Raw genomic sequence first — 55,215 nt, 5'->3', positions numbered from 1 at the left:
TGTTCTTCGCCCCCGATTGTTTCAGCAGGTCAATGGCCGCCACGCTGGAATTGCCGGTCGCCAGCATCGGATCGACCACGATGCAGATGCGTTCGTCCAGCCGGTCCGGCACCTTGCAGTAATACTGCACGGGTTGCAGCGTTTCCGGGTCACGATACAATCCGACGAAGCCCACGCGCGCCGCCGGGATCAGCTCCAGAATGCCGTCCAGCAGTCCGTTGCCCGCCCGCAGAATGGAAATCAGCGCTAGTTTCTTGCCATCCAGCGTCGGCGCATCCATTGGCTGCAACGGCGTCTCGATGCGGGTGGTGGTCATGTCCAGTTCGCGCGTCACCTCATAGGCCAGCAGCAGGCTGATCTCTTTCAGCAGGCGGCGAAACCCGGCAGTCGATGTATCCTTGTTGCGCATGATGGTCAGCTTGTGCTGCACCAGCGGGTGATTCACGACGGTCAGATGTTCGGTCATGCGCGGGGCTCCAGTCTCATGGCAAGTTTCTCTTTGGTGTCGCGATCGCAGAAGGCGGCGTCAAGCGCGGTGCGGTTGAGCGTGTCGAACACGCCCTGATCCCAGTCGAAAGCATCGGCCAGCCGGTCCCATTCGCGGGTCATCGTGGTGTGGAAGAAGGGCGGATCGTCGGTGGAGACCGTGACCTTCACACCCCGGTCGTAAAGCTGCCCGATGGGATGTTTGCGCCAGTCAGGATAAAGCCCCAATGCGATGTTGGAGCCTGAGCAAACCTCCAGCACCGTGCCGCGTTCAGCGAGTTCGTCGACCAGCGCCAGATCCTCGATTGCACGGACACCATGGCCGATGCGGCTTGGCGCCAGCGCCGCCAGCGTGTCACGGATATGCTGTGGCCCGCGCCATTCCCCCGCATGCGCCGTCAGACCCAGCCCGGCCTCGCGGGCACAGTCGAAGGCCCAGGCGAAATCTTTGGGCTCACAGACCGCCTCATCCCCCGCGATGCCAAAGCCGGTGACAAACCGCCCAGCGGTTTCGGCGGCACAGATCGCCACATCACGCGATTTTTCCGGCCCGAAATGACGGATCGGCGTGATGATGGCGCGCAGCGTGATGCCCATTTTCGCTTCGGCCTCCGCCGCCGCATCCTCGATGGCGGCCAGATAGTCGCGCCAGGCCGCCACATCCCGACCACCGCAGAAATCGGGGCTGAGGAAGGTTTCGCTGTAAATCACGCCATGTGCGGCGCTTTCCTCCAGCACAGCCAGCGCAAGGCGGCGGTAGTCCTCGGGGCTGCGCAGGACCGAGGTCGCAGCCTCGTAAACCCGCAGGAAGTGCCGGAAGTCGCGCCAGGCATAACCGCCGCCTTCGTTGAAAATGCCCGAGATATCTTCGTGCTTTTCCGCCGCCAGCCCCCTGATGAAGGCGGGCGGGGCCGCACCTTCCAGATGCAGGTGCAGTTCGATCTTGGGCTGATCTTTCAGGGTCACAGGAAGCTCCGCCCCGGCCCTTGCGCCGGGATGTTCAGATGGGTGGCAAGGCTTGCGGCCACATCGGCAAAAGCGCACAGGCCGAAGCTGCCCGCGTCGTTTCCGGCAATCAGCACCGGCACGCGTTCGCGGGTGTGTTCAGTGCCGCGCCAGGTGGGATCATTGCCGTGGTCAGCCGTGAACAGCGCCATATCCCCGGGCCGGAGACGCGCCAGAAATTCCCCTGCGCGTGTGTCGAACCATTCCAGCGCACGGGCATAACCCGAGACGTCACGGCGGTGACCATAAAGGCTGTCGAACTCAACAAAGTTCGCAAAGGTCAAGCTTCCCGGCTCGGCTTCCGTCGCAAGCCGGTCCAGATGATCGAAAAGTGCAGCGTCATCCTTACCTTTGTGCAGTTTGCCAATTCCGCGATGCGAGAAGATGTCGCCGATCTTGCCGATGGCATGGGTCGGGCGCCCTGCCTCCTGCACCCAGTCCAGCAGCGTAGGTGCAGGCGGTGCGATGGCAAAGTCCCGGCGATTGGCGGTGCGGCTGAAGCTGCCGGGCTGACCGACGAAGGGCCGTGCAATCACGCGCCCCACACGCCGGGCATGCAGCACAGGTGCCAGACCCTCGCACAGCGCGATCAGCCGGTCGAGGCCAAAGCTTTCCTCATGCGCGGCAATCTGGAACACGCTGTCCGCCGAGGTATAGCAGATGGGCCAGCCGCTGCGCATATGCTCCGGCCCCAGCCGTTCAATGATCTCGGTGCCCGAGGCGTGACAATTGCCAAGGATGCCCGCTGTCCCGGCCAGACAGCAGACCTCGGCCACGATCTCGGGCGGGAAGGCAGGGGCGGTATCGGGGAAATAGCTCCAGTCCCAAGGCACCGGCACCCCTGCCAGTTCCCAATGGCCCGAGGGCGTGTCCTTGCCGCGTGACACTTCGGTCGCGGCCCCCCAAAGGCCGGTCGGCACCGCCCCCAATCCGGGCACCCGCGCGCCCGACGCCAGATGCAGTGCCGCACCGAGCCCGAGCGCATCCAGCACGGGCATCCGCAACAGGCCACTCCGCCCCTGTTCGGCCTGCCCCGCGGCACAGGCTTCGGCGATATGGGCCATGGTATTCACCCCTTCATCGCCAAAGGTCGCAGCATCCGGCGCACCGCCGATGCCCACGCTGTCCATCACGATCAGAAAGGCCCGGTTCATACGGCGATCCTTTTCAAGACAAGGGGCGGCAGTTCCGGCCGCCCGGGCGTGATGCGACAGGCGGCCAGCACCGCCGCAGCCGCCGCCTCCGCCGCCGTTTCGGATTGCGCATGCACCACCGCCAGCGGCAGCCCCCGAAAGATCTCGGTCCCGATTTCGGGGAGCCCGGCGAGACCAACGGCCGGGTTCACCCGGTCGCCATCGCGCAAGCGGCCGCCACCCAGATGCACGACCGCCTCACCCAGCCGGAAACCATCCACCGCAGCCAGAAACCCTGCTTCCGGCGCCGGAACCGGGCGCATGACGGGTGCCGAGGGCAGCCGGTCGGGCCAGCGATCCACAAAATCGGCAGGCCCGCCCTGCGCGGCGACCATCCGGCCGAAACATTCGGCAGCAGCCCCGCTTTCCAGCGCCTCGGTCACCAGTCCCTCGCCCTCCGCCGCATCGGTGGCAAGGCCCGCCAGCGCCAGCACCTCGCCGCCCAGGGCCGCAGTCAGCGCACCAAGCCGCGTGCGCAGCGCACCGCCGGTCATCACCTCCATCACCTCGATCACCTCCAGCGCATTGCCCGCTGAAGGCGCCAGCGGCTGCGTCATGTCGGTAATCAGGGCCGAGGTCTTGCACCCCGCCCCATTCGCCGTGCTGACCAGCGCCTGAGCCAGAGCCTCCACCTCGGTTTCGGTCTTCATGAAGGCGCCGGAACCAGCTTTCACATCCAGAACCAGCGCCTGCAGCCCCGCCGCAAGCTTCTTGGACAGGATCGAGGCGGTGATGAGGTCGATGCTTTCCACCGTCGATGTCACATCACGGATCGCGTAAAGCCGCCGATCCGCCGGCGCGATATCGGCGCTGGCCGCCACGATGGCGCAGCGCACTTGGCCAAGTTGCCGCCGCAGTGCCGCTTCATCCAGCCCGGTACGGAACCCCGGGATCGATTCCAGCTTGTCCAGCGTACCGCCGGTATGGCCCAGCCCGCGACCCGAGATCATGGGCACACAGGCCCCACAGGCCGCCAGCGCGGGCGCCAGCAGAAGCGAGACGCAATCACCGATGCCGCCGGTCGAATGTTTGTCGATCACCGGCCCCGGCAGATCCCAGCGCAGCACCTTGCCGCTGTCACGCATGGCCTCTGTCAGCGCCACGCGGCCCGTCTCGCCCAGCCCGCGCAGAACCACCGCCATGGCAAAGGCCCCGGCCTGCGCATCCGTCACCTCGCCCGAGGCAAGGCCGCGCGCGAACCAGCGCAGGTCTTCGCGCCCCGGATGCCCGCCGTCGCGCAACGTGGCGATGATCGCGCGGGCGTCGGTCATGTGCGGTCCATATGCGCGGCGCTGAACCGGCCAGGCAGTAGTTCGGCCACGCTGGTCCGCATCTGCGCGCCTTGGGTGGTGCAGAGCGTGACGGGCGCATCGCCTGCCGCAAACTCGGCCAGTTTCTGACGGCAGCCTCCGCAGGGCGGCACCGGGTCGGGGCTGTCGGCGATGACCAGCGCCTCGGTGAACCGGGTTTCTCCCGCCGCGACCATGGCGGCAATGGCGCCCGCCTCGGCACAGGTGCCCTCGGGGTAGGCTACGTTTTCCACATTGCAGCCGGAATAGACCACGCCCGAGGCCCCCCGCAGCGCCGCCCCCACCCTGAAGCGCGAATAGGGCGCATAGGCATTCTCGCGCACCGCCGTCGCGGCATGCAGCAGGGCAGGATCGGGGGTGGACATGGGTGCCTCGCGAATTTGACCAACAGGTCGGATTGTGCGGCAGCCCCGCGTCCGGCGCAAGCCGCCGCCCCTGCCCCGCCCGGCGCGACTTGCGGTTTTCCGCGATTGCGGCGAGGCAAGCTTGTCGGCACAGTGAAGGCGGAACAGATGCGGCATCCGGCGCATAGGCGCCATGCAGCGCGCAAAGCCGCTTTTTATTGAGTGGAGAATCTGGTTTAACCCTAAACCAGATTTCGGGAGGACGGAATGGACGAGACCCGCCAGGACAGCGCGCGTCAGGCCGCGCTGGATTATCACGAATACCCCAAACCGGGAAAGCTGGAGATCCGGGCAACCAAGCCGCTGGCCAACGGTCGCGACCTGTCGCGCGCCTATTCGCCCGGCGTGGCCGAGGCCTGCCTAGAGATCAAGGCAGATCCATCCACCGCAAGCCGTTATACAACAAGAGGAAATCTGGTTGCCGTGGTGACGAACGGCACCGCTGTACTTGGCCTTGGCAATATCGGTGCGCTGGCCTCCAAGCCAGTGATGGAGGGCAAGGCCGTCCTGTTCAAGAAGTTCGCAAACATAGATTGTTTTGACATTGAACTAAATGAACCGGACCCGGTGAAGCTGGCCGATATCGTCTGCGCGCTGGAGCCGACCTTCGGCGCGATCAACCTTGAGGACATCAAGGCGCCCGACTGTTTCGTGGTCGAAAAGCTGTGCCGCGAACGGATGAACATTCCGGTTTTCCATGATGATCAGCACGGAACCGCCATCGTGGTGGGCGCCGCGGCGACCAATGCGCTGCATGTGGCGGGCAAAAGGTTCGAGAATATCAAGATCGTCAGCACCGGCGGCGGGGCGGCGGGCATCGCCTGCCTGAACATGCTGCTGAAGCTGGGTGTGAAGCGCGAAAACGTCTGGCTTTGCGACATTCACGGTCTGGTCCATGAGGGCCGCGAGATTGACATGAACCCCCAGAAGGCTGCCTATGCTCAGGCCAGCGACAAGCGGACACTGGACGAGGTGATCGACGGCGCCGACATGTTCCTCGGCCTCTCCGGCCCCGGCGTGCTGAAACCTGAAATGGTGGCGCGGATGGCGGAGAATCCGATCATCTTCGCGCTGGCCAACCCGACGCCGGAAATTCTGCCCGACGAGGTGCGCGCCGTCGCCCCCGGCGCGATCATCGCCACCGGCCGCAGCGACTTTCCCAATCAGGTCAATAACGTGCTGTGCTTCCCCTTCATCTTCAGGGGCGCGCTGGACGTGGGGGCGACGCAGATCAATGATGCAATGCAACTGGCCTGCATCGACGGAATCGCAGCCCTGGCCCGTGCCACCACCAGCGCCGAAGCCGCCGCCGCCTATCGCGGCGAAAAGCTCAGCTTCGGGCCGGATTATCTGATCCCGAAACCCTTCGACCCCCGGCTGATCGGCGTCGTCGCCAGCGCGGTGGCGAAGGCCGCGATGGAGTCGGGCGTCGCCACCCGCCCCATCGACGACCTCGCCGCCTATCGCGAGCGGCTGAACGGCTCGGTCTTCAAATCCGCGCTGATCATGCGCCCGGTGTTCGAGGCCGCGCGCAATGCCGAACGCCGCATCATCTTTGCCGAGGGCGAGGATGAGCGCGTGCTGCGGGCGACCAACGCGATGCTGGAGGAAATGACCGACAAGCCGATCCTCATCGGCCGCCCCGAGGTCATGGCCCGGCGCTGCGAACGCGCGGGCCTGCCGATCCGCCCGGACCGGGATTTCGAGGTCATCAACCCCGAAAGCGACGCCCGTTACCGCGATTACTGGGGCAGCTATCACGAGCTGATGGCCCGGCGCGGCGTTACACCCGATCTGGCCCGCGCCATCCTGCGCACCAATACCACCGCCATCGGCGCCATCGCGGTGCATCGTGGCGATGCTGACAGCCTGATCTGCGGGACCTTCGGACAATATCTCTGGCATCTGAACTACATTTCGCAGGTTCTGGGCCGGGGCAGCCTGTCGGCGCATGGCGCGCTCAGCCTGATGATCCTTGAGGACGGGCCGTTGTTCATCGCCGATACCCAGGTGAACCCGATCCCCACGCCGGAACAGATCGCCCTCACCACGCTGGGCGCCGTCCGCCATGCCAAACGTTTCGGCGTCACACCCAAGGTCGCGCTCTGCTCGCATTCCAACTTCGGCAACCTCGACAGCGATTCCGGCCGCCGGATGCGCGAGGCGCTGGCTCTCCTGGATGCGGAGAGCCGCAGTTTCGTCTATGAAGGCGAAATGAGCATCGACGCCGCGCTGGACGCCGACCTGCGCGCCCGCATCTTCCCCGGCTGCCGGCTGGAGGGTGCCGCCAATATCCTGATCTTCGCTTATTCCGATGCGGCCAACGCGGCCCGCAACATGCTGCGGATGAAGGCGGGCGGGCTGGAAGTCGGGCCTATCCTGATGGGCATGGGCAACAAGGCGCATATCGTGACCCCCTCAATTACGCCGCGCGGGCTTTTGAACATCTCGGCCCTCGCCGGAACGCCCGTAGCGCATTACGGCTAAGACATGCGGCGGCCGGAAATCCGGCCGCCGACTCACTTTCAGGCAGCAGGCAAACTGCAAATCCTGAAAAATTTGCAAACTCCCCGGCTATTCCAACAAAATTTGGCATAACGTGCGACTTTGCATAAATTTGCCGTCCGCAAACAGCATAATTCTGCAAATTTTCTGCCCCTGCGCCCCGACGTGATCGGTAACACCGTTGCGGCAATACCCGGTCGTCGCGTAACAATCCGTCAAACCGGAGGAGGGTGCATACCATGGCATACAGGGAAATCTACCAAAGCTGGAAGGCAGACCCGGAAGGCTTCTGGATGAAGGCCGCCGGGGCGATCGACTGGGTGAAACCGCCGTCGCGCGCCCTGAATGCCGACCGCGCCCCCCTCTACGAATGGTTCACCGATGCGCAGGTCAACACCTGCTGGAATGCGGTGGACCGCCACGTCCTCGCCGGTCGCGGCAACCAGCTGGCCATCATCCATGACAGCCCCGTCACCCACCTGCGCAAGGGTATCACCTACAAGGAGCTGCAAACCCGCGTCGCCAGCCTCGCTGGCGCCCTGCGCGCCAAGGGCGTGGAAAAGGGCGACCGTGTCATCATTTACATGCCGATGATCCCCGAGGCGCTGGAGGCGATGCTGGCCTGTGCCCGTCTCGGCGCCATCCATTCGGTCGTGTTCGGCGGGTTTGCCGCCAATGAGCTTGCCGTGCGGATCGACGATTGCAAGCCCAGGGCGATCATCGCGGCAAGCTGCGGGATCGAGCCGAACCGCATCGTGCATTACAAGCCGTTGCTCGACGGCGCCATCGAACTGGCCACGCACAAGCCGGATTTCTGCGTGATCTTCCAGCGCGAGCAAGAGGTCGCCAAACTGGTCGAAGGCCGCGATGTCGCCTGGCACACCTTCCAGTTCGGCGTCGAACCCGCCGAATGCGTGCCGGTCGAGGGCGATCACCCGGCCTATATCCTTTACACCTCCGGCACGACCGGCCAGCCCAAGGGTGTGGTGCGCCCCACCGCAGGCCATCTGGTCGCGCTGAACTGGACGATGCGCGCCGTCTATGACGTGGGCGTGGGCGACGTGTTCTGGGCCGCCTCGGATGTGGGCTGGGTCGTGGGGCACAGCTATATCTGTTACGGACCGCTGATCGCCGGTTGCACCACCATCGTGTTCGAGGGCAAGCCCGTGGGCACCCCCGACGCGGGCACCTTCTGGCGCGTCATCAGCGAAAACAAGGTGAAAAGCTTCTTCACCGCCCCCACCGCGCTCCGCGCGATCCGCCGCGATGACCCCGAAGGAGAATTCATCGGCGAATATAACCTCAAGCACCTCAAGGCCCTCTACCTTGCCGGTGAACGCGCCGACCCCGACACGATCCAATGGGCGCAAAAGCACCTCGGCGTGCCGGTGATCGACCACTGGTGGCAAACCGAAACCGGCTGGGCCATCGCCGCCAACCCACTGGGGATCGAGGAACTTCCCGTCAAGCTTGGCTCGCCCTCGGTGCCGATGCCGGGCTATGATGTGCAGGTGCTGGACGAGGGCGGCCACCCGGTCTCCGCAGGCACGCTCGGCGCCATCGCGGTGAAACTGCCGCTGCCCCCCGGCACCCTGCCGACGCTGTGGAACGCCGATGACCGCTTCCGGAAAAGCTATCTCAGCCATTTCCCCGGCTATTATGAAACCGGCGATGCGGGCTATGTCGACGAGGACGGCTATCTCTACATCATGGCGCGCACCGATGACGTGATCAACGTCGCGGGCCACCGCCTCTCGACCGGCGCCATGGAAGAGGTACTCGCCTCGCATCCGGATGTCGCCGAATGCGCGGTCATCGGGGTCAGCGACACGCTGAAAGGGCAGTCGCCGCTCGGCTTCCTCTGCCTCAAGAAAGGCGCCAACACCCCGCATGACGAGGTGGTCAAAGGCTGCATCAAGCTGATGCGCGACCGTATCGGCCCGGTGGCCGATTTCAAACGCGCCGTCGTGGTGGATCGCCTGCCCAAAACCCGCTCAGGCAAGATCCTGCGCGGCACCATGGTCAAGATCGCGGATAATGAAGATTACAAGATGCCCGCGACCATCGACGACCCGGCGATCCTCGACGAGATCAGGCTCGCCCTGCAAAGCCTCGGCCTCGCCAAAGGCTGACCCATAGCCGCGTCCCTGCCACGGGGCGCGCGCCCTGCCCTTTGCTTCTTGCAAAAATACTCATGCAACGGCGGCCAGAAGTGCCGCCGTTTCACATGAACTGCTCATGCGTCAGCCGCTCTTCCAGCCCGTGCCCCGGATCGAACAGCAGCCGGTGACAGACGCTCGGCTCCGACCGGATCTCCACACTCAGCACATCGCGGAACGACCGGCTGTCAGCATCGGCCATGACCGGCCGCTTCGCCGCCTCCAGCACGTCGAACCGCACCACGGCCGTCTTCGGCAGCAACGCCCCGCGCCAGCGGCGGGGCCGGAAGGCTGCCATCGCGGTCAGCGCCAGAACATCGGCGCCGATCGGCAGGATCGGTCCATGTGCCGAGTAATTATAGGCGGTCGATCCCGCGGGTGTGCAGACCAGCGCCCCGTCGCAGACCAGTTCGGCCATCCGCTCGCGTCCATCCACGCTGATCCTCAGCTTGGCGGCCTGCGGCCCCGCGCGCAGCAGGCTCACCTCATTGATCGCCAGCGCATGATGCTCCCGCCCCGAGGCGGTGACGGCTTGCATGGCCAGCGGATTGATCACCGTCTCTTCCGCCGCGCGCAAACGCTCTTCCAGCGCCTCTTCGGAATAAGAATTCATCAGAAAGCCGATGGTGCCGCAATTCATGCCATAGACCGGCAGGCCAAGGCTCTGCGTCTCGTGCAGGGTCTGCAACATGAAGCCGTCGCCCCCCAATGCCACGATGACATCTGCCGACCGGATCGGCGCATCGTCATAGCGGTCGCTCAGCGCCGTATAGGCGGACAGCGCCGAAGCGCTTGTGCTGGCCCGGAAATTGATCCGCATGGCATCCTTCCTCGATCCCTGCCGTCAGTCTTGCGGGGCGGCGGGAGCAAACTCAAGTCTCTGCGGCGCAGCGCGACGGAAAAGTTTCCGATAGGCGACATTCTGTTCGTTTGAATTCGGGTCCATGTCGGTTTCTACCCTTCCCTGTCGCTTGGGGCATGGTCTAAATGACCGCGAATCCGCCCTTCCTTGACAGGAGACGCCCATGACCGACATCCGCGATCCCGGTTTCTTCACCGAAACCCTCGCCTCCCGCGACCCCGAGCTGTTCGGCTCGATCACTGACGAACTCGGCCGCCAGCGGGACGAGATCGAGCTGATCGCGTCGGAAAACATCGTCAGCCGTGCCGTGATGGAGGCGCAGGGCTCGGTGATGACCAACAAATATGCCGAGGGCTATCCGGGCAAGCGCTACTACGGCGGCTGCCAGTTCGTCGACGTGGCGGAAAACCTCGCCATCGAGCGCGCCTGCAAGCTGTTCGGCTGCACCTTCGCCAACGTCCAGCCCAATTCCGGCTCGCAGGCCAACCAGGGCGTGTTCAACGCGCTGCTGAAACCGGGCGACACCATTCTGGGCATGAACCTGGCCTCGGGCGGTCACCTGACCCACGGCGCCGCGCCGAACCAGTCGGGCAAATGGTTCAACGCCGTGCAATATGGCGTGCGCCAGCAGGACAGCCGCATCGACTATGACGAGGTCGAGCGCCTGGCCGACGAGCATCAGCCGAAGCTCATCATCGCCGGCGGTTCGGCCGTGCCGCGGCAGATCGACTTCGCCCGTTTCCGCGCCATCGCCGACAAGGTTGGCGCCTTCCTGATGGTCGACATGGCGCATTTCGCGGGCCTCGTGGCTGGCGGTCAGCACCCCTCGCCCTTCCCCTATGCCGATGTGGCGACCACCACCACGCACAAGACCCTGCGCGGCCCGCGTGGCGGCATGATCCTGACGAACAACGAGGATATCGCCAAGAAGGTCAATTCGGCCATCTTCCCGGGCATCCAGGGCGGCCCGCTGATGCATGTCATCGCCGCCAAGGCGGTGGCCTTCGGCGAGGCGCTGCGGCCCGAGTTCAAGGCCTATGCCGCACAGGTGGTGGTCAATGCGCAGGCGCTGGCCGACCAGCTGATGAAGGGCGGGCTGGACATCGTGACCGGCGGCACCGACACCCACGTCATGCTGGTGGACCTGCGCCCGAAAGGCGTGAAGGGCAATGCGACCGAAAAAGCGCTGGGTCGTGCCCATATCACCTGCAACAAGAACGGCATCCCCTTCGACCCTGAAAAGCCGACGGTGACCTCAGGCGTGCGTCTGGGCACCCCGGCAGGCACCACCCGCGGCTTCGGCGAGGCCGAATTCCGCCTGATCGCCGACTGGATCGTCGAAGTGGTCGATGGCCTGGCCGCCAATGGCGAGGATGGCAATGGCGAGGTCGAAGCCGCCGTGCGCGCCAAGGTCGCCGGCCTCTGTGCCCGCTTCCCGCTCTACCCCGGTCTCTGACCGGCACGGGGCCCCGGCACTCCGGGGCCCCAAATTTCCTGCAAAGACATTTGCAAAAGTTTTCTGAACGCTTTTGCCTCTGCGCCCACGTCCTCAGAGCAATTTCTATGCCCCATGCCCCGCACAGCACCCGGCTGGAACGCCGTCTTGGCGACTGGGCGCGGGCGCGTCTGCCCTATGGTCTCGCCGAACTGGTGATGTTCATACTGAAGCAGGGCTGGGCCTGCCTGTTTGGCGGCCTGCTGCTGATCGCCATTCTCGCCACCCGCCTGATCTGGTCACCAGAATGGCCTGTGCATCGCTACGATGCGCTGTTCCTGTTTGCCATCGCCACGCAGGTCGTCTTTCTGTGGAAAGGGCTGGAGACATGGGAAGAAGCCCGTGTCATCCTGATGTTCCACCTGACAGGCACCGCGATGGAATGGTTCAAGGTCGGCGCCGGATCATGGTCCTACCCGGAACCGGGCCTGTTCAAGCTCTGGGGCGTGCCGCTGTTTTCCGGCTTCATGTATGCCAGTGTCGGCAGCTACATGGCGCGGGTCATCCGGCTGTTCGACATGCGCTTTGCACCCTACCCGCCGTTCTGGCTGACCGTGGTGTTCGCGCAGGCCATCTATGTGAATTTCTTCGCCCATCACTTCCTGCCGGACATCCGGGTCGCACTTTTCGCAGGATCAGTGCTGCTGTTCGCCCGCACGCGGATCTGGTTCCGCATCTCTGACCGGGACTGGTGGATGCCGCTGCCGGTTGCGGCATTCCTCTCCAGCTTCGCGCTCTGGCTGGCCGAGAATATCGGCACGGCAACGGGAACCTGGCTCTACTCCGGTCAGGTCGCCGGACAGGTCGTCAGTTTCGCCAAGCTGGGGTCGTGGTATCTGCTGCTTTACGTCTCGTTCGTCACCGTCACACTGGTCAGCCGCGCGGCGCTGCATCGGCAGCCCTTGCCCGTCACATCAGCCCGCGCAGCTTCAGCACAAGTACAGCCAGCCCGGCCACGACAATAAGGCCGAAGACCACCTGCGCCACGACCGAAATCAGCAGGCCTTTGCGCCGACCGGCGGAGCCCAGAGGTGACAGGTGACGCAGACAGATGTCATAGGCTTCGGCCACCTCGCCCTCATCCACCTGCAACAGAAGCTTCGGGTTTTGCGACATATGCGCCGCCTCGGCCAGCCGCTCTGCCGCGGCCCGCACTTTGCGCGGCAGCCGCCTTCCCCCCCGCGACAGCTTTTCGGCCAGCCCCGCACCCTTGATGCGCAGCCGCTCCTCCATCAGCCCCGCAACCCGGTCCGCCATCTGCTGAATGGTAATCGCGCCCATCTTCGTGTCCTGCCCGCCGCTGCCCGGCGGTCTGCCACCGCCCTTGCGCGGCAGACTACGCTTGCACGCGGAAGGCATCAACCGCTCTGGCAGTCGCGGAAAGGCTCGGTTACTTCTGTGCCATGCTGAACACGATCCATTATCCCGCCACCACCGCATCGGACCTGCCCCCCATCCTGATCGTGCACGGGCTCTACGGCTCGGCACGGAACTGGAACGTCATCGCCCGCCGCCTGTCAGAGCGGCGCGATGTGTTGGCGGTCGACATGCGCAATCACGGCGAAAGCCCCCGCTTTCCGACCCACAGCTATCCCGACATGGCTGCCGATCTGGCCGAGGTGATCGGCGCCCATGGCGGGCAGGCCGATGTGATCGGGCATTCGATGGGGGGCAAGGCGTCGATGATGCTGGCGCTGAATCATCCCGGCCTTGTGCGGCGGCTGGTCGTCGCCGATGTGGCGCCGGTGCCCTATGCCCATGACCAGACGCAATACATCACCGCGATGCGCGGGCTCGATCTGGCGGGCCTGACCACGCGCGGTGAGGCCGACCGCAGGCTTGCGGAAACCGTACCCGAGGCCCCCCTGCGCGCCTTCTTCCTCCAATCGCTGGACCTGAAAGCGGAGGGCGGGCCGCGCTGGCGGCTGAACCTTGACGTGCTGGAGGTTGAAATGCCCAAGATCGTCGGCTGGCCCGATCCGGCCGGGCAGTTCGACGGGCCGACCCTGTTCCTGACCGGCGGCGACAGCCATTATGTGAAGCCGGAATACCGCCCGGCGATCCGCGCACTGTTTCCCAATGCGCATTTCGCCAAACTGCCAGGTGCCGGGCACTGGCTTCATGCCGACAAACCGCGCGAGTTCGAGCAGACTCTGAAAGTGTTCCTCGACGCCTGAATGCGCCTAGTCCACCGGACGGGCCATACGCCGCATCAGCCCGTCCCGCAGCACGAATTGATGCCAGAGCGCACCGGCCACATGCAGGCCGATCAGCGCCAGAAGCACCGCCTTCAGCACCTCATGCGCTTCGGCCGCTACCGAAATGCCACCGAACCACGCCATACCTCCCGTCACGGCGAGGGCAATCATCGCCAGATAAAGACCTGCATGGGCCAGCTTCGAAAGCGGGCGCAGAATGGCGGGGCCGCCCTCTGCCGGCGCAGGCGCCCCGCGGCGGCCTTGCAGGCCGATCCGCCACAAAGCCAGCACCAGCACGGCAATCCCCCCCGCCACATGGCCCGCGACCAGCGGATCAAAGGCCGGGCTTCCCCCCTGACGCAGGCTGCGCCATGCGGCGGAAATCGCGTCATTGCCGATGAACTGCCAGGCGACAAGAACCACCGTCAACCAATGCAGCACAATCTGGCTGCGGGAATAGCCCTTGGGCATGTGAAGCTCCCGTTGCTGGCCACGCACCGGCGTGGTCTTCGTTGACTTCTACGCGACGATACAAGACTTCCGTCGCCCGTCAGCCCGTGATCTGGCGAGCGACGAACCAACTCACCGGAATGGCCGCGACAAAGCCCACTGCGGCGGCCACCAGAATGGCTTTCAACGTCACCATGCCCATGGTCAGGGCGGCGACGATCCCGACCCCCATGAGCGAGGTCGACGCCATGGAGAAGATAATCATCATCAGACGGTTCATTGCTGGCCTCTTGTCATCCGGCGCGTTCGGCCTCACCCGATCACACCGACGCGAGGTGCACCTTGATCCGCATCAACCGCCGTCTCTGCGGCCGCGCAGAAAAGGGTGGCAAAGCGTCGCGGTGCTTGACGACCCGACCCGCCAGCCCGAAGACTGCACACGTCCGGAACCCGAGTGCGCCAAAGCCTATGCCCCTCCATCGTGCCGCATTGCGCGCTGTAACAGCCGTCGCTCATTGCAAAAGCGTCATGGCCTGCAATACAAATTCCTGCTGTTGGCTGGCCGACAAGGCGCTGTTTTCACAGACCCCCGCCCTTGCGCTTGATCAGATCGAACAATTCTGCGCCGGAGGCGGCCCACACGACCTAATTGCAACCTTCGACGCGCCAGTTCACTGCGACAGTGGGCTGGAGAACAACCTTCTCAGCTCTGTCTCCGCCACCCCAGGGAGTTCCGCCCGTGACCATCGAATTGCGTGATCTCTCCGGCATGACCGAATTCCGCGCGGCGGAAGACCTGCAACGTCAGGTCTGGGGCGAAGGAGACAGAGAAGACCCGGCCGACCTGATGATGGTCATTCAGCACGAAGGCGGGCTGGTGGCTGGCGCCTTCGAGGATGACACGCTCCTCGGCTATGTCTTCGGCTTTCCGACCGTCACACCGGGGGTGCAGCATTCGCACCGGCTCGCCGTTCTGGCGCGGGCCCGCGGTCTGGGCCTCAGTCTGCGGTTGAAATGGTATCAGCGCGACTGGTGTCTGGCGCGCGGCATCACACATGTTCGCTGGACCTACGATCCGCTGCGGCTTGCCAATGCCGCGCTGAACATTCACCGACTGGGCGCCTCATCGCAAACCTATCTGCCGAATTATTACGGCGAGATGGAGGGGATCAACAAGGGTGCTCCCTCCGACCGTCTGATGGCCGACTGGCACCTGCAAAGCCCCCGCGTGGTCGCCGCAGCGGCCGGGCAGCCACTGCCCCCGGACCGGGTGGCAGAGGAAATAGAGATCCCGGCCGATTTCGGTGACATGATGATCCACGCCCCCGAAATGGCTCAAGCGCTGCGACTGGAAAACCGCGCACAGATGCAGACCGCCTTTGCCGCAGGTCTGCGTATCACCGGCTTTGACAGCACGACGCGCCGTTATCTGCTGAGCAGGGCCTGATAGCGAAATCAGACATTTCAAAGAAAAAGGACCACCGGAAACCGGCAGCCCTTTTGATTTTCATACATTCCGGCGGCAGATCAGCCGTTGAACAGGAAGTGCAGCACGTCGCCGTCCTGAACCTCATAGGTCTTGCCTTCGACGCGGAACTTGCCCGCCTCCTTGGCCCCGGCTTCTCCCTTGCCCGCGATGTAATCGTCATAGGCCACGGTTTCGGCGCGGATGAAGCCCTTTTCGAAGTCACCATGGATCACACCTGCCGCCGCCGGGGCCAGAGTGCCCTTGGTGATCGTCCAGGCGCGGGCCTCCTTAGGTCCGACGGTGAAATAGGTTTGCAGGCCAAGCAGTTGATAACCCGCGCGGATCAGCCGATCCAGCCCCGCCTCGTGCAGGCCCATTTCCTCAAGGAACATCGCCGCCTCGTCCTCGGGCAACTGGCTGATCTCTTCCTCGATCTTCGCGGAAATCACCACCGAGGCGGCACCGATCTTCGCCGCCATCTCGGCCACCCGCGCCGACTGGCTGTTGCCCTCGGCCGCTTTCGATTCTTCGACGTTGCAGACGTAAAGCACCGGCTTCGCCGTCAGAAGTTGCAGCATCCGCCATTGCTTCAGATCATCCGCCGCGACCTGCACGCTGCGCGCGGGCTTGCCATCATTCAGCGCGACCTGTGCCAGCGCGAGCAGCCTGTCCTGATCGGCAGATTCCTTGTCGCCACCCTTCAGCTTGCGGGCAAGGTTGGCACGGCGGCGTTCGATGGATTCCAGATCGGCCAGCATCAGCTCGGTCTCGATGGTCTCGGCATCGGCCACCGGGTCGATCCGGCCTTCGACATGGGTGATGTCGCCGTCTTCAAAGCAGCGCAGCACATGGGCGATGGCGTCGCATTCACGGATATTGGCAAGAAACTGGTTGCCCAGCCCCTCGCCTTTCGACGCACCGCGCACCAGACCGGCAATATCAACGAAGGTCATCCGCGTCGGGATGATCTGCTTCGACCCGGCAATGGCAGCCAGCTTGTCCAGCCGCGGATCGGGCACCGCCACCTCACCCACATTCGGCTCGATGGTGCAGAAGGGGAAGTTCGCGGCCTGCGCGGCAGCGGTGCGCGTCAGCGCGTTGAAGAGCGTGGACTTGCCCACATTCGGCAGCCCGACAATGCCCATCCTGAAGCCCATGGCGATCCCCTTTCGAAACTTCGCCCGCTCTTAGGGCCTGCACGGCGGAATCGCAAGCGCCGGCCCAAGCCCCATTGATTTCTGCCCCGCTTCGCGGCACATCGGACCAGAGTGCAGAAGAGGACCGCCATGACCCGGATCGACGCCAAGTTCGCCGCCCTGAAGGCCGAGGGCAAAAAGGCCTTCGTCGCCTATATCATGGGGGGTGATCCGAATGCGGAAACCTCGCTTGAGGTGATGAAGGGCCTGCCGGGCGCCGGGGTCGATGTGATCGAGCTGGGGATGCCCTTCACCGATCCGATGGCCGATGGCCCGACGGTGCAGCTTGCCGGGCAGCGTGCGCTGGATGGCGGCATGACGATGGACAAGGTTCTGGACATGGTGCGCGATTTCCGCGCGGGCGATCAGACGACGCCCATCGTGCTCATGGGCTACTACAACCCGATCTATTCGCGCGGCGTCGACCGTTTTCTGGCCGAGGCGAAAGAGGCGGGCATCGACGGGCTGATCGTGGTCGATCTGCCGCCGGAGGAAGACAGCGAGCTGTGCCTGCCCGCACAGGCCGCCGGGCTTAACTTCATCCGGCTGGCTACGCCCACCACCGATGACCGCCGCCTGCCGACGGTACTACAGAACACCAGCGGTTTCGTCTATTATGTCTCGATCACCGGGATCACCGGCGCGGCCGCCGCTCAGGCCGCTGATGTGGCGCCCGAGGTCGCACGGATCAAGGCTGCGACCGATCTGCCGGTCATTGTGGGCTTCGGCATCTCGACCCCCGACAATGCGCAGGCCATCGCAGGCATCGCGGATGGCTGCGTCGTGGGATCGGCTATTGTGAAGGAGATCGGTGCAGGCAAGCCTGTGGCCGATATTCTGGGCACCGTTGCCGCGCTCGCAGCGGGCGCTCACGCCGCCTGAGGGGTGCTGCCTTCCGGAAACCAATCCTCTACCGGCGGGAAGGCCGCGTCGAAGGCGCGGCGCCCGGCGGGGGTGAAACGCAGGGCGCGGCTGCCCTCAACCCGGTGCAGCCAGGCCAGCCCCAGCATGTGATCCAGCATCGCACGGCCCAGGGCCCCGGCCAGATGGCTGCGCCGTTCGCTCCAGTCCAGACAATCGCGGCACAGCACCCGCCGTCGTCCGGCCCGCAGGGCTGCAAGGTCGATTCCGAAGCTGGTCACAAAGGTGGCGCCCGCGTCCGTCAGGGCCAGCCCCTCGGGCGCCGGACCAAGGAAACCACGCGCCAGCAGGCTGTCGTAAAGCCGTATCCCCGCCTCGCCCGCCATATGATCGTAACATACCCGCGCCGCGCGCAGCGATGGATCGCGCGGGCCGGGCCGGCTGCGCAGATGGCCGCGCGCGGCAGCAAGGCCAAGCAGAGTCTCCAGCACCCGCGCCACTTCGCCCCCGCGCAGGGCGAAATACTTGTGACGGCCCGACCGGCGGGGCACCACCAGCCCGCCTTCCTCCAACCGCGTCAGATGGCCCGAGGCGGTCTGCACCGTCACACCGGCCTCGGCCGCAAGCTCGGTCACCGTCAGCGCGCGCCCCGCCATCAGTGCGGTCAGGATGTTGGCGCGCGCCGGTTCACCGATCAGCGCGGCAATGCGGGCAAGGTCCGGGCCTTCTTTCATCACGCTGTCCTCCACAGTTCGATCATGGCCGAAACATTACTTTCGCACAATCGGGCACAAGCGGATGTGAAAGGAGTCACCCATGCTGACCTGCATCATCCGCTATCACATCGACCCGATAAAGAAGGCCCAGTTCGAAACCTATGCCCACACCTGGGGACAGGCGATCCCACGTTGCGGGGCTGATCTGATCGGCTATTTCGCGCCGCATGAAGGGTCTTCCACACTGGCCTACGGCATCTACAACATCCCCTCTCTGGCTGAATATGAAGCGTACCGCACGCGGCTGGCGGCTGATCCCCTGGGGCGCGAGAATTACCAATTCGCCCAGAAAGAGCGGTTCATCCTGCGCGAGGATCGCACCTTCCTGCGGCTGGCCTCAGCCCCGCACGGGTGTGGCGCATGATCGCCGTCCTGTTCGAGGTCATCCCCGCCCCCGGCGCGCGGGACGCTTATATGGCTCGCGCCGCTGATCTGCGGCCGCTGCTGGACGGGATCGACGGATTTCTGGGGGTGGAGCGGTTTCAGAGCCTCTCCGACCCCGGCAAGCTTTTGTCTCTGTCCTTCTTTCGGGACGAGGCGGCAGTACAAGGCTGGCGCGAAACCGCAGAACACCGCCTTGCGCAACAGGCCGGGCGCAGCGGGCTGTTCACCACCTACAGGCTGCGCGTGGCCGAGGTGCGGCGCGACTACGGGTTGCATGACCGCACCGAAGCACCGGACTGAGGGAAAGCAGTTGCGCGAAATCTACGATATTGGTAAAGGAAACTAACCAATATTGGAGGCTCGCATGCCCGTCATCACCTGCATCGACGATCTGAAGCGCCTGCATGCCCGTCGCACCCCGCGCATGTTCTACGATTACGCGGAATCCGGCAGCTATACCGAACAGACCTTCCGCGAGAATGTGACGGATTTCGAAAAGATCCGGCTGCGGCAGAAGGTGGCGGTCGACATGTCGAACCGCAGCATCGCGGGCGAGATGATCGGCACGCCGGTGACCATGCCCGTGGCGCTTGCGCCTGTCGGGCTCACCGGCATGCAATCGGCGGATGGCGAGATCAAGGCGGCGCGGGCGGCTGAAAAGTTCGGCGTGCCCTTCACGTTGTCGACCATGTCCATCTGCTCGATCGAGGATGTGGCCGCGCAAACCACCGCGCCGTTCTGGTTCCAGCTTTACGTCATGCGGGACGAGGATTTCGTCGACCGCGTGATCGACCGCGCCAGGGCCGCAGGCTGTTCTGCGCTGGTTCTGACGCTGGATCTGCAAATTCTCGGCCAGCGGCACAAGGATCTGAAAAACGGATTGTCTGCGCCGCCAAAGCTGACGATCCCGAATATCCTCAACATGATGACGAAGCCGGAATGGTGCCTTGGTATGCTGGGCACCAGACGGCGCAGCTTTGGCAATATCGTTGGTCATGCGAAGGGCGTGGGCGACCTGTCCTCGCTGTCCAGCTGGACGGCGGAACAGTTCGATCCGCAACTGGACTGGAAGAAAATTGCGCGCATCCGTGACCGCTGGGGCGGCAAGCTGATCCTCAAGGGCGTTCTGGATGTCGAGGATGCGCAGCGCGCCGCCGATTTCGGGGCTGATGCCATCGTCGTCAGCAACCACGGCGGGCGGCAGCTGGATGGCGCGCTGTCGTCGATCCGCATGCTGCCCTCCATTGTGCGGGCGGTGAAGGGGAAGACCGAAATCTGGCTCGACAGCGGCATCCGCTCGGGTCAGGACGTATTGAAGGCCCTTGCCCTCGGGGCGGATGGCACGATGATCGGGCGCAGCTACATCTATGGTCTGGGCGCAATGGGCGAAGCCGGCGTGACAACAGCGCTGGAGGTCATCCGCAAGGAACTGGACACCACAATGGCGCTGTGTGGCGAGCGGGACATCAGGAACCTCGGGCCGCACAACCTCCTGGTGCCCAAGGATTTTGAAGGCGACTGGGCCTGACCCTCAGCCCCGCCGCATCAACAGCGGGGTGAGCACCAGCACCGCCATCAGCATTGCAGCGGCGAAGACGAAGGCCGCGCGCAGCCCGAACAGGCCCGCCAGAAAGCCTAGCATGGGCGGGCCGAAGAAATAGCCGAAATAGCCGTAAAGCGTGGCCCTTGCGACAGCGCGGGCGCGGGCTTCCGGTGCCGCCATCCGACCCACCAGCGAAAAGGCGGTGGGGGCGATGACCGACGATCCGATCCCCATGACGATGAACCCGGCATAGGCCATCGTGGGGCTGGTGGCGAAGGCCGCCCCCAGCGCGCCGGTGGCGGAAACCACCGCCCCCGCGCGCAACAGTCGCCCCGCATTCAGCCGCGCCACCAGACCTTGCCCGGCGATCCGCGCAAATCCCATGGTCAGTGCCAGCGCGGCGGGCCCCATCGCACCCTCGGCGGGACTGCCGCCCAAGGTTTTCTCGATATGCAGGGCCGACCAGTTTTCGGCCGCGTTCTCGGTCAGAAAGGCGATCAGTACGATGCCACCGCCGATCAGCGGCACGAGGCCCAGCCCGCTGCCCTGCCCCTTTGGCGGGCGGGCAAGACCGTGGATGGCGCCATCCCGTTCAAAGGCCAACAGAGCAATCAGTGCAGCACCGATCCCCGCCACCGCCATCACCACGCCTGGCGGCAGCGCCGCATCGCGCATCACGCCTGTCGCCAGCGCCCCGCCAGCATAGCCGAAGGAATAGGCGGCGTGGCAAAGGTTCATCAGATGCAGCCCGCGCTCATTCTCCAGCGCGGCGACACGGGCGTTCATCAGCACATCGGTCAGGCCGGTTGCCGCACCGGCGCACATCATGGCAAGCGGGAAAAAGGCCGCCACATGAACCTGCCCCGGCAGGATGAAGGCCAGCCCCATCGCGAGTGCTGCCACCGGCAGCGCAATCCGGCCCAGAGCCACACCGACAAGCGGCGCGACCAGCATCGCGCTGACCGCCGCCAGCGGCGTCGGCAGCAACAACAGCCCCAGCCGCGCCTCGTTCACATCCAGCTGCGCCTTGAGGTCCGGCAGCGCGGCGGCGAAAGTGCCCCACAGCACGCCCATGGCCGCAAAGGCCGCAAGCGGCGCATGCGCCGTGACGATCAGGCGGGGCGAAAGCATCGGGGGTTCCTTCTGTCCTGATGCCGTGCTAGCCCGACAGGACAACCCCGGCAAGCCCGGCGCCGACACCGACACCGACACCGACCCGCCCGTGCCCGACACGCGGCGCCAGAGGTGATTTTGCACGACTTTCGGCTTTCCTTGCAGGCGATTCCCCGCTATAGGCCCCCGATCCGTCATGCACCCTTGGAGGATGACGGACCAGTGCAACCAAAGGAGATACCTATGGCACGCGAGATCCCGGATCTTAACGCCGTGGTGCGGACGGGGACAGGCAAGGGGGCCGCCCGTCAAGCCCGTCGTGAGGGCAACGTTCCCGGCATCGTCTACGGCGACGGCAAAGAGCCGCAGCCGATCAGCATGAACTACAACGCCCTGCTGAAGCGCCTGAAAGCTGGCCGCTTCATGTCGACCCTCTTCAACCTGAAGGTCGAAGGCCAGCCGGACGTTCATGTCGTTTGCCGCGGCGTCCAGCGCGACGTCGTGAAAGACCTGCCGACGCATATCGACTTCATGCGCCTGCACGACGACAGCCGCATCAACCTGTTCATCCATGTGACCTTCATCAACCACGATCAGGCCCCCGGCCTGAAGCGTGGCGGCACGCTGACCGTGGTGCGCCCGGAAGTCGAACTGGAAGTTCTGGCCTCCGACATCCCGAACGAGATCGTTGTCGATCTGGCGGGCCGCACCTTCGGCGACGTGATCCACATCAATGATGTGGCGCTGCCGAAAGGCGCGAAGCCGACCATCGACCGCAACTTCGTGATCGCCAACATCACCGCCCCGTCGGGTCTGGTGGCGGAAGAGGAGTCGGCCGAAGGCTGATCCCCCCTACAGGGCAAACAGACGCGGCAGGGCCTCCCTGCCGCGTTTTTTTGTGGCGGGAACTCGCGCATTGCCGGTGCAGGTCCGGTTTTACTTACCTTTCAATTGATTACCATTTTGGTAGGGTGCAGCCAGTTTCTACATTGGAGGTAACCGATGGCCACGATCAAAGGCTACGATGGCATCGACGACATTCTGGTCGGCAATCCCACGGAAAATGATTACCTGTACGGCGGCAGCGGCGACGACACTTATCGGTTCGACTCCCTGCCGGGTAATGATGTCATCTATGACACCGAGGGCGCCGACAAGATCGAGTTCGACAGTTCGGTTACTGCCGGTATGCTGCGTATGAACATCAGCCCGTCGGATTATGATGACCTGCTGATCTCGATTGTCGACAGCAATGGCGCGGTGGTCGGAACGGTTTCCCTGAACGAACATTTCAACGGCGCCACCATCGAACAGCTGAAGCTGGCCGATGGGACGACGATGAACCTGACCGGCGGCCTGAAGATCCAGGGCACCATCTCGCAGACCACGCTGCGCGGCACCGGCAACAATGACACGCTGGTCGGCTCGGACCGGAACGAGACCCTTTATGGCGGCGCGGGCAACGATACCTACGTCATCTCGGCGGGTCAGGGTTCGAAACTTATTGAAGATTCGCAGGGCGCAGACACGCTCAGCCTCGACAGCTCGGTTCTCGCCCGCAATGTGCGCCTCAATACCAGCAGCAGCGATTATGATGATCTGGTCATCCGCCTGGTGGACGCGAACGAGAACATCATCGACACGATCTACCTGAACGAACATTTCAACGGCCGCCCGATTGAAACGCTGACCTATTCTGACGGTACCAGCGTGAACCTGCTGGCCGGGCTGACGATCCGCGGCGCGGTGAACGACACCACCCTGCGCGGCACCGATCTCAACGATTCGCTGATCATGTCCAGCCGCAATGAAACGCTTTATGGCGGCAATGGTGATGATACCTACATCTGGTCAAGCGCTGGTGGCAGCAAGCTCATCTATGACGGGCTTGGCAATGACGCGATCCAGATCAAGGGCGTCCCGGCTGCCCGCGTGCGAATGAGCGCGAGCACAAGCGACAGCGACGACCTGCGCATCTGGATCATCGACAAGAACGAGAATGTGCGCAGCACCCTGACGCTGGACGAGCATTTCAACGGTCACGGCATCTCGACCCTGCGGGTCGGCTCGGGCCAGGCCCTCGACCTGCTCGGCGGGCTGAAGATCCAGGGCGCTGTGGATCAGACGACGCTGATCGGCACCGCCCTGAACGACCGGCTGATCATGTCAAACCGCAACGAGACGCTGTATGGCGGCGGCGGCAATGACACCTATGTGCTGGGCAAGGGCGATGAAGCCAATTTCATCAGCGACAGCCAGGGGCGCGACCGCATTCTGGTCGAAAAATCCATCTCTGCTGCGAATGTACGGCTGAATGCCAATGGTTCTGACGATCTGCGGGTCATGGTGGTGGACCGGAACGGCAATGTCGTCAGCTCGATCACCATCGACAACCATTTCGACGGCCGCGCGATTGAAAGCCTTGTGTTCTCCGGCGGTGGCAGCATCGACCTGCGCGGCGGGCTGACCATCCAGGGCGCCGTGGATGTCACCAACCTTTACGGCACCGGCCAGTCCGATACGTTCATCGGCTCACAGCGCAATGAATACATGGCAGGTGGCAACGGGAACGACACCTACAAGTTCGAAGCCGGTTTCGGCGAGGATACCGTCTATGATATCGGCGGTCGCGACACGATCGAGATTACGGGCATCGACCCGGCGCGGGTCCGGCTGGTTCAGCCGTCGTTCAGCAATGACCTGCAAATCCAGGTGCTGAATGCCAAGGGGCTGGTGGCGGATCAGATCTCGCTGCGCAGCTATTACGCCAGCGGCTCGGCCAAGATCGAAAATCTGGTGATCGACGATCAGAGCTGGAATATCGCGCAACAGCTTGCCGGGCCGAAAACCAGCACCCGCGCCGATGTCGTGCAAAGCTTCTTCGGCGACACCACGATCAACGGCAAGGGCGGCAACGACAAGATCACCGATCTGTTCGGCAACAATACCGTCAATGGCGGCACGGGTCGGGATACGATCACCACTGGCGGCGGTCGGGACACGCTGGTCGGTGGCAGTGGCAACGATACCCTGTCAGGCGGCGGCGGCAATGACCGGCTCACCGGCGGCAGTGGCGCGGATCAGCTGACCGGCGGTGCCGGGCGCGACAGCTTTGTCTTCGCGCGGCGCATGGGCACCGATACCGTCACCGATTTTTCCAAGGGGATCGACAAGCTGGTGCTGAACGACAACCTCTGGGGCGGCGCAGACCTGACCAAGCGTCAGGTGGTGAACCAGTACGCCACAGATATCGGTGATGACATCGTTCTGGACTTCGGTGCGCGTGGCAAGATCGTGCTGGAGGATGTGGCCTCGCTCTACAAGCTGTGGAACAGCATCGAGATCATCTGATCCGACAGGGGGCCGGTCAGTCGGCCCCCTGCCCCGCCGCCGCCATGTGATGCTGCCAGCGGGGGTCTTGTTCCGGCGCATGTCCTGCTTTTTCGGCCAGCCGCCCCGCATAATCCGCACAGCACAGATGATGCAGCCGCGCGACGCCGGGCAGCGCCATGGCCCGCGCATGAAGAGCATCGAACTCGGCTTCATAGCGCAGGGCAGACAGGTCACGCCGCTCGTTCCGGTTGGTCGAACGATAATAGCTGTCGTTATAGCGATCAGCCCCCTGCACCGCTGAAGGCGTGCCACGCTTCAGGCCCCAGCTTTCTTCGGATCGCAGCATGTAATGGTTCATCTGTGCCACTTCATGCGTCGTCAGCTCTGGCGGCAGGACACGCAGATACTGCGCCTCGTCCGGCCAGCCGGGAACCGGCACTCCTTCGGCATTCACCAGACGTGGTTCCGGCTCCGCCGCAGGATCGAGCCCGCGCGGTCCGTGTTCGGCCAGGGCGCGGAAGGCCTGCGGTTTGCGGTGGATCACCTTGATCCAGCGCGAGATCCAGTTGCGCGTCGGGCCTGCATTCAGGAAGGTGCGGTGGATCGGCGCATCCTCCCACCTTTCGATGCCAGAGGTGCCGAATACCCGCCAGTTGATCGCCATGGCGGTGAAATCGGGTGACGACCCCAAAAGATCGGGCAGCTTGCCCGCGCCGCGATGGATGACCAGAAATTCATCGACATCGCAGACCAGCACCCAGTCAGCACGCCGCACCGCCCGGTGCCGCTTTGCCTGCCGCAGCTTCGCCGCCGTCACCTTGCCCCCGGCGGGCACCTCGGAGCGCAGATGGACCAGCCACCCCGCCGCCTGAAGCGCATCCAGCAGATCAGGCGACGGGTCGGTGCAGTCATTGGTGACGACAACAAGATCGGTAAAGCCAAGCATGCGATACCAGACCACCCATTCCACGATGAACGGGCCCTCGTTGCGCATCGAACAGACGACCGTGGCCCGCACCGCTTCTCCTTGCGTTTTCCGCAGGTTGGGCGGCGCGGGGCGCGCTGTCAACCGGCCATGGCGAGGCTTTGCACCGCGTCGAACACCTCAAGCTCGGGCGGTCCGGCATAGAGATCGCCATGCCCGCCCGCGCCGCGATGGGCCATGCGGAACGCCTCGGATTTCGTCCAGTCCTGAAAGGCCGTCTCGTTTTGCCACAGCGTATGCGAGGCATAAAGCGTATAGCCCTCACGCGCCGGGCCTTTCATCAGGTGAAAAGAGATAAAACCGGGAACGGTCGGCAACTGGCTGTCGCGCGCCTTCCACACGGCCTCGAACGCCGCTTCCTGCCCGGGTTTGACCTTGAAACGGTTCATCGTCAGATACATCTGGCTGATCCTGTCCTGGGATTTCCGGCTGGAGGGCGGCAGGGAGAGAGCAAATCCACCGCGGCTGTCTGGCGTGGGGCACAGGATCGGGGTTAGAACGTCCGGGGTCAAGAGGCGGAGGGTGCGATGCAGCTTTGGGTGGGTCTGGGTAATCCGGGCGCGAAATATGCGGGCAACCGTCACAACATCGGCTTCATGGCGCTGGACCGTATCGCGGGGGATCATGGCTTTGGTCCCTGGCGCAAGGGGTTTCAGGGGCTGGTGTCCGAAGGCCGCTTCGGATCGGAAAAGGTGGTGCTGCTGAAGCCCGAAACCTTCATGAACCTTTCAGGTCAATCGGTCGGCGAGGCGCTGCGCTTTTACAAGCTGTCCCCGGGTGACGTGACCGTTTTTCACGACGAGCTGGACCTTGCCCCCGGCAAGCTGCGGCTGAAGACCGGCGGCGGGCATGCAGGCCACAACGGGTTGCGGTCCATCCACGCGCATATCGGCGAGGCTTATCACCGCGTCCGGCTCGGCATCGGCCACCCCGGCCACAAGGATGCGGTGGCAAGCTATGTACTGCATGATTTCGCCAGGGCCGATCAGGACTGGCTGGATGATCTGCTGCGCGGTATCTCTGACGGCGCCCCGGCGCTCGCCGCCGGGGACGGGCCACGCTTCCAGAATGCCGTGGCGCAACGCACGTCACCGCCCCGCCCCTCGACCGGGCGCGAGAAGGCGGGGCCAAAGCCTGCGCCTGACGCTACGGCACCGACAGAAGATACCCGTAACCCGCTGCAAAAACTGGCAGATCGTTTTCGCTGAACTATGATCGGCGCAACAGGGAGGAACCAATGCGCCGATTTCTGAAGATTCTGGGGGTCGTGACCCTGATCGTGGCCGCGCTTGCCGTGTGGAAGCGGGAAGAGATTGTCCGGCTCCAGTCGGTCCTGACCCTGTTTGACGCGGATCGCATTACCGGCAATTTCAGCCATATGGACGCGGCCTTCCTGTCAACCCCGCTGCCCAAGGGGGACCGCCCCGCCCTGCCCCTGCCTCCCGGTCCGGCCTTCGATCTGCCGCCTGAAACCGAAGGCTGGATCACCGACCGCCATGTCACCGCCCTGGTGATCCTGAAGGACGGCGTGCTGCGTCATGAGGGCTATTACCTTGGTACCGGCGCAATGGACCGTCGGATCAGCTGGTCGGTCGCCAAAAGCTTTCTCTCCGCGCTTCTTGGTACGGTGGTGGCAGAGGGCGCCATCGACCTTGACGCGCCTGTGGATCAGTATGCCCCTGCGCTCCGCGGCTCTGCCTATGAAGGCGTGACGGTGCGGCAGGTCGCCAATATGACCTCGGGCGTGGCCTTCAACGAGGATTATCTGGATTTCTGGAGCGACATCAACAAGATGGGCCGGGTTCTGGCGCTTGGTGGTTCGATGGACAGCTTTGCCGCCGGGATCAAGACCCGGAGCGGGCCGCCCGGTGGAGCATGGCACTATGTGTCCATCGACACGCATATTCTGGGCATGGTGATCCGTGGCGCCACCGGACGCGGGATCGTGGATCTGATGTCGGAACGGATCGTCAAACCGCTCGGGCTGGAAGTGGAGCCCTATTATCTGACCGATGGTTATGGCCAGCCCTTCGTGCTGGGCGGACTGAATCTGATCACCCGCGACTATGCACGCATGGGCGAACTGTTCCGTCGCGAAGGCCAGATCGACGGGCAGCAGATCGTGCCACAGGATTGGGTGGATGCCTCGACCCGCCCCCAGGCCGACACACCCGCAGACGGCATGGGCTACGGCTATCAATGGTGGATTCCGCCGCAGGCCGAACCGGGCGAATTCATGGCGCAGGGCGTTTATGGCCAGTTCATCTATGTGAACCGGCGCGCAGGCGTTACCATTGCCTCCAATGCCACTGACCGGGGCTTTACGGCGGCAGGCGTCGAGGACCAGAATGTAGCGATGTTCCGCGCTCTGGTGCGGGCACTGGAGGCAGCGGATGGATGAGCGCGAGGACAGTATCAACGTGTTGGGCGAGGCGCTGGAAAGCTGCTCGACACAGCCGCTGACCGGCTTCTGGCGGAATGGCTGCTGCGATACCGGCCCGGCAGATCGCGGGCGCCACACCGTCTGCGCGGTGATGACGGCAGAATTTCTGGCCCTGTCCAAATATCTGGGCAATGACCTGAGCACGCCGCGCCCGGAGTTCGGCTTTGCCGGACTGAAACCCGGCGACAACTGGTGTCTCTGTGCCGCGCGCTTTCTTCAGGCCCATGAGGAAGGCGCGGCACCGCAGCTCCGGTTGCGCGCCACCCACCGGCGCACGCTGGATATCGTGCCGCTGGAGGTGCTGCGGCTTTACGCCGCCGACTGATCGCGCGACCGCACCCCCGGCTCGCGCGGTTTGGCCGTGGGGGCGCCGGGCGCACCAAGGCGCAGCGGATCGTCGTCGCGCATCAGCTCATCAATGAAGAGGCTCAGCAACTGCGGCCGCCCGCTGACCCCTGCCTTGCGATAGATCGCATTGGTCTGCGCCTTCACCGTACCCTCTGACGTTTCGCGCAAGCCTGCGATCTGGGCAGTGGACAGGCCCTTGATGGCGAACAGCGCCACATCGCGTTCTGCCGGGGTCAGCCCCCATTCGCCAAACCGTTCCTCAAGAATTTCGGCGAAGGCCCCCGAAGCACGGCGCAACCGTTCCTCGGCCACGTTACGCTCGGCCATGGCGAGCCGCAGTGCCCATGCCCCCAGTGCGATGCCGGTCACCAGACCCAGCGCCGCGCCCAGTTCCAGCAGTTCGCGGAATTGCCAGCTGAGCGGACCGGCGTTGAAGCCGATCACCGAAGACAGGATATCGGTGATAAAAACTGCCGCGCAGAGGATCTGGAACAGCAGCAAAACCGCAAGCCCGATCGGGCGGCGCGTCAGAAACCGGTGCAGGCCGTTGCGTCCCGGTCCCTTCATTCGGTGCCCGTTCCCACATCACCGACGGCGCCGCCGTCAGTCTGGCCATCATTTGAGATGCCGACATCGACCCCCTAGGAAATATCTGGCGTCTTGTCAGTCACGTCGCGCACGGCGGTGTTGCCGGGCGCGTTGGCCCGCTCGTCCCCGGCATACCGATGATCGGTGCGCAGCAGGTCGCGCAGAATTTCGCCGGTGATCGGGTTGACGACGATCTCGCGCTTACGGTCCCCACGCTCTGCCGTCACCCGCACCCGGCCCAGAAAGGTGCGGCTGACCACGATCCGGCCATAGCCCTGCTCTTCCAGCTGCGAAACGATCTGGCCCTGAACGGCATCGGCGGGGTCTATCTGCGCCGCGACGGGCGTTGCGGCCAGCAGGGCCGCAACCAGGATCGGCAGAACATTCGGTCGCATTTCATGCTCCAGCATTCACGACAAAGAAAGCGGTCGGGGCGCCCCGCGTCCCGACCCTTGCCCATCGCGCCAGGTCGCAGGGTGGCAGGCCCCGCGCCCGGCGTCAATCGCGGCTCAGCGGTCGCCGCAGCGATAGGCGACGCCCGCAAGTCCGCAACGGTCCGTCGGGCGCTCGCCGCCCGGCGCACGGCCCGCCATCTGCGACCTGCCGCCGCGCTGCTGCTGGACGCCGCCGGTCATGGACATGACCTCTGCATCATCCACCACCACGCCGCCACAAGCCTCGCAGAAATCAGGATCACCGCCCGCCCACATGGTGTCATCATCCACCGTGACGCTGTCATCCAGCGGGTCACCCAGCTCGACATCGACCGGCTCGGGGGTTTCACCCTCGTCCTCGACAACACCGCCGCAGGCCTCGCAGAAATCCGGGTTGCCGCCCGCCCAGGCCGGGCCATCCTCGGCGTCATCTGCCGTCTCGTCAGAGGCAGGTTCGCCCTTGTCATCGCCGCGCCACATCTTGTCGCCTGGCGCACCGTCCTCGGCCGAAGCCAGCCAGATCCGTGCCTCCGAAGCAGCACCACCCTTGGCCAGTTGCAGCACCGGCAGTACGGGCGCGGCCCATGCCACGCCGGACACCAGAACTGCGGCCGCCGCCCCCGCCAACAACCTGCCCGTCATTCCCGATTTCATTCTTGTCGCTCCATCGTTACCTCAACGCCGCGCCGGATCGGCTGCGGTTGTGTCATGAGGCCACGGAGACGACGGGCGCACCATTCGCCGGATGTTTAGCGCCCGTCCCACAGAGTTGAAACTGCCGCACTAAACCGGGGTTTAGGCGGCAATTCCCTAGATCTTCATGTCGAAGCCCAGATGTTTGGCGACAGTGAAGATATCCTTGTCGCCACGGCCACACATGTTCATCACGATGATATGGTCGCGGGGCAGCGTCGGCGCCAGCTTGATCACATGGCCAAGCGCGTGGCTGGGTTCGAGCGCCGGGATGATTCCCTCCAGCTTGCAGCACAGCTGGAACGCTTCCAGCGCCTCGGCATCGGTGATGGAAACATATTCGGCGCGGCCGGTATCGTGCAGCCAGGCATGTTCCGGCCCGATTCCGGGGTAATCAAGGCCCGCGCTGATGGAGAAGCCTTCCAGAATCTGCCCGTCGGGATCTTGCAGCAGATAGGTGCGGTTGCCATGCAGCACACCGGGGCGTCCGCCGGTCAGGCTGGCGCAATGCTGCATCCGGTCATCCACGCCCTTGCCGCCCGCCTCGACCCCGATGATGCGGACCGAAGGATCATCGAGGAAGGGGAAGAACAGACCCATGGCATTGGACCCGCCCCCGATGGCGGCGATGATCGTATCGGGCAGGCGGCCTTCGCCTTCCTGTTCCGCCAGCTGCCAGCGCACTTCCTTGCCGATGATCGACTGGAAGTCGCGCACCATGGCCGGATAGGGGTGCGGCCCCGCCACCGTGCCGATGCAGTAGAAGGTGTCGCGCACATTGGTCACCCAGTCGCGCAGCGCATCATTCATCGCGTCTTTCAGCGTACCCCGGCCCGACGTGACCGGGATGACCTCGGCGCCCAGCAGGCGCATGCGGAAGACGTTGGGGGCCTGGCGTTCCACATCATGCGCCCCCATGTAGACCACGCATTTCAGCCCGAACTTGGCGCAGACCGTCGCCGTGGCCACGCCATGCTGGCCCGCGCCGGTTTCGGCGATGATGCGGGTCTTGCCCATGCGGCGGGCGAGGATGATCTGGCCCAACACATTGTTGATCTTATGCGCGCCGGTATGGTTCAGCTCGTCGCGCTTGAGATAGATTTTCGCGCCGCCCAGATGCTCGGTCAGGCGGGGCGCGAAATACAGCGGCGAAGGGCGGCCGACATAGTGTTTCCACAGGTCATCCATCTCGGCCCAGAAGGTCGCATCCGTCTTGGCGTGGTTGTAGCGCTCTTCCAGTTCCAGGATGAGCGGCATCAGCGTTTCCGACACGAAACGCCCACCGAAAAGGCCGAAACGGCCCTGTTCGTCCGGCCCCGTCATGAAGCTGTTGATCCCGTCCTCGGCCATGGCTTCCCCCTGCAATTACGCCTTCGATGTAGCGAGTTTGCGCCAGCGGGGAAAGGGGGCTTTCCGCCCCCTCTGCCCTGCGGGCATTCACCCCCGAGGATATTTTGGCCAGGATAAAGGGCGCCGGTCAGTCGAGCGACTTCTTGTAGCCCAGGTGACTGGCTTCATAGCCCAGCCGGTCATAGAAGGCATGGGCGCGGGTGCGGCTTTTGTCGGTGGTCAACTGGATGATCCGGGCACCGGCGGCACGGGCGCGGCTCTCGGCCTCTGCCATCAGGGCGGCGCCGATCCCCTTGCTGCGCAAATCGGGCGCGGTGCGGACGGATTCGACCAGAGCGCGGGTCATGCCCTGCCGCGAAAGGCCGTGCAGGATGGTGAGCTGGCAGGTGGCGACAATGCGGCCCTCGACCTCGCCCACGATGATCTCATGCATCGGATTGGCGGCGATGGCATCGAAACCGATCAGATAAGGCGCAAGATCGCTGCTTTCGCGGGCGCGACCCAGCGGATCGTCGGTCAGCAGCGCGACAATGGCGGGCACATCGGCACGGGTGGCGGTACGGAATCGGATCATTGCGCCGCCTTTGCGAAAGCCGCGATGCGGGCGTGATCCTTCACCCCCGGTGCGCTTTCGACGCCGGAAGACACATCGACCTGCCGCGCATTGGTCAGGCGGATCGCCTCGGCCACGTTTTCGGGCGTGAGGCCGCCCGCCAGCATCCAGGGTCGGAGCCAGCGGCGCTGCGCAACCAGCCGCCAGTCGAAACTAAGGCCGTTGCCGCCCGGCAGCGCCGCATTCTTCGGCGGCTTGGCGTCGATCAGCAACTGATCGGCCGTCGCGGAATAATCGAAAATCGCAGCCAGATCGCCTTCATCCGCCACGCCCACCGCCTTCATCACCGGCAGACCATAGCGCGCGCGCACCTCGGCCACACGGTCCGGGCTTTCGGCACCATGAAGTTGCAGCATGTCCAGCGGCACCGCCTCGATGATCGCGTCCAGCGCCGCATCATCGGCATTCACCGTCAGCGCCACCTTGGCCAGCCCCGGCGGCGCCGCAAGCGCCAGATCGCGCGCGGTGGCCAGATCAAGATGCCGCGGGCTTTTGGGGAAGAACACAAAGCCCGCATAGGCAGCACCAGCGGCAGCGACGGCGGTGACATCAGCTACGGTCCGCAGACCGCAGATCTTTACCCGGATGTCGGCCATGTCAGGCTTTCTTTTCCAGCAGCGCCATCACATCGTCCTGCGGCTGCCCCTTGGCATCACGCATCGCGGCCAGTTCCCGTTCCAGCCGCTGCGCCTCGGCCGTCTTGGTGGAGGCGACACGACGGTGCCGGTGTTCGCGCAACCATTCCCAGACGAAGCCGATCAGCAGGCCCACCGCAACGCCGCCGAAGATGGCAACGAACAGCGGCACCTCGACCTGCGAGTTCCAGCCGACAACCTGCGCCACATCGCCAGGCAGCACGCTGAGCGTGACCAGGGTGCGATTGGCGAAAGCGATGGTCAGAAGGACAAGCCCGATGACCAGAAGAACGAGATACCTCAGATACCGCAGCATCGGCGCAAGCGCCCCCTTTCCTTGCGCGCGCCGTCAGGCCTTGCCGTTCAGCCGGTCGCGCAGCAGTTTGCCCGTCTTGAAGAAGGGCACCTTCTTGTCTTCCACCTCAACCGCCTCGCCGGTGCGGGGATTGCGGCCGGTGCGGGCATCCCGCGCCTTGACCGAAAACGCGCCGAAGCCACGCAACTCGACCCGGTCACCGCGCGCAAGCGCCTCGATGATCTCGTCGAATACAGTGTTTACGATTCGCTCGACATGGCGTTGCGTCAGATGCGGATTGGCGTCCGCGATTTTCTGGATCAGTTCCGACCGGATCATCGGCGATGTCCCCCCCGGGGCGTTGTGGCAGCAGCCCGTTTTTGTTGTGCTATGGACTATAAGCAAGAAATCCGGGGGGACAAACGAAAAGCCGTGCAATCGCCGTAGGTTGGCAGTGCAGCATGGCAAAAACCCGCCATCAAAGGCAAAGGCCCCGCCGGTTGGCGGGGCCTTCACGCGATTCATGGGCCGCGAAATCAGCCGCGGTCGGCGCCCTTGAGGGCCGCGCCGAGGATGTCACCCAGCGACGCACCCGAATCGGACGAGCCGTATTGTTCCACGGCTTCCTTCTCTTCCGCGATTTCGCGGGCCTTGATCGACAGGCCCAGACGGCGGGTTTTCGAATCCACGTTGGTCACGCGGGCATCGACTTTGTCGCCAACCTGGAAACGCTCGGGGCGCTGGTCCTGACGGTCGCGGGCCAGATCCGAACGGCGGATGAAGGATTTCATGCCGTTGTAATCGACCTCGATGCCGCCTTCCTCGATCGCGGTGACCGCGACGGTGATGACCGAGCCACGCTTCACGCCGTCAACCGCTTCGGTGAAGGTGTCGTCGCCCAGCGCCTTGATCGACAGCGAGATACGTTCTTTCTCGATGTCCACCTCGGTGACGGCGGCTTTCACCACATCGCCCTTGCGGTAGTTCTGGATGGCGTCCTCGCCGCGCTGGTCCCACGACAGGTCGGACAGGTGAACCATGCCGTCGATGTCGTTTTCCAGGCCGATGAACAGACCGAATTCGGTGATGTTCTTGACTTCACCCTCGATGGCGGTGCCGACCGGATGGGTTTCAGCAAAGACTTCCCACGGATTGCGCTGGGTCTGCTTGAGGCCGAGCGACACGCGGCGCTTGGCGCTGTCGATTTCCAGAACCATGACGTCCACCTCTTGCGAGGTCGAGACGATCTTGCCGGGGTGCACGTTCTTCTTGGTCCAGGACATTTCCGAGACGTGAACCAGACCTTCGACGCCGGCTTCCAGCTCCACGAAGGCGCCGTAATCGGTGATGTTGGTCACGCGGCCCTTGTGGACCGAACCGATCGGATAGGCACGTTCCACGGCATCCCACGGGTCGGACTGAAGCTGCTTCATGCCGAGGCTGATGCGGTGGGTTTCCTTGTTGATCTTGATGACCTGAACCTTGACGGTCTCGCCGATTGACAGGATTTCCGACGGGTGGTTCACACGGCGCCATGCCATGTCGGTGACGTGCAGCAGGCCGTCAACGCCGCCCAGATCCACGAAGGCACCGTATTCGGTGATGTTCTTGACAACACCCTCGACGGTCTGACCTTCGCTGAGGTTCGCGATGACTTCGGCGCGCTGTTCGGCACGCGATTCTTCCAGAATGGCGCGGCGCGAGACAACGATGTTGCCGCGGCGACGGTCCATTTTCAGGATCTGGAAGGGCTGCTTGATGCCCATCAGCGGGCCGGCATCGCGCACGGGGCGCACATCGACTTGCGAGCCGGGCAGGAAGGCCACGGCACCGCCCAGATCGACGGTGAAGCCACCCTTGACGCGACCGAAGATCGCGCCTTCGACGCGGGTCTCGTTGGCGTAGGCTTTTTCCAGACGGTCCCAGGCTTCTTCGCGACGGGCCTTGTCACGCGAGATGACGGCTTCGCCACGGGCGTTCTCGACGCGGTCCAGATAGACCTCGACCTCATCGCCGACATTGATCGACGGGGCTTCGCCGGGATTTGCGAATTCTTTCAGATCGACACGGCCTTCCATCTTGTAGCCGACGTCGATGATGGCCTGGCCCGCCTCGATGGCGATGACCTTGCCCTTGACGACCGAACCCTCTTCGGGGGTATCGATCTCGAAGCTTTCCTTCAGGAGGGCTTCGAATTCATCCATGGATGCTTTGGCGCACATATGCAGTTCAGTCCTTTTCATGGTTTTCTGGCCATGCGGTTGGCTCCGCCGGTCTTTGATGGCCCCGAACGGGAAAGGCCCGGAGAACCGGGCCGAGTCACCTTGGGATGGGCGCGCTATACCGGCTTTGGGCCAACGGGGCAAGGGAAAGGCACGCGGAAGGCCGGTCAGGCCATCTGCTCCAGCCGGGACAGGTAGGCGTCATCGGTCTCTCCCGGCATCCGCGCCTGCGGAAAGCCAGAGCCGAACCGCAGCGTATCTGCCGCCGCACGCGCAAGGGCGAGGATCAGATCGCGCGCCTGTGCCACCGAAACCGGCGGAGGCGCGCCATCGCCTGTCAGTTCCAGCCCGTGCTCCATCTCGAAGAAATGGTCATAGCCCAGTGCCCAGCCCTCGAACGGGCTTTCCGCGCTGCCGTCCTCGTCCAGCAGCATGTCAAATCCACTGTGCCTTTCGTCCGCCGCAATCCGGGCCAGCAGGGCCTCCATCGCCGCCTGCGGCCCGTGCAGCGCCTGCAGGAACTGATCGGCCGTGCGAACCAGATAGCCGGTGATTCCGGAAGCCGCGTTGAACTGTAACGCCGTCCGCAGGATTGCGACGTCGCTGCGGTCGAAATCCGGGTGGCTGGGCAGGCTGCGGTACAGAATCTGCCGGTAGGGTGCGGACATGCGTAGAAACTCCAGAAGCCCCTGTATTGGCGGCAAAACCTGCCCGGCGGTCAAGACGGTTCTGTCACCCCGGCATCTGCGCCTGCACCAGGGCGATGGCCTGCGCAATCGCCTCTTCCGGCCCAAGGCCGGACGTATCCAGCAGCACGGCATCCGCCGCAGGTTTCAGCGGTGCATCTGCGCGGTTCATGTCGCGGTCATCACGTTCGCGCACCTCGGCCAGCACCCGCGCGGCATCTCCGCCGACCTCCAGCCAGCGGCGATGGGCCCGCACCTCGGCGCTGGCCGTCACGAACAGTTTCACCTCGGCCTCGGGGCAGATCACGGTGCCGATGTCGCGCCCGTCCAGCACGGCCCCGCCCTCGCGCCGCGCGAAGCGGCGCTGAAAGTCCAGAAGCGCGGCGCGAACCTCGGGGATGACCGCAACGCGGCTGGCGGCCAGACCGGCCTCCAGCGTGCGGAGATCGTCGCGCGAAAGATCCTCCGGCGTCAGGCCATTCGCTGCCGCGACCGGATCACCGCCCTTCACCCCGACGGCACGATAAAGCGCGCCGGTATCCAGATGCGCAAAGCCGAAACGCGCCGCGACCGCCCGGCTGATCGTGCCCTTGCCTGCCGCCGCAGGCCCGTCGATTGCCACCGTGAAGATCATCGCATTCTCTCCGCTTTGCTCTGGCGCGGTTTATGCCTCGGGGCGCGCAAGGTCAATTCTTGGCAAGCCCCGCCGCCCGTGGGAGGCTGTGATCGTATCCGTGCAGGAGCCGCATGAGAATCGCCCTTCTGAACCCGCCGCATCGCGCCATCGGCTCGCGCGTGCCGAAAGAGCAACTGCCGCCACTGGGGCATCTGGCGAGTGGCGGGCCGCTGATCGACGCGGGCCATGCAGTACGTCTGATCAATGCCGACCCCGGCCCGATGACGGATGTGGAAATCCTTTCCGCCCTGATGGAAAAACCGCCCGAGGCTGTGCTGATCGGGCACGCGGGGTCGACCTCGGCGCATCCGGTGGTGGCGCGGCTTGCGCCCCTGATCCGCGCAGCGCTGCCCGAGGCGCATATCGTCTATGGCGGGGTCTATCCCAGCTATCATTGGCAGGAGGTGCTGACTGACTGCCCCGAGATCGACGTGGTGGTGCGGGGAGAAGGCGAGGTCACCGCGCCCCGCCTGATCGCGGCGCTGGAGGCTGGCGCCGATCTTGCGACAGTCCCAGGCATCGCCTTCCGGCGCGACGGCCAGCCCCATGCCACGCCGCCTGCGCCGATGCTGCGCGACCTCGACAGCGCCCGCATCGGGTGGGAACTGGTGGACCTGTCGCGCCACAGCTATTGGGGCGGCAAGCGCGCGGTAATCCTGCAATTCTCGCGCGGGTGCCCGCATCTGTGCACCTATTGCGGCCAGCGCGGTTTCTGGACGCAATGGCGCCACCGTGACCCGGTGAAATTCGCGACTGAGATCGCCTGGCTGGTGCGCGAACACGGCGTCGAACTGGTAAACCTCGCGGACGAGAACCCGACCTCCTCGCGCAAGGCGTGGAAAGCGTTTCTGGAGACGCTGGTGGCGACCGGGGTGAAGGTCACCCTCATCGGATCGACCCGCGCCGATGACATCGTGCGCGACGCGGACCTGCTGCCGCTTTACAAACGCGCCGGTTGCCTGCGCTTTCTGCTGGGGCTGGAGGGCACGGACGAGGCCACGCTCGCCACCGTCCGCAAGGGCGGCACGCGGGCAAAGGACCGTGAGGCCATAGGCCTTCTGCGCGCGCATGGCATGATCGGGCTATGCACCTTCGCCGTGGGGTTCGAGGAGGAAACCGACGCCGATTACGCGCGGCTTTTGCGGCATCTGCTAGTCTATGACCCCGATCAGATCATGTCGGTCTATGCCACACCGCACCGCTGGACACCGTTCTTCAGGCAAAGCGCACATCGGCGGGTGGTTCAGACCGATCTGAGCCTTTGGGATTACAAGCATCAGGTGCTGGAAACCCCGCGGGTGTCGGCGTGGCGGGTGTTTCTCTGGGTCAAGTTGATCGAGGCTGTGGTGCAGTTGCGCCCGCGCGCGCTGGCGCGGATCTGGTTGCAAAAAGACCCCGAACTGCGCCACGCCCAGCGCTGGTATACCGCCATGGGGCGTGGCGTCTGGCTGCGCGAGTTCCGCGATGCATTCCGCTTTCGCGCGCGGCCCGGCCCGACGGTCGAAACCTTCCTCGGGGCCGGGCAATTGCCGGAAAACGCGCTGGACCGCCGCCGCGACGCCGCGTGATCAGCGCGTCAGCGTCGCGCCAAGCCCGGTCATCAGCCCTTCAAAAATCGGGAAGGAGGTGACGATGGGCGAGGCGTCATCCACAGAAACCGGCTTCTGCGCCGCCATGCCGCAGACGAGGAAGCTCATGGCGATGCGGTGGTCGAGATGGGTCGCCGCCGTGGCGCCGCCGGGCACACCGCCCGCGCCCATGCCATGCACGATCAGCGTATCCTCGTCTTCCTCGATGGTCACGCCGCAAGCCTCAAGGCCCCGCGCCATGGCGTCGATGCGGTCGCTTTCCTTCACCCGCAACTCCTTGACGCCGCGCATCACGGTCTTGCCGCTGGCAAAGGCCGCCACGACAGACAGGATCGGATATTCGTCAATCATGCTCGGCGCGCGTTCGGGGGGCACCTCGATACCCTTCATATTGCCCGAAAAGCGGACGCGCAGGTCGGCCACCGGCTCGCCGCCTTCCTCGCGCGGGTTCTGGAACTCGATCTCCGCCCCCATCTCGACCAGCGTGATGTAAAGCCCGTTGCGGGTCAGGTTCTGGCTGACACCGGGCACGAGGATGTCGGAGCCTTCGACGATCAGCGCCGCACAGACCGGGAAGGCGGCAGAGGACGGATCGCGCGGCACCGCCACGGTCTGCGGCCGTAGCTCCGGCTGGCCCTTCAGAGTGATGATATGCCCCTCCGCCCCCTTTTCCACATGCAGCTCGGCGCCGAAGCCCAAGAGCATGCGCTCGGAATGGTCGCGCGTCGGTTCCTTCTCGATGACCACGGTCTCGCCCGGCGCATTCAGACCGGCCAGCAGCACCGCCGATTTGACCTGCGCACTGGCGACAGGCAGCGCATAGCGCACCGGCACCGGGTTCGCGGCGCCCACGATGGTCATGGGCAGGCGCCCGCCATGCCGGCCGTAGGCCCGCGCGCCGAACAGCGCCAACGGGTCGGTCACCCGCCCCATCGGGCGTTTGCGCAAGGACGCGTCTCCGGTGAAGGTCGCGGTCATGCCGGTGGTCGCCATGCAGCCCATGATGAGCCGCACGCCGGTACCGGAATTGCCGCAGTCGATCACATCGGCCGGCTCGCGGAATCCCCCCACGCCCACGCCATGCACCGACCAGGCGCCCGGCCCGTGCTGCGTCACCTCGGCCCCGAAGGCGCGCATCGCCTTGGCGGTATCCAGCACGTCCTGTCCTTCCAGAAGGCCGGTGATCTTCGTCTCGCCCACCGCCATGGCCCCGAAGATCAGCGCGCGATGGCTGATCGACTTGTCGCCCGGCACGGCGGCCGTCCCGCTCAGCGGGCCCGACTTGCGGGCGGTCATCGGTTGCGCGTCACCATGGCCGGACATTCTGGGGCTCCCTCTCATCCTTGCCCCCGCGTTAGCGCAAGCGGGGACGACGGTCCAGCCCCGCCGCTTCAGCGCAGGAAAAACACCACCGCCATCCCCAGCCCGATCACCACGATCAGGGCCCGCAACACCGCAACCGGCATCCGCCGCGCCAGCCCCGCGCCGATCCAGCCACCCAGCGTGCAGGCGGCAGCCATGATCAGCCCCTCATACCAGCCGATCAGCCCGGCAATGGCAAAAGCCGCACAGGACAGCACCGCCATCAGCCCCGAAAGCAGCACTTTCAGCCCGTTCATTGTGTTGAGATTGGTGAACCCGATCAGCCCGAACAGCGCCAGCAGCAAGATGCCCAGACCGCCGTTGAAATAGCCGCCGTAAACCGCCACCACAAAGACCAGCGCCGCGCTGAGGCCCGGCCCGGTCGCCCCCATGCCGCGCGCCCGCAGCGTCGCCAACAGGCGCGGACCAAAGGCGAACAGCCCCGTCGCCACCAGAAGCAGTACCGGCACCAGCCCGTCAAACACATCCGAAGGCGTAACCAACAGCAACAGCGCGCCTGTGACTGAACCCACCAGCGACAGCGCGATGATCTGCCACAGCTTCAGCGCCCCTTCCGACCGGATATCATGGCGAAAGCCCCAGGCGCCGCCCAAATAGCCGGGCAGCGCCGCAAAGGTTGCCGTGGCATTGGCGGCCACCGAGGGCAGACCGGCCCAGACCAGCGCCGGGAAGGTCAGGAAGGTGCCGCCTCCTGCCACTGAGTTCAGCACCCCGGCCACGAAGCCCGTCACCGCCAGAACCAGTATCTCGACCATTGCCCGCGCCCTCCCCGGCGATCCCTTGACCCGTCATGTGCCCCGGTCCAGATTGGTCTGCAAATTGGTCCGGGGAGCGATCATGGCCCGACACGATGACATCCTGCCCCGGCTGCGCGATCTGGCCGAAGGCCCGCCGCGCCGCCTGCCCCCTGAACGTCAGTTGGCCGCCGATCTGGGATGCAGCCGCCAGAGCCTGCGCGCGGCCCTCGCCATACTGGAAACCGAGGGCCGGATCTGGCGCCATGTCGGCCAGGGCACCTTCACCGGCCCGCGCCCCGGCCCGGCCCCGCTGCGGGAAAACCTGCTGATCGAGGCCGCTACGCCCGAGGCGCTGATGCACGCCCGTCTTTTGCTGGAACCCGCCATTGCCGGGGCCGCAGCCGAACGTGCAACACCCGCCACCTGTGCCCGGCTGTCGGCGCTGGTCGGCTCGGGGCGCAGCGCACGCGACCGGCAGGCCGCTGAAGCCGCGGACGAGGCTTTTCACGCCGCCCTCGCCGATGCGGCGCGCAATCCCGTTCTGATTGCCGTGATGCGCTTCCTGTCACGCGCACGGCGGCGTGTGGGCTGGCAACAACGATGGGAGACCGCTTATCGCCGCGCCGGGGTTGATGCCTTCACCGGCCTGCACAGCGACCAACATGCCGCCGTGGTCATGGCCGTCGCGGCAGGAAACGGCCCGCAGGCCGCCAGCGCCATGCGCGAACATCTGGAAACCATCGCCCGCATGATGGAGAGATAGGCCTCAGCCCTCACCCAGCCAGCGTGCCGGATTGACCTCGGCAATCTGGCGAAACAGCGTCTCGCCCAAACCAAAGCGCAACCGCACTGCAACGGCGCGCTCTGACAACGCCTCTTGCCGGGTCATGTAGAAATCCGATCCGAACAGCACGCGTTCGCGCAGGCGAGGATGCGCCATGAACAGCCGCAGGAAGGGCAGAAACGCCTCCGACTGGAACAACGTATAGGACACATCGGTCCACAGGTTCGGGAAATCACCGCTTTCGATCATCCCGCGCAGGGCGATCAGGAAGTTGCCGTCGCGCGCTGCCGGATCATAGGGGTCCAGCCCTTCGCCGATATACCGCTCCCAATCGCTTTGCCCGCCGAAATGCGCAAGATTCACCTGCATCTTCGGGAAGGCCCGCAGCACGGGCGCGAAAGCCATCGGATGCGACAGGCGATCCGCCTCGGCCCGGCTCAGCCGCCCGGTCACCCCGCCGCGCGAACAATGGCTGACCACCGCCAGCCCGCGCGCGTTCAGCAACGGATAAACCTCACGCATCAGCACCGGATGATCGGGGGCATAGCCGATGCGGGGGTAAAGCTTCAGCCCGCGAAAGCCCAGATCCTCGATGCAGCGCCGCACCTCCGCCGCAGCGCCGGGCAGACGCGGGTCGCAAGCCGCAAAGGGGAGGATCAGCCCCGGCCAGGCGCGGGCCAGTGCCGCCAGCTCGTCGTGCTGCGCCCGCAGATCGGCAGCGACCCGCCCCTGCCCCAGCCCGGCCATCTGCATCGGCAAGACGACAAAGCGCGTGCCCGCCGGGTATTGCGCGATGAGGCGGTCAAAGATTTCCGCCTGCCCGCCTGCCTGCGCTTCGGCCTGAAAGCGATGCAGCCGCCCCAGCGCCGCCGCCGCGCGCTCCTGCCCCAGCACGCCCGCCCCGAGGGCAAGACCGCGCAGCAGCCACGGCAGCCGCTTGAACGGCATCAGCAGAACATGCGGATAGCGGGCGGGGATATGCCGCCCGGTGAGGGTGTGGACATGACAATTCGTGATGGCAAGGCGCGACATGCAGGCTCTCCTGTCGGATGACCGGCCAAGCCTGCCCACATGCCCGCAAAAACCCGGCTAAGGCAGCGCGCGTTGCGTCTTCAGCCCTGACGGCGGAAGGTCAGGTAATTCGGTGCGCGCCCTTCGCGCAGGGCCTTCTGCTCGTACCGGGTCGACAGCCAGTCCTCCCATGCCCCGCCCTCACCAGCCTGCCGGATCAGATCAAACCCGGCGGGCGGCACCTCCTCCAGTGTCTGACGGACATAATCGGGAATGTCGGTCGCCACCCGGAACTCGGCCCCCGGCTGCATCACACGCGCCAGCGCCGACAGATAGCCCGGCGTCACGAAGCGCCGCCGGTGGTGCCGCGCCTTGGGCCATGGATCAGGGTAGTTGAGGAAACATTTCTCGACACAACTATCCGGCAGCACGTCGAACAGATCGCGCACATCCCCCGGATGGATAACGAGATTATCCAGCCCCGCCTGCCGCACCTTGCCCAGCAGCATGGCGACACCGTTCACGAAAGGCTCGCAGCCGATAATGAACACGCCAGGATAGCGCGCGGCCATATGCACCAGATGCTCGCCGCCGCCAAAGCCGACCTCCAGCCAAAGCGGTCGCCCGCCGGTCAGTTTGGCAAGGTCGAGCGGGGTGCGGGCCGGATTGTCGGCCCGCGTCACCCCCGACAGGCTGATGCGGCCCAGATCCTCGGCCAGATATTGCTTCTGGCTGGCACGCAACGTCTTGCCATGGGTCCGGCCGTAGAAATTGCGCCGCTCTGTTTCTTCCGTCATCACCGGCCTCCTTCAGACGGCGGGGGCCTACCCCCCGGCACGGCGCCGGTCAAGCCGTTGCAGAGGGGCGTCTGCCATCTGCTTCAGGCCACACGCGACGGGATGCGCCCCTCGAACCAGCGGAAGCCCAGCACGATGATGCCGGTGATCGCCATATAGACCACCGCGAGCAAGAGCAGCGGTTCATAGGTGATGAAGGTGTCCTGCCGGACCCGGCTCGCGACGGCATAGATATCAACCACGGTGATGGTGGCAACCAGCGGGGTCGCCTTCAGTTGCAGTACCGTCTCGCCGCCGAGCGTCGGCAGCGCGCGGTGCAGTGCCTGCGGCAGCCAGATCCGGCGCAGGATGGTCAGGCGCGGCATACCCATGGCACGCGCGGCCTCCAGCTGCCCCTTCGGCACGCCCTTGAAGGCGCCGCGCATCACCTCGCCCTCATACCCTGCAAAGCTGAGCGTCAGGGCCAGCAAGCCATAGGGCCAGGCCTGGCGCAGGATCGGCCAGAACTCGCTTTGCCGGATCCAGGGGATCGTCGGGAACAGCGACCCCAGGCCATAATAAAGCAGCCAGAGTTGCAGCAGAAGCGGCGTGCCCCGGATCACCGTGCAGAAGGTGCGGGCAGGCCAGGCGAGGATGCGCGGCCCCACCGCCTGCGCCAGCCCCAGCGGGATGGCCAGCGCCATACCCAGCACGATGGAGGCCGCCAGCAGCCAGATCGTGCGCCAGATGCCCTGCGCCGCAAGGCCCAGATAGTTTGGCACCCAGTCCCAGCGCAGGTTCAGCACCGACCAGACGACAATCACCAGCGCGATCAGCGCCATGACGATGCGATGCGGTTTCCAGAATGCCCTCATCCGTGCAGCTCCGGCTGGCCACGGCGGGCACGGCGTTCCAGCCGGGCGAACAGCCAGCCCGAGCCGATGGAGAGGATCAGGTACAGCACCCCCGCCGCCATGAAGAAGGTGAAATAGGCTTTCGTCGCACCGGCTGCCTGCCGGGTTTCCTGCGTCAGTTCGCCAAAGCCCACAACCGCCAGCAGCGCGGTGTCCTTGGTGGCCACCAGCCACAGGTTCGCCAGCCCCGGCAGCGCGTTCGAAAGCATCAGGGGCAGGGTCACGCGCCGGGCCAGCAGACCGGGTGGCATGCCCATGGCGCGGGCGGCCTCGATCTGTCCCGCGGGCACCGCCTGAATAGCGCCGCGCAGAACCTCGGTCGCATAGGCGCCCTGCACCACGCCCAGAACGGCAATCCCGGCAGCAAGGCCGGAAATCTGGATCCGGTCATAGCCAAAGGCGAGCAGCGTCTGGTTCACCGCATCGGTAACCGCATAGTAAAGTATGAGGATCAGCACCAGTTCCGGCACCGCCCGCACGACGGTCGTGTAGACCGCCAGCAGGTCGCGCAGCACCGGCCCGCCGTAAAGCTTCCCAAAGGCACCCAGCGTGCCGATCCCGATGCCAAGCCCGAAGGCCCCACAGGCGATAAGGATCGAATTCCACAAGCCACGCAGCAGGTTCGCCCCCCAACCGGGAGGCGAAAGTTGCAGAAGTTCAAACATGGAAGCCGCGCCTGCGGCCCCGACCAGCGCCGTCACGGCCATCAGCCGCCGTAGATCGACGAGCTGAAGTAGGGTTTGGAGATTTCCTCATAGGTGCCATCCTCCAGCACCTTGGCGATCCCGGCGTTGAACTTGGCCTTCAGCTCTTCGTCGCCCTTGCGCAGACCGACGCCGACGCCAAGGCCCAGAACATCCGGGTCATCCGCCACCGCGCCCTTGACCTCGCAGCAGGCCGCCCCTGCCTCGGATTTCAGGAAATCGTCCAGCGCAATGCTATCGGCCTGCGTGGCGTCGATCCGGCCCGCGACCAGATCCTGATTGGCCTCATCCTGGGTCTGGTACACCTTGATCTCGGCCACCGCGTCCTTGAAGTGTTTCTGCGCATACGCCTCGTGGATGGTCGAGACCTGCACGCCGAGGATCTTGCCTTTCAGCCCCTCGGCATCGGCGGTCATCGCATCGGCCTTCGGCCCGACGATCACGGTCGGGGTGTTGTAATACTTGTTCGAGAAGTCGATGGTCTTCATCCGTTCTTCGGTGATCGACATAGAGGCCATGATGGCGTCGATTTGACCGGCAGTCAGCGCGGGAATGATGCCGTCCCAGGCCACCGGCACGATCTCGCATTCCATTTCGGCCGCCTTGCAGACTGCACCGATCATGTCGACCTCCCAGCCGACCCACTTGCCCGAGGCATCGGGCGAGGCGAACGGCGGATAGGGTTCGGCGGCGATGCCTACCTTCACCGGCGCGGCCATGGCAGCCCCGCCCATCATCAGCACCGCCGTCAGCGTCAGCGCGAGTTTTTTCATCTTGTTACCCCTTCTGTTGGATAATTTGGCGGCTCTTCAGGCCACGCTTTTCAGGAATTGCTGCAATCTTTCGGAACGCGGCGCGCCGAACAGCTGTTCAGGCGGGCCTTCCTCCTCGATCAGACCGTTGTGCAGGAAGACGACATGGCTGGCGACCTCGCGCGCGAATTTCATCTCATGCGTGACGAGGATCATGGTGCGCCCTTCGGCGGCCAGATCGCGGATCACTGCCAGAACCTCGCCCACCAGTTCCGGGTCCAGCGCCGAAGTTGGTTCGTCAAACAGCATGGCACGCGGCTCCATGCACAGGGCGCGGGCGATTGCGGCGCGCTGCTGCTGTCCGCCCGACAGGAAAGCCGGATAGACGTTGGCCTTCGCCGAAAGCCCGACGCGCGCCAGCAGGCGTTCGGCGCGGGCAATCGCCTCGGCCTTCGGCACACCCAGCACATGCACCGGAACCTCGATCAGGTTTTCAAGAATCGTCCGGTGAGACCAAAGGTTGAATTGCTGGAAAACCATGCCAAGGCTCTGGCGCAGCCGTTCGATCTGCTTGCGGTCAGCGGGGCTGCCATCTGGACGCATCGCCACAGCTTCATTGCCGATGATGATCTTGCCCGCGCTTGGCGTTTCCAGAAAGTTGATGCAGCGCAGCATGGTCGACTTCCCGGAACCGGAACCGCCGATCACCGCCACCACATCGCCTTCGCGCGCCGCTAGCGAGACCCCTTTCAGCACCTCAAGCTGGCCGAAGGATTTGTGCAATCCTTCGATGCGGATTGCCTCGGGCCGGGGGACATCGCCATCTGGTCGCGTCATCGGAACTCCGTCACTGGGTGATTGCAGTAAGCCCCGATCCCTGTAATTATGCAAGTGTATAATTGAGGTGCCCATGCAAGGCGAACGGCGCAAGTTCAGACGGGAGGGTGAGGAGCGGCGGCGCGATGCGCTGGTTTCCGCAGCACTGGACCTGATATCCGAGGGCGGCCCTTCGGCCGCGACTGTCCGCGCCATTGCCGAACGGGCAGGCGTTACGCCCGGCCTGATTCGTCACTATTTCCAGACGAAAGAGGAACTGACCCGCGAAGCCTATCGCGCGCTGATGCACCGGATGAGCAGCGAAAATGCCGCGGTGCTGGAGGCCGCGCCAGCCGATCCCATGGCCCGGCTGGCCGCCTTCGTCGCCGCCGCGCTGCGCCCGCCGGTGGTCGATCCGCGCAGCATGGGCCTTTGGGCCGGGTTTCTGCATCAGGTGCGCTCCGATCCCGCGATGGCCGCGATTCACGCCGAAACCTATCTGGGCTATCGCGACCTGCTGCAGGAACTCATCGCCGCCCTGCCGGGGCACAACGATCCTGCCCGGCTGCGCACACTCGCCATCGCCTGCAACGGCGTGATCGACGGGCTGTGGCTGGAAGGCTGCGCCCTGCCGGAGGCTTTTGCGCCCGGCGAACTCGAACATATCGGGCTGGAAGCTGTCGGCGCCATTCTTGGTCTCGACCTTGCCGCCAGCCTGCCCCCCGCCCTGCCAGAGGAAACGCCATGAAATACGCCTCCGTCACCGAACGCCTCGCCGATCTGGGCGGCGCGAAATGGGAAATCCACGCCCGCGCCCGCCGGATGAAAGCCGAAGGCACCGCCGTGCTGGAATTCACCATTGGCGAACCGGATGTGCCCTGTCCGCCCGAGCTGATGGAAACCGCCGCGCGCGCCATGCTGTCGGGGCGCACCGGCTATTCCAATGGCCAGGGCGAGCCAGGGCTGCTGCGGGCGCTGGCCGCGCGCTATTCCATCCGGCGCAGGCGGCACATCGGCCCGGAACAGGTGATGTGCTTCCCGGGCACCCAGACCACGCTCTACGCCGTCTTCATGGCCATCGCCGAGGCAGGGGCTGAAGTCATCGTTGGCGACCCGATGTATGCGACCTACGAAGGGCTGATCCGCGCCACAGGCGCCACGCCGGTTCCGGTGACGCTGCGCCCCGAACGCGGTTTCCGGCTCGATCCGGCCGATGTCGCGGCCGCCGTTACCCCGGACGCGCGCGCGATCTTTCTCAACACCCCGCACAACCCCACCGGCGCGGTGCTGACGCGCGAGGACATCGCTGCCATCGGCGATATTGCCCGCGCCCATGACCTGTGGATCGTCTCGGACGAGGTCTATGAGGATCTGGTGTTCGAAGGCGTTCACTTCACCTCGCCGCTCGATCTGGTCGAACTGGCAGACCGCAGCATCGCCTGCGCCTCGATTTCCAAATCCCACGCGGCGCCCGGCTTCCGTTCGGGCTGGTGCGTCGGCCCTGCCGAGTTCTGCGCCCGCCTGCTGCCGCTGTCGGAAACCATGCTCTTCGGCAATCAGCCCTTCATTGCAGACATGACAACTCAGGCAGTCAGCCATCCCTCGCCGGTTGCCCCCGGCATGGCTGCGCGTTTCGCGGCCCGAGCCACCATGATCCACGACAAGCTGCATGGCACTGCGGGCCTGCGCGTCCATCGCCCCGATGCGGGCATGTTCGCCCTGGTCGACGTGCGCGCCACCGGCCTTTCAGGCGAGGCCTTCGCGCAAAGCCTGCTCGATGCCGAACATGTCGCAGTCATGCCGGGCGAAAGCTTCGGCGCCGCGCTTTCCGGCTGGCTGCGCCTCGCGCTCACCCAACCCGACGCCGCTATCGCTGAAGGCTGCACCCGCATCGCCCGCCATGCGGCGCGCTTCCGCGCCGACGCCGCCTGATTTCACCTTGGTCCAAATATCCCGGGGGTGAGCGCCGAAGGCGCGAGGGGGCAGCGCCCCTCCCCGCAGCAAACGGAGCAGATCATGCCTCTTTCCACCGGACAGGCGCTTGTTCAAGGCCTGAAACAGCGCGGCGTCGATTTGGTCTTCGGCATCCCCGGCGTCCATACGATCGAGCTTTACCGTGGTCTTGCCGGTTCCGGCATCCGCCATGTCACGCCCCGCCACGAACAGGGCGCCGCCTTCATGGCGGATGGCTATGCCCGCGTCTCAGGCAAGCCCGGCGTGGCCTTCGTCATCACCGGCCCCGGCCTGACCAATGCGCTGACCGCCATGGCACAGGCACGGGCCGATTCGGTGCCGATCCTTGTGATCTCCGGCGTGAACCGGCGCGCAAGCCTTGGTGGCGGCTATGGCCTGCTGCACGAACTGCCGGATCAGGCCGGGATGGTGCGCACACTCTGCCCCAGCTTCCAGATCACTGCGCCCGAGATGGTGGAGCCCGTGCTCGACCGCGCCTTCGCCGCTCTGACCTCGGGCCGGCTCGGCCCGGTGCATATCGAAGTGCCAACCGATGTGATGCCGCTGCCCGCCACAGCGCCGCGCCCGGTTCCTGCCGCGCGCCCGCTGTCACCGGAGCCCGAGGCGCTGGCCCTCGCCATCACCCGCCTTTCCGCCGCCACAACCCCGGTCATCCTTGCCGGTGGCGGCGCCCGGCGGGCCGAAGCGCCGTTGCGCGCGCTGGCCGAGGCGCTGGACGCTCCGGTGGTGCAGACCACCAATGCCCGCGGATTGATGCATGGCCATGCCCTGACCGTACCCGCCTCCCCCTCGCTCGACGCCACCCGAGCGCTGGTCGCCGGGGCGGATCTGGTGCTGGCCGTCGGCACCGAGCTTGGTCCCACCGATTATGACATGTATGTGCGTGGCGGCCTGCCGGACCTTTCCGCCATGATCCGCATTGACCTCTGCCCCGACCAGCTCGCCCGGCACCCTGCCAGCCTGACCCTCGCCGCCGACGCCACCACAACGCTGGCCGAACTCGCCGCCGCCATCCCGCCGCGCAGGGGCGATGGCGCCGGGCGGGCCGGTGCCACCCGTGATGCGGCAAGAGCCGAACTGGCAAGGCTGCATCCCGACATGCCGCATCAGCTTGCCATGCTGGAAGCCCTGCGTGAAGCCGTGCCCGGTTCCATCGTGGTCGGCGACAGCACGCAGCCGGTCTATGCCGGGAACCTTTATTACGACCATGACCGCGCGGGTGGCTGGTTCAATGCCGCCACCGGCTATGGCGCCCTGGGCTTTGGCCCCGGCGCCGCCATCGGCGCCGCGCTTGCCGCCCCCGGTACGTCAGTCATCTGCCTGATCGGTGATGGCGGGTTGCAATTCTCGCCCGGTGAACTGCGCGCCGCCGTGGACGAAAAGCTGCCCGTCACCTTCCTCGTCTGGAACAATGCAGGTTTCCGCGAAATCGCCGAGGCGATGACCGGCGCCGGGGCAGAGGTCATCGGCTGCACCCCCTCCCCCCTGCGGATGGAGCCTTTCGCAGCCGCCTGCGACCTGCCGTTCCAGAGCGTCGCCAACACCCCGGCCGAACTCGCCAAAGCCTTGCAACAACCTTGCACCGGACCGCGCCTGATCGAAATTCGCGTCGCCTGATCCCGGCGACCGGAGGCCGTCTTCCATGGCAATGCCTTGGCCGGGGGGGCGATGCCCCCGGCAAAGGCTCCCGGTTTCAGATCACCGTCACCACAGCCTGCGGCAGGCCATCTATCTGCACCACACAGGTTTCGCCCCGCGCAATCGCGCCAACCCCGGCAGGTGTGCCGGTCATGATGAGATCGCCCGGCTCCAGCCGAACCAGCCCCGACAGATGCGCAATGACATCCGCGACCGGCCAGATCATGTCCGCCAGCGCTGCCTCCTGCCGCACGCCCCCCGCAACAAGGCAGCGAATCGCGCCCTCCGGCACCGCCTGCCCCGGCACAATGGTGCCGACCACCGCCGAGGCATCAAAGCCCTTCGACATATCCCAGGGTCGCCGCGCCGCCTTGGCCGCGGCCTGCATGTCGCGGCGCGTCAGGTCATTGCCTGCCGCATAGCCGAACACATGATCGAGCGCCTGCGCCATGGCAATCCCCGCACCACCCTTGCGAATGGCAACCACCAGTTCCGCCTCGTGGTGCAGATCCGCCGTCGCGGGCGGATAAGCGATCTGCATCCCGTCCTGCACCAGCGCGTCGGCAGGCTTGGTAAAGAAGAACGGCGGTTCGCGGTCCGGGTCATGCCCCATTTCGCGCGCGTGTTCGGCATAGTTGCGCCCGACGCAGAAGATGCGGCGCACGGGGAAACGCGCAGCCATACCCTGAACGGGCAGGCTGGGCACAGGCGCGGGCGGGAAGACGTAGTCCATGAAACAAAACCTCCGGGTCAGGTGTCAAACCTGCCCGGAGGCGATCCGATCCGCAAGATCAGCCGCGGCCTTACGGCCCGAGGGTGAAGCACTGCGTGCCGCGCGCCTGAAGCCGAAGACAGGCAAGCTCCGCCTGTTTCTGGCTCAGGCCCATGAAATTGGCGTCAAAGCCTGTGGGTTTCTGCACGATCTTGCGCAGCCCCTCGTTCAGCGTGGCGCCCTCCGACAGCATGGTCTGCATCAGGGCGCGTTCTGCCGCGCCCCGGCTGGCAAAGCGACCGATGTTCACACCCCAGTGCCGCCCGCCCGAAGTCGAGATGCGGGTCACCACCTCGGTCGGTGTCGGCGTCACACGGGCGCTGGCCACCTGCTCTGCCGCTTCGCCCGCCATGGGCGTGGCGGTGTGAATCACGGTCGGCACATGCGCGGGCTTCGCCTTTGGCGCAGCCGCCTGCGGCACGGCAACCGCCGCCGCCAGAGTCATCACGCTGCCATCGGTGATTTCCGGCAGGCCGGTATCAGCCTCGGCAATGGCGACCTCCGTGGTTTCCGCCCCGGCCGCAGCCAGCGCATCGGCAATGCTGTCCTGCATGGCGGCCACGGCCACTTCGGCAGCGATCCGTTCCGCCACCGCATCCACTGCAGCCTCGACCGCCGGATCGGGCCGGGCCTCCGGCAGCGTTTCAACCTGTGCCACCATCGCGACCGGCGCAGCCCCCGGACGGGCCCGCGGCACCGGCGATTTCGCCAGCGTCGTGCTGACACGCACGGTCTTCGCCCCGACAACCCTTCCGCCCGAGGCATCGGCCACCAGCATATCCTCTGCCGGGGCCGCCGGCGCTTCGGGCTGCTGGTAGACCGGCGGCGCCGGCGGTTGCACCTTGGCCCCCGGACGCGCCTTGGCAAAGCCAAGGTCCAGCAGTTCCGACATCTTGGCATTACGCTGCGCAGTCGAAGTGCCGCCGAACACGGTTGCGATGATCCGCACGCCATTGCGCTCCGCCGAAGCGGTCAGGTTGAACCCTGCCGCATTGGTGAAGCCGGTCTTGATGCCATCGGCCCCCTTGTAGCTGTCAAGGAACCTGCGGTTGGTCGACAGCACGTCCCGCACACCAGCATCCGTCTCGCGCCGCGAGAAAATGTTGTAATATTGCGGGAAATCGTAGAACAGCCGCCGCCCCAGCACCGACATGTCATGTGCGGTCGACAAGTGGCCCGACCGCGTCAGGCCGTTGGCGTTCTGGAAGGTGGTGTTGGTCATGCCGATCGCCTTGGCGGTGCGGTTCATCCGCTTGGCGAAATTCGCCTCCGATCCGCCGACCGCCTCGCCAATGGCCGTAGCCGCGTCATTGGCCGATTTGATGGCGGCGGCGCGAATCAGATGGCGCAGGGCGATCTTCTGCCCCGGCTTCAGGCCAAGGCGCGAGGGCGGCTCGTTCGCCGCATGTTTCGAGATGGTGACCATGCTGTCGAGGCTGATTTCGCCGCGCTCCACCGCCTCGAAGGCGATGTACAGTGTCATCATCTTGGTCAGCGAAGCCGGATGCAGCCGCGTATCCGCGTTGGTCTGGTAAAGAGTCTCGCCGGTGCGCGCATCCATCACATAGGCGGCGTAGGGCGCCGCGCCAGACGGTGTCGGTCGGGTTGCGGAACAGGCCGCGACCACAATGAAAACCGCCATCAGGGTGAAGTTGCGAACGAACTGCCCAAGTCGTGAAGCCACGTCCCTGCCCCTCGCCTTATTGTTATCTGCCTCGGTATCGTCTGCCCCGTGTAGTCCGGGGCTTTTGACGAAGGCTAACACAGGGTATCGGCGCCGGAAACCCCGGAAATTCAACCACTTTTGCGGCGTTGTTCAGAAGCCATAGCGATATGTGGTGGGCGCCATGGAACGCCACCACCACATTATGACGAAAGCTGATCCAGAAGCCCCGGCAGTGCCGAAAGATCGGACAATTCGCGAAAACGCGCGTGGCCGGTCGGCGGATCGGCGCGCTCCAGCGCCCAGGTCAGGCCGTGGGGCACATGCACCCCCCAGCCGCCGGTTTCGATCACCGGCAGAACGTCGGATTTCAGCGAGTTTCCAACCATCATCGCCGCCTCGGGGCGCACGCCATGGCGGGCAAACAGCCGCGTATAGACCGATGCCGTCTTGTCCGACACGATCTCCACCGCGTCGAACAGATCCCCCAGCCCTGACTGCGCCAGCTTGCGCTCCTGATCCATCAGATCCCCCTTGGTGATCAGCATGACGCGGAACCCTGCCCCGGCCGCTGCCGTCACCGCCTCGCGCGCATGGGGCAGAAGCTCGATCGGATGGGACAGCATCTCGCGCCCCGCCGCGATCAGCTCGGCAATGACCGAGGCGGGCACCCGGCCCTCGGTCACCTCGATGGCGGTTTCGATCATCGAAAGCGTGAAGCCTTTCACCCCGAAACCATACTGGCCGACATTGCGCCGCTCTGCCGCCAGCAGCCGTTCGTGCAGATGATCGGCGGCGGCGTGATCCGCCAGCAAAGACTCGAACCTGTCCTGCGTCAGCCGGAAGAAGGTCTCGTTCTGCCAGAGCGTGTCGTCGGCATCGAAGCCGATAAGCGTCAGTTTTTCCATGGCCGCGAAAGTAGCGCCGGGTCACGGATTCGCCAGCCCCTTTTCGCGCCGCCGCTTTGCGCTATAATCTACCGATATCACGAATCCGCCGAACCTGCCGGAGCGACCCTTGACCCTGCGCCCCTTTTTCATGTCCGACAAAGACGACGGGCCCGGATCGGAAGCCTCGATCCTGACGAAGGCAAAGACCCGCACCCAGCGGCCACCCATGTACAAGGTGCTGCTGCTGAATGACGATTACACGCCGATGGAATTCGTGGTGCATATCCTTGAACGCTTCTTCGGCCTCAATCATGCACAGGCGTTCGAGATCATGCTGACGGTTCACAAGAAGGGCCTCGCCGTGGTTGGCGTGTTCTCCTTCGAAGTGGCCGAAACCAAGGTTGCGCAAGTGATGGATTTCTCGCGTCGGCATCAGCATCCGCTGCAATGCACGATGGAGAAGGAATAAGAGAGGACAAGGCCCCAAGGGGCCGCCCATGCGTTCCACCCGTCTTGAGCTTGCGCTGGATACCGGCGCCATTGCCCTGCCGCCCGAGGGGCGCATCGCTGTCTTCCGCCCGCGCGCGGGCGACGACCTGTCGGCGCTGCCGAAGGCCCGCGTGCAGATCATCACCGGCTTCCGCCCGGACCATGATCATTTCACCGGGCTGGGCTATGCCTGTGCCACCGCGCCGGAGGGCGATTATACAACCGCGCTGATCTGCGTGCCGCGCGCACGGGCCGAAGCCCGCGCGCTGGTCGCCACTGCCTGCGCTCATCTGCCGCCCGGGGCCCTTGTAATTCTGGACGGGCAAAAGACCGATGGCATTGACACGCTGCTGAAAGACCTGCGCGCCCGCGTGGATCTGGGCGAAGCGCTCGCCAAGGCGCATGGCAAGATCGCCGCCTTCCCTTCCGGCCCGGATCTGTCGGACTGGTCCGCCCGCCCGCAGCAGGTTGACGGCTTCACCACCCTGCCCGGCGTGTTTTCCGCCGACGGGCCGGATCGTGGCTCGATCCTGCTGGCCGGGGTGCTGCCCGCCAAATTTCCCTCGCGCGTGGTCGATCTGGGTGCTGGCTGGGGCTACCTGTCCCGCGCGGTCCTTACCCGCGACGGTGTAAAGGAACTGCATCTGGTCGAGGCCGATCACACCGCGCTCGACTGCGCACGTCTGAATATCCCCGACCCGCGCGCGCATTTCCACTGGGCCGATGCACGGCTCTGGCAGGTCCCGCATCTGGCGGGCGCCGTGGTCTGCAACCCGCCCTTCCATACCGGGCGCGAGGCCGATCCCGGTCTCGGCCTCGCCTTCCTCAAGGCTGCGGCAAAGATGCTTGCCCCCGATGGCACGCTCTGGCTGGTCGCCAACCGTCATCTCCCCTATGATCCCGCCCTGCGTGCGGCGTTCCGAGAGGTGGAGGAGATCGGCGGCGACGGCGCATTCCGGCTTGTCCGCGCCTCCTATCCCAGCCGCCGCTAGGCAGAAAGGGCTCCTCCTCATGTCGCTTTCCATTCAAGGCAAGACCGCCATCGTTACCGGCGCCGCCAACGGCATCGGCCGCGCCATCGCCCGCCACTTTGTTGACAAGGGCGCCAATGTGATCTTCGCCGACATGGACGAAGCCCGGCTGGAGGCCGAGGTCGGTGACGAAGCACGGGGCGAAGGCCCGGTACGCATGTTCGCGGGCGATCTGCGGCAGAAGCTAGCCATCACCAACCTGCTGTCCGCCACCATGGATGCCTTCGAACGGGTGGACATCCTCGTGAATGCAAGCCGCCAGATCAGCCTGTCGGACCCGCTTTGCATCGACGACGACGCGGTCGAACCGATGCTGGAACAGAACCTGTTCCCCAGCCTGCGCCTGACGCAGCTGACGGCCAAGCGCATGATCCTTCAGGCCGAACGCAATGGCGGTGGCCCGGCGGGGTCGATCATCAACATCTCGTCCATCGCCGCGCAGCATACCCGGCCCGAGCTTCTGGGCTATTCCGTCGCCTGCGCCGCGCTGGACCAGATGACCCGCTCGATGGCGGTGGCCCTCGCCCCCAAAGGTATCCGGGTGAATGCGGTCGCCTTCGGTTCGGTGATGAGCGCGAGCCTT

The 55,215-nt window shown here is 65.1% G+C and carries 59 protein-coding genes (2 of these 59 running past the window's edge); 23 read left to right on the top strand and 36 right to left on the bottom strand.

Annotated elements, in window-relative coordinates:
* The 5 genes in view from upp to IE126_RS10925 are tightly spaced (each overlapping or abutting the next) and all read right to left on the bottom strand, a layout consistent with a single transcriptional unit that may run on beyond the window.
* Positions 1–466, bottom strand: the 5' portion of a protein-coding gene (upp, locus tag IE126_RS10945) for a uracil phosphoribosyltransferase (protein WP_054302383.1). It extends 167 nt beyond the left edge of the window; the window shows 466 of its 633 coding nt (coding positions 1–466); it begins with the start codon at positions 464–466; its stop codon lies beyond the left edge, outside the window.
* Positions 463–1,452, bottom strand: a complete 990-nt coding sequence (locus tag IE126_RS10940; RefSeq protein ID WP_189380974.1) for an adenosine deaminase — start codon at positions 1,450–1,452, stop codon at positions 463–465. The genes upp and IE126_RS10940 overlap by 4 nt, the downstream gene beginning before the upstream one ends.
* Positions 1,449–2,645 carry a phosphopentomutase gene (locus IE126_RS10935; protein WP_189380973.1) on the bottom strand — a complete coding sequence of 399 codons (1,197 nt, stop codon included), beginning with the start codon at positions 2,643–2,645 and terminating at the stop codon, positions 1,449–1,451. Before IE126_RS10935 ends, IE126_RS10940 begins: the two co-directional genes overlap by 4 nt.
* Positions 2,642–3,955: a thymidine phosphorylase gene (locus IE126_RS10930; RefSeq protein WP_189380972.1), complete on the bottom strand. Its 1,314-nt coding sequence runs from the start codon at positions 3,953–3,955 to the stop codon at positions 2,642–2,644. Before IE126_RS10930 ends, IE126_RS10935 begins: the two co-directional genes overlap by 4 nt.
* On the bottom strand, positions 3,952–4,359 hold the full coding sequence (locus tag IE126_RS10925; RefSeq protein WP_108129026.1) for a cytidine deaminase: 408 nt from the start codon (positions 4,357–4,359) through the stop codon (positions 3,952–3,954). Before IE126_RS10925 ends, IE126_RS10930 begins: the two co-directional genes overlap by 4 nt.
* 246 nt (positions 4,360–4,605) lie before the next feature.
* On the opposite strand from IE126_RS10925, the gene IE126_RS10920 reads away from it, so the two are divergent.
* A complete protein-coding gene (locus IE126_RS10920; protein ID WP_054302387.1) occupies positions 4,606–6,885 on the top strand; it encodes an NADP-dependent malic enzyme in 2,280 nt (759 codons plus the stop codon).
* 257 nt (positions 6,886–7,142) lie between these two features.
* Positions 7,143–9,035, top strand: coding sequence for a propionate-CoA ligase PrpE (gene prpE / locus IE126_RS10915; RefSeq protein ID WP_189380971.1), 1,893 nt, complete (start codon positions 7,143–7,145; stop codon positions 9,033–9,035).
* A 91-nt stretch (positions 9,036–9,126) separates the two neighbouring features.
* Here prpE and IE126_RS10910 read toward each other — a convergent pair whose 3' ends face one another.
* Positions 9,127–9,882, bottom strand: a complete 756-nt coding sequence (locus tag IE126_RS10910; protein ID WP_189380970.1) for an NAD kinase — start codon at positions 9,880–9,882, stop codon at positions 9,127–9,129.
* Positions 9,883–10,087: 205 nt separating this feature from the next.
* Here IE126_RS10910 and glyA point away from each other — a divergent pair, with 205 nt between their 5' ends.
* Both glyA and IE126_RS10900 read left to right on the top strand, forming a co-directional pair.
* Positions 10,088–11,380: a serine hydroxymethyltransferase gene (gene glyA / locus IE126_RS10905; RefSeq protein ID WP_108128926.1), complete on the top strand. Its 1,293-nt coding sequence runs from the start codon at positions 10,088–10,090 to the stop codon at positions 11,378–11,380.
* Positions 11,381–11,487: 107 nt separating this feature from the next.
* A complete protein-coding gene (locus IE126_RS10900) occupies positions 11,488–12,384 on the top strand; it encodes a DUF817 domain-containing protein (protein WP_189380969.1) in 897 nt (298 codons plus the stop codon).
* Here IE126_RS10900 and IE126_RS10895 read toward each other — a convergent pair.
* On the bottom strand, positions 12,329–12,700 hold the full coding sequence (locus tag IE126_RS10895; protein WP_108128928.1) for a hypothetical protein: 372 nt from the start codon (positions 12,698–12,700) through the stop codon (positions 12,329–12,331). The genes IE126_RS10900 and IE126_RS10895 overlap by 56 nt on opposite strands.
* Positions 12,701–12,822: 122 nt before the next feature.
* Between IE126_RS10895 and IE126_RS10890 the strand changes: the two genes are divergently transcribed.
* On the top strand, positions 12,823–13,596 hold the full coding sequence (locus IE126_RS10890; RefSeq protein WP_189380968.1) for an alpha/beta fold hydrolase: 774 nt from the start codon (positions 12,823–12,825) through the stop codon (positions 13,594–13,596).
* A gap of 6 nt (positions 13,597–13,602) precedes the next feature.
* On the opposite strand, the gene IE126_RS10885 is transcribed toward IE126_RS10890, so the two are convergent.
* The gene (locus IE126_RS10885) at positions 13,603–14,088 is read right to left on the bottom strand and encodes a cytochrome b (protein ID WP_189380967.1); all 486 of its coding nucleotides are present in this window, start codon (positions 14,086–14,088) and stop codon (positions 13,603–13,605) included.
* Between the two features lie 79 nt (positions 14,089–14,167).
* Positions 14,168–14,347, bottom strand: coding sequence for a hypothetical protein (locus IE126_RS10880; protein ID WP_054302395.1), 180 nt, complete (start codon positions 14,345–14,347; stop codon positions 14,168–14,170).
* Positions 14,348–14,806: 459 nt separating this feature from the next.
* On the opposite strand from IE126_RS10880, the gene IE126_RS10875 reads away from it, so the two are divergent.
* The gene (locus IE126_RS10875) at positions 14,807–15,514 is read left to right on the top strand and encodes a GNAT family N-acetyltransferase (RefSeq protein WP_229825403.1); all 708 of its coding nucleotides are present in this window, start codon (positions 14,807–14,809) and stop codon (positions 15,512–15,514) included.
* Positions 15,515–15,594: 80 nt separating this feature from the next.
* On the opposite strand, the gene ychF is transcribed toward IE126_RS10875, so the two are convergent.
* Positions 15,595–16,692 carry a redox-regulated ATPase YchF gene (gene ychF / locus IE126_RS10870; protein WP_054302396.1) on the bottom strand — a complete coding sequence of 366 codons (1,098 nt, stop codon included), beginning with the start codon at positions 16,690–16,692 and terminating at the stop codon, positions 15,595–15,597.
* Between the two features lie 129 nt (positions 16,693–16,821).
* Between ychF and trpA the strand changes: the two genes are divergently transcribed.
* Positions 16,822–17,613 (top strand): tryptophan synthase subunit alpha, encoded by a 792-nt coding sequence (gene trpA / locus IE126_RS10865; protein WP_054302397.1) that lies wholly within the window; start codon positions 16,822–16,824, stop codon positions 17,611–17,613.
* On the opposite strand, the gene IE126_RS10860 is transcribed toward trpA, so the two are convergent.
* Positions 17,601–18,326, bottom strand: a complete 726-nt coding sequence (locus IE126_RS10860; RefSeq protein WP_189380966.1) for an ArsR/SmtB family transcription factor — start codon at positions 18,324–18,326, stop codon at positions 17,601–17,603. The two genes, trpA and IE126_RS10860, sit on opposite strands and share 13 nt — an antisense overlap.
* Positions 18,327–18,408: 82 nt before the next feature.
* On the opposite strand from IE126_RS10860, the gene IE126_RS10855 reads away from it, so the two are divergent.
* From IE126_RS10855 to IE126_RS10845, 3 genes are all read left to right on the top strand, one after another.
* Positions 18,409–18,732, top strand: a complete 324-nt coding sequence (locus tag IE126_RS10855) for an NIPSNAP family protein (protein ID WP_189380965.1) — start codon at positions 18,409–18,411, stop codon at positions 18,730–18,732.
* Positions 18,729–19,052, top strand: a complete 324-nt coding sequence (locus IE126_RS10850) for an antibiotic biosynthesis monooxygenase family protein (RefSeq protein WP_189380964.1) — start codon at positions 18,729–18,731, stop codon at positions 19,050–19,052. Before IE126_RS10855 ends, IE126_RS10850 begins: the two co-directional genes overlap by 4 nt.
* Before the next feature lie 64 nt (positions 19,053–19,116).
* A complete protein-coding gene (locus IE126_RS10845; protein ID WP_189380963.1) occupies positions 19,117–20,280 on the top strand; it encodes an alpha-hydroxy acid oxidase in 1,164 nt (387 codons plus the stop codon).
* 3 nt (positions 20,281–20,283) lie between these two features.
* On the opposite strand, the gene IE126_RS10840 is transcribed toward IE126_RS10845, so the two are convergent.
* Positions 20,284–21,426 (bottom strand): MFS transporter, encoded by a 1,143-nt coding sequence (locus IE126_RS10840; protein ID WP_189380962.1) that lies wholly within the window; start codon positions 21,424–21,426, stop codon positions 20,284–20,286.
* Between the two features lie 225 nt (positions 21,427–21,651).
* On the opposite strand from IE126_RS10840, the gene IE126_RS10835 reads away from it, so the two are divergent.
* Together IE126_RS10835 and IE126_RS10830 are read left to right on the top strand one after the other, a co-directional pair.
* The gene (locus IE126_RS10835; RefSeq protein WP_054302403.1) at positions 21,652–22,254 is read left to right on the top strand and encodes a 50S ribosomal protein L25/general stress protein Ctc; all 603 of its coding nucleotides are present in this window, start codon (positions 21,652–21,654) and stop codon (positions 22,252–22,254) included.
* 156 nt (positions 22,255–22,410) lie between these two features.
* Positions 22,411–24,759 (top strand): calcium-binding protein, encoded by a 2,349-nt coding sequence (locus tag IE126_RS10830; RefSeq protein ID WP_189380961.1) that lies wholly within the window; start codon positions 22,411–22,413, stop codon positions 24,757–24,759.
* 16 nt (positions 24,760–24,775) lie between these two features.
* On the opposite strand, the gene IE126_RS10825 is transcribed toward IE126_RS10830, so the two are convergent.
* Positions 24,776–25,759: a glycosyltransferase family 2 protein gene (locus IE126_RS10825; protein WP_189380960.1), complete on the bottom strand. Its 984-nt coding sequence runs from the start codon at positions 25,757–25,759 to the stop codon at positions 24,776–24,778.
* Positions 25,760–25,806: 47 nt separating this feature from the next.
* The gene (locus IE126_RS10820; RefSeq protein ID WP_189380959.1) at positions 25,807–26,127 is read right to left on the bottom strand and encodes an antibiotic biosynthesis monooxygenase family protein; all 321 of its coding nucleotides are present in this window, start codon (positions 26,125–26,127) and stop codon (positions 25,807–25,809) included.
* A gap of 126 nt (positions 26,128–26,253) precedes the next feature.
* Here IE126_RS10820 and pth point away from each other — a divergent pair, with 126 nt between their 5' ends.
* The 3 genes from pth to IE126_RS10805 are packed head-to-tail and all read left to right on the top strand — an operon-like array spanning position 26,254 to position 28,494.
* Positions 26,254–26,934: an aminoacyl-tRNA hydrolase gene (gene pth, locus IE126_RS10815; protein WP_054302407.1), complete on the top strand. Its 681-nt coding sequence runs from the start codon at positions 26,254–26,256 to the stop codon at positions 26,932–26,934.
* A 29-nt stretch (positions 26,935–26,963) separates the two neighbouring features.
* A complete protein-coding gene (locus IE126_RS10810; RefSeq protein WP_189380958.1) occupies positions 26,964–28,127 on the top strand; it encodes a serine hydrolase domain-containing protein in 1,164 nt (387 codons plus the stop codon).
* Positions 28,120–28,494 (top strand): DUF2237 family protein, encoded by a 375-nt coding sequence (locus IE126_RS10805; protein WP_054302409.1) that lies wholly within the window; start codon positions 28,120–28,122, stop codon positions 28,492–28,494. Before IE126_RS10810 ends, IE126_RS10805 begins: the two co-directional genes overlap by 8 nt.
* Here the strand turns inward: IE126_RS10805 and IE126_RS10800 are convergent.
* The 11 genes from IE126_RS10800 to IE126_RS10750 form a co-directional block, all read right to left on the bottom strand.
* On the bottom strand, positions 28,479–29,084 hold the full coding sequence (locus IE126_RS10800; RefSeq protein ID WP_054302410.1) for a helix-turn-helix transcriptional regulator: 606 nt from the start codon (positions 29,082–29,084) through the stop codon (positions 28,479–28,481). The genes IE126_RS10805 and IE126_RS10800 overlap by 16 nt on opposite strands.
* A gap of 74 nt (positions 29,085–29,158) precedes the next feature.
* Positions 29,159–29,500, bottom strand: a complete 342-nt coding sequence (locus tag IE126_RS10795) for a hypothetical protein (protein ID WP_189380957.1) — start codon at positions 29,498–29,500, stop codon at positions 29,159–29,161.
* A gap of 114 nt (positions 29,501–29,614) precedes the next feature.
* Positions 29,615–30,181, bottom strand: a complete 567-nt coding sequence (locus IE126_RS10790) for a hypothetical protein (RefSeq protein WP_054302412.1) — start codon at positions 30,179–30,181, stop codon at positions 29,615–29,617.
* Between the two features lie 168 nt (positions 30,182–30,349).
* On the bottom strand, positions 30,350–31,582 hold the full coding sequence (gene trpB / locus IE126_RS10785; RefSeq protein ID WP_054302413.1) for a tryptophan synthase subunit beta: 1,233 nt from the start codon (positions 31,580–31,582) through the stop codon (positions 30,350–30,352).
* Between the two features lie 127 nt (positions 31,583–31,709).
* Entirely contained in the window at positions 31,710–32,156 is a 447-nt protein-coding gene (locus IE126_RS10780) for a GNAT family N-acetyltransferase (protein WP_189380956.1), read from the bottom strand.
* On the bottom strand, positions 32,153–32,791 hold the full coding sequence (locus IE126_RS10775; RefSeq protein WP_189380955.1) for a phosphoribosylanthranilate isomerase: 639 nt from the start codon (positions 32,789–32,791) through the stop codon (positions 32,153–32,155). Before IE126_RS10775 ends, IE126_RS10780 begins: the two co-directional genes overlap by 4 nt.
* A gap of 1 nt (position 32,792) precedes the next feature.
* Entirely contained in the window at positions 32,793–33,146 is a 354-nt protein-coding gene (locus IE126_RS10770) for a LapA family protein (protein ID WP_229825401.1), read from the bottom strand.
* 33 nt (positions 33,147–33,179) lie between these two features.
* Complete coding sequence (gene ihfB, locus IE126_RS10765) at positions 33,180–33,464, bottom strand: integration host factor subunit beta (RefSeq protein WP_054302416.1); 285 nt, start codon at positions 33,462–33,464, stop codon at positions 33,180–33,182.
* A 197-nt stretch (positions 33,465–33,661) separates the two neighbouring features.
* On the bottom strand, positions 33,662–35,347 hold the full coding sequence (rpsA, locus tag IE126_RS10760; RefSeq protein WP_054302417.1) for a 30S ribosomal protein S1: 1,686 nt from the start codon (positions 35,345–35,347) through the stop codon (positions 33,662–33,664).
* 167 nt (positions 35,348–35,514) lie between these two features.
* Positions 35,515–36,015 carry a BLUF domain-containing protein gene (locus IE126_RS10755; protein ID WP_054302418.1) on the bottom strand — a complete coding sequence of 167 codons (501 nt, stop codon included), beginning with the start codon at positions 36,013–36,015 and terminating at the stop codon, positions 35,515–35,517.
* A 64-nt stretch (positions 36,016–36,079) separates the two neighbouring features.
* Complete coding sequence (locus IE126_RS10750; RefSeq protein WP_189380954.1) at positions 36,080–36,667, bottom strand: (d)CMP kinase; 588 nt, start codon at positions 36,665–36,667, stop codon at positions 36,080–36,082.
* Between the two features lie 113 nt (positions 36,668–36,780).
* Here IE126_RS10750 and bchE point away from each other — a divergent pair, with 113 nt between their 5' ends.
* A complete protein-coding gene (gene bchE / locus IE126_RS10745; protein WP_189380953.1) occupies positions 36,781–38,277 on the top strand; it encodes a magnesium-protoporphyrin IX monomethyl ester anaerobic oxidative cyclase in 1,497 nt (498 codons plus the stop codon).
* Here the strand turns inward: bchE and aroA are convergent, their stop codons facing one another.
* A complete protein-coding gene (gene aroA / locus IE126_RS10740) occupies positions 38,278–39,621 on the bottom strand; it encodes a 3-phosphoshikimate 1-carboxyvinyltransferase (RefSeq protein ID WP_189380952.1) in 1,344 nt (447 codons plus the stop codon).
* A gap of 68 nt (positions 39,622–39,689) precedes the next feature.
* Entirely contained in the window at positions 39,690–40,436 is a 747-nt protein-coding gene (locus IE126_RS10735; RefSeq protein ID WP_108128946.1) for a sulfite exporter TauE/SafE family protein, read from the bottom strand.
* Positions 40,437–40,518: 82 nt separating this feature from the next.
* On the opposite strand from IE126_RS10735, the gene IE126_RS10730 reads away from it, so the two are divergent.
* Complete coding sequence (locus tag IE126_RS10730; protein WP_108128947.1) at positions 40,519–41,181, top strand: FadR/GntR family transcriptional regulator; 663 nt, start codon at positions 40,519–40,521, stop codon at positions 41,179–41,181.
* 3 nt (positions 41,182–41,184) lie between these two features.
* Here IE126_RS10730 and IE126_RS10725 read toward each other — a convergent pair whose 3' ends face one another.
* The 6 genes from IE126_RS10725 to IE126_RS10700 form a co-directional block, all read right to left on the bottom strand.
* Positions 41,185–42,234 (bottom strand): amidohydrolase family protein, encoded by a 1,050-nt coding sequence (locus tag IE126_RS10725; RefSeq protein WP_189380951.1) that lies wholly within the window; start codon positions 42,232–42,234, stop codon positions 41,185–41,187.
* A gap of 80 nt (positions 42,235–42,314) precedes the next feature.
* Positions 42,315–43,010, bottom strand: a complete 696-nt coding sequence (gene trmB / locus IE126_RS10720) for a tRNA (guanine(46)-N(7))-methyltransferase TrmB (protein ID WP_108128949.1) — start codon at positions 43,008–43,010, stop codon at positions 42,315–42,317.
* A gap of 83 nt (positions 43,011–43,093) precedes the next feature.
* Positions 43,094–43,864, bottom strand: a complete 771-nt coding sequence (locus tag IE126_RS10715; protein ID WP_054302426.1) for an ABC transporter permease — start codon at positions 43,862–43,864, stop codon at positions 43,094–43,096.
* Positions 43,861–44,568: an ABC transporter permease gene (locus IE126_RS10710; protein WP_199750662.1), complete on the bottom strand. Its 708-nt coding sequence runs from the start codon at positions 44,566–44,568 to the stop codon at positions 43,861–43,863. Before IE126_RS10710 ends, IE126_RS10715 begins: the two co-directional genes overlap by 4 nt.
* Positions 44,569–44,609: 41 nt before the next feature.
* Positions 44,610–45,380, bottom strand: a complete 771-nt coding sequence (locus IE126_RS10705; RefSeq protein ID WP_082400850.1) for a transporter substrate-binding domain-containing protein — start codon at positions 45,378–45,380, stop codon at positions 44,610–44,612.
* A 36-nt stretch (positions 45,381–45,416) separates the two neighbouring features.
* A complete protein-coding gene (locus IE126_RS10700) occupies positions 45,417–46,196 on the bottom strand; it encodes an ABC transporter ATP-binding protein (protein ID WP_189380950.1) in 780 nt (259 codons plus the stop codon).
* A gap of 73 nt (positions 46,197–46,269) precedes the next feature.
* Between IE126_RS10700 and IE126_RS10695 the strand changes: the two genes are divergently transcribed.
* From IE126_RS10695 to IE126_RS10685, 3 genes are all read left to right on the top strand, one after another.
* Positions 46,270–46,923 (top strand): TetR/AcrR family transcriptional regulator, encoded by a 654-nt coding sequence (locus IE126_RS10695; RefSeq protein ID WP_189380949.1) that lies wholly within the window; start codon positions 46,270–46,272, stop codon positions 46,921–46,923.
* A complete protein-coding gene (locus IE126_RS10690; protein WP_189380948.1) occupies positions 46,920–48,107 on the top strand; it encodes a pyridoxal phosphate-dependent aminotransferase in 1,188 nt (395 codons plus the stop codon). The genes IE126_RS10695 and IE126_RS10690 overlap by 4 nt, the downstream gene beginning before the upstream one ends.
* An 84-nt stretch (positions 48,108–48,191) precedes the next feature.
* Positions 48,192–49,766 carry a 5-guanidino-2-oxopentanoate decarboxylase gene (locus IE126_RS10685; protein ID WP_189380947.1) on the top strand — a complete coding sequence of 525 codons (1,575 nt, stop codon included), beginning with the start codon at positions 48,192–48,194 and terminating at the stop codon, positions 49,764–49,766.
* A gap of 76 nt (positions 49,767–49,842) precedes the next feature.
* Here IE126_RS10685 and IE126_RS10680 read toward each other — a convergent pair whose 3' ends face one another.
* The 3 genes from IE126_RS10680 to IE126_RS10670 form a co-directional block, all read right to left on the bottom strand.
* Positions 49,843–50,520: a fumarylacetoacetate hydrolase family protein gene (locus IE126_RS10680; RefSeq protein WP_054302432.1), complete on the bottom strand. Its 678-nt coding sequence runs from the start codon at positions 50,518–50,520 to the stop codon at positions 49,843–49,845.
* A gap of 70 nt (positions 50,521–50,590) precedes the next feature.
* Positions 50,591–52,243 (bottom strand): D-alanyl-D-alanine carboxypeptidase family protein, encoded by a 1,653-nt coding sequence (locus tag IE126_RS10675; RefSeq protein ID WP_082400851.1) that lies wholly within the window; start codon positions 52,241–52,243, stop codon positions 50,591–50,593.
* 182 nt (positions 52,244–52,425) lie between these two features.
* Positions 52,426–53,130 (bottom strand): HAD family hydrolase, encoded by a 705-nt coding sequence (locus IE126_RS10670; protein ID WP_054302433.1) that lies wholly within the window; start codon positions 53,128–53,130, stop codon positions 52,426–52,428.
* 130 nt (positions 53,131–53,260) lie between these two features.
* On the opposite strand from IE126_RS10670, the gene clpS reads away from it, so the two are divergent.
* The 3 genes in view from clpS to IE126_RS10655 are tightly spaced (at most 28 nt apart) and all read left to right on the top strand, a layout consistent with a single transcriptional unit that may run on beyond the window.
* Complete coding sequence (gene clpS / locus IE126_RS10665) at positions 53,261–53,581, top strand: ATP-dependent Clp protease adapter ClpS (protein ID WP_054302611.1); 321 nt, start codon at positions 53,261–53,263, stop codon at positions 53,579–53,581.
* 28 nt (positions 53,582–53,609) lie between these two features.
* Positions 53,610–54,593, top strand: a complete 984-nt coding sequence (locus IE126_RS10660) for a class I SAM-dependent methyltransferase (RefSeq protein WP_189380946.1) — start codon at positions 53,610–53,612, stop codon at positions 54,591–54,593.
* Between the two features lie 19 nt (positions 54,594–54,612).
* On the top strand, positions 54,613–55,215 hold the 5' portion of the coding sequence (locus IE126_RS10655) for an SDR family NAD(P)-dependent oxidoreductase (RefSeq protein WP_054302435.1). Its footprint extends 201 nt past the window's final position; the window shows 603 of its 804 coding nt (coding positions 1–603); the start codon lies at positions 54,613–54,615; its stop codon lies off the right edge, out of view.

Origin of the sequence: Gemmobacter nanjingensis (genome assembly GCF_014652195.1) — a bacterium.
Taxonomy (GTDB): Bacteria; Pseudomonadota; Alphaproteobacteria; order Rhodobacterales; family Rhodobacteraceae; genus Gemmobacter; species Gemmobacter caeni.
The sequence above is the reverse complement of the archived record's forward strand: the minus strand, read 5'-3'. Positions and strand labels throughout refer to the sequence as shown.

Coding starts and splice junctions, on each gene's coding strand:
- IE126_RS10935 (WP_189380973.1), bottom strand. CDS start 2,645: ATGAACCGGGCCTTTCTGATCGTGATGGACAGCGTGGGCATCGGCGGT.
- IE126_RS10930 (WP_189380972.1), bottom strand. CDS start 3,955: ATGACCGACGCCCGCGCGATCATCGCCACGTTGCGCGACGGCGGGCAT.
- IE126_RS10925 (WP_108129026.1), bottom strand. CDS start 4,359: ATGTCCACCCCCGATCCTGCCCTGCTGCATGCCGCGACGGCGGTGCGC.
- IE126_RS10920 (WP_054302387.1), top strand. CDS start 4,606: ATGGACGAGACCCGCCAGGACAGCGCGCGTCAGGCCGCGCTGGATTAT.
- prpE (WP_189380971.1), top strand. CDS start 7,143: ATGGCATACAGGGAAATCTACCAAAGCTGGAAGGCAGACCCGGAAGGC.
- IE126_RS10910 (WP_189380970.1), bottom strand. CDS start 9,882: ATGCGGATCAATTTCCGGGCCAGCACAAGCGCTTCGGCGCTGTCCGCC.
- glyA (WP_108128926.1), top strand. CDS start 10,088: ATGACCGACATCCGCGATCCCGGTTTCTTCACCGAAACCCTCGCCTCC.
- IE126_RS10900 (WP_189380969.1), top strand. CDS start 11,488: ATGCCCCATGCCCCGCACAGCACCCGGCTGGAACGCCGTCTTGGCGAC.
- IE126_RS10895 (WP_108128928.1), bottom strand. CDS start 12,700: ATGGGCGCGATTACCATTCAGCAGATGGCGGACCGGGTTGCGGGGCTG.
- IE126_RS10890 (WP_189380968.1), top strand. CDS start 12,823: ATGCTGAACACGATCCATTATCCCGCCACCACCGCATCGGACCTGCCC.
- IE126_RS10885 (WP_189380967.1), bottom strand. CDS start 14,088: ATGCCCAAGGGCTATTCCCGCAGCCAGATTGTGCTGCATTGGTTGACG.
- IE126_RS10880 (WP_054302395.1), bottom strand. CDS start 14,347: ATGAACCGTCTGATGATGATTATCTTCTCCATGGCGTCGACCTCGCTC.
- ychF (WP_054302396.1), bottom strand. CDS start 16,692: ATGGGCTTCAGGATGGGCATTGTCGGGCTGCCGAATGTGGGCAAGTCC.
- trpA (WP_054302397.1), top strand. CDS start 16,822: ATGACCCGGATCGACGCCAAGTTCGCCGCCCTGAAGGCCGAGGGCAAA.
- IE126_RS10860 (WP_189380966.1), bottom strand. CDS start 18,326: ATGAAAGAAGGCCCGGACCTTGCCCGCATTGCCGCGCTGATCGGTGAA.
- IE126_RS10855 (WP_189380965.1), top strand. CDS start 18,409: ATGCTGACCTGCATCATCCGCTATCACATCGACCCGATAAAGAAGGCC.
- IE126_RS10850 (WP_189380964.1), top strand. CDS start 18,729: ATGATCGCCGTCCTGTTCGAGGTCATCCCCGCCCCCGGCGCGCGGGAC.
- IE126_RS10845 (WP_189380963.1), top strand. CDS start 19,117: ATGCCCGTCATCACCTGCATCGACGATCTGAAGCGCCTGCATGCCCGT.
- IE126_RS10840 (WP_189380962.1), bottom strand. CDS start 21,426: ATGCTTTCGCCCCGCCTGATCGTCACGGCGCATGCGCCGCTTGCGGCC.
- IE126_RS10835 (WP_054302403.1), top strand. CDS start 21,652: ATGGCACGCGAGATCCCGGATCTTAACGCCGTGGTGCGGACGGGGACA.
- IE126_RS10830 (WP_189380961.1), top strand. CDS start 22,411: ATGGCCACGATCAAAGGCTACGATGGCATCGACGACATTCTGGTCGGC.
- IE126_RS10820 (WP_189380959.1), bottom strand. CDS start 26,127: ATGTATCTGACGATGAACCGTTTCAAGGTCAAACCCGGGCAGGAAGCG.
- pth (WP_054302407.1), top strand. CDS start 26,254: ATGCAGCTTTGGGTGGGTCTGGGTAATCCGGGCGCGAAATATGCGGGC.
- IE126_RS10810 (WP_189380958.1), top strand. CDS start 26,964: ATGCGCCGATTTCTGAAGATTCTGGGGGTCGTGACCCTGATCGTGGCC.
- IE126_RS10805 (WP_054302409.1), top strand. CDS start 28,120: ATGGATGAGCGCGAGGACAGTATCAACGTGTTGGGCGAGGCGCTGGAA.
- IE126_RS10800 (WP_054302410.1), bottom strand. CDS start 29,084: ATGAAGGGACCGGGACGCAACGGCCTGCACCGGTTTCTGACGCGCCGC.
- IE126_RS10795 (WP_189380957.1), bottom strand. CDS start 29,500: ATGCGACCGAATGTTCTGCCGATCCTGGTTGCGGCCCTGCTGGCCGCA.
- IE126_RS10790 (WP_054302412.1), bottom strand. CDS start 30,181: ATGACGGGCAGGTTGTTGGCGGGGGCGGCGGCCGCAGTTCTGGTGTCC.
- trpB (WP_054302413.1), bottom strand. CDS start 31,582: ATGGCCGAGGACGGGATCAACAGCTTCATGACGGGGCCGGACGAACAG.
- IE126_RS10780 (WP_189380956.1), bottom strand. CDS start 32,156: ATGATCCGATTCCGTACCGCCACCCGTGCCGATGTGCCCGCCATTGTC.
- IE126_RS10775 (WP_189380955.1), bottom strand. CDS start 32,791: ATGGCCGACATCCGGGTAAAGATCTGCGGTCTGCGGACCGTAGCTGAT.
- IE126_RS10770 (WP_229825401.1), bottom strand. CDS start 33,146: ATGCTGCGGTATCTGAGGTATCTCGTTCTTCTGGTCATCGGGCTTGTC.
- ihfB (WP_054302416.1), bottom strand. CDS start 33,464: ATGATCCGGTCGGAACTGATCCAGAAAATCGCGGACGCCAATCCGCAT.
- rpsA (WP_054302417.1), bottom strand. CDS start 35,347: ATGTGCGCCAAAGCATCCATGGATGAATTCGAAGCCCTCCTGAAGGAA.
- IE126_RS10755 (WP_054302418.1), bottom strand. CDS start 36,015: ATGTCCGCACCCTACCGGCAGATTCTGTACCGCAGCCTGCCCAGCCAC.
- IE126_RS10750 (WP_189380954.1), bottom strand. CDS start 36,667: ATGATCTTCACGGTGGCAATCGACGGGCCTGCGGCGGCAGGCAAGGGC.
- bchE (WP_189380953.1), top strand. CDS start 36,781: ATGAGAATCGCCCTTCTGAACCCGCCGCATCGCGCCATCGGCTCGCGC.
- aroA (WP_189380952.1), bottom strand. CDS start 39,621: ATGTCCGGCCATGGTGACGCGCAACCGATGACCGCCCGCAAGTCGGGC.
- IE126_RS10735 (WP_108128946.1), bottom strand. CDS start 40,436: ATGGTCGAGATACTGGTTCTGGCGGTGACGGGCTTCGTGGCCGGGGTG.
- IE126_RS10730 (WP_108128947.1), top strand. CDS start 40,519: ATGGCCCGACACGATGACATCCTGCCCCGGCTGCGCGATCTGGCCGAA.
- IE126_RS10725 (WP_189380951.1), bottom strand. CDS start 42,234: ATGTCGCGCCTTGCCATCACGAATTGTCATGTCCACACCCTCACCGGG.
- trmB (WP_108128949.1), bottom strand. CDS start 43,010: ATGACGGAAGAAACAGAGCGGCGCAATTTCTACGGCCGGACCCATGGC.
- IE126_RS10715 (WP_054302426.1), bottom strand. CDS start 43,864: ATGAGGGCATTCTGGAAACCGCATCGCATCGTCATGGCGCTGATCGCG.
- IE126_RS10710 (WP_199750662.1), bottom strand. CDS start 44,568: ATGTTTGAACTTCTGCAACTTTCGCCTCCCGGTTGGGGGGCGAACCTG.
- IE126_RS10705 (WP_082400850.1), bottom strand. CDS start 45,380: ATGAAAAAACTCGCGCTGACGCTGACGGCGGTGCTGATGATGGGCGGG.
- IE126_RS10700 (WP_189380950.1), bottom strand. CDS start 46,196: ATGACGCGACCAGATGGCGATGTCCCCCGGCCCGAGGCAATCCGCATC.
- IE126_RS10695 (WP_189380949.1), top strand. CDS start 46,270: ATGCAAGGCGAACGGCGCAAGTTCAGACGGGAGGGTGAGGAGCGGCGG.
- IE126_RS10690 (WP_189380948.1), top strand. CDS start 46,920: ATGAAATACGCCTCCGTCACCGAACGCCTCGCCGATCTGGGCGGCGCG.
- IE126_RS10685 (WP_189380947.1), top strand. CDS start 48,192: ATGCCTCTTTCCACCGGACAGGCGCTTGTTCAAGGCCTGAAACAGCGC.
- IE126_RS10680 (WP_054302432.1), bottom strand. CDS start 50,520: ATGGACTACGTCTTCCCGCCCGCGCCTGTGCCCAGCCTGCCCGTTCAG.
- IE126_RS10670 (WP_054302433.1), bottom strand. CDS start 53,130: ATGGAAAAACTGACGCTTATCGGCTTCGATGCCGACGACACGCTCTGG.
- clpS (WP_054302611.1), top strand. CDS start 53,261: ATGTCCGACAAAGACGACGGGCCCGGATCGGAAGCCTCGATCCTGACG.
- IE126_RS10660 (WP_189380946.1), top strand. CDS start 53,610: ATGCGTTCCACCCGTCTTGAGCTTGCGCTGGATACCGGCGCCATTGCC.